The following is a 54,907-nucleotide window of genomic DNA, read 5'->3' as shown; positions in this document are numbered from 1 at the left end:
TTTTCAAATCTTTTGAACCAAGTAAGAAATTTAAAGCATTAAGTTTGATAGCGACCTTCGCAAGGTTCTTAGAACATTTTTCAAAATCACAAAAGTAGCCAAGTGTAGCATTTGTCTCTTTTAAACTTGCCATAAATTTATCAAAAGGAGTTATATTATTCATTTTTTACCTTGATCTTTTGGCTTACTTGTGGACAAGATTTAAATTTCACCTCAGTAAAATCATCAGCTCCAAGCACGATCTCGCTCTTTTCATAAGCCTTTTTGGCGATCTTACATGCCTCATGCTGATCTTTTGCTTTAAACTTTATCTTTTTACTTAAAATTTCAGTTATCTCAACTTCAAATTCTTTCATTAAATTCCCATTTTAATAAATGCTTGCTCACTCTCTCTTTCAAGCTGCCTTGATATATCTTCGTAACTAGCAAATTTTACCTTTTGAGCTATCTGCTCGTAGATGCTAGCCTTCAAAACGCTTTCATACTCTCTTTGCCTCTTTTTGTCTGCGATTATAAACATCCTAGCATTAAAGTCTTGAAGCTCAAAAAATTTGTTTAGTGAATTTTTAAAGTCTGTACTATGTTCAACTTCGTAAAATGAGTTTGGTAAATTTCTTTCGTTAAACCATATTGCATCTATTGTTTTTGCTCTTTTAACGATATCTTCATAACTAAATTTATATATCTCACTCAAGCTCGCAAGCTCGCAAAGTTTCTTATCTGATTTATAAATTTTGTTCTTATCTTGAGCTGGAATGAATGTTTGAAAATGTCTTAAATTTCCTATCTCAACGATAACGCCTTGATAATAAGAATGTGTAAATTTTTCATTTTGCGCACTCTTGCTATCACCTGTTTTGGCTAAATTTTTATCCCTAAACTCACAAAGTCCCCAAAGCCCAGCTATGATCTTATAAAACTCTTTATTAGTCTGTACTATCCGTCTTATACTAGCAAATGGAGTTTTACTACCCCAAGTGCTAACATCAGTTTTATGATAAAGATCAAAAAGCGTTGCCATGCCACCAAGGCTAGCTAACGCTTCTACTACACGCTCTTTTTGGTTCATTTCTCGCTTAGATACTCTTGCAAGCTTTTTACCTCAAGTGCTTTGCCGGTTTGTACTGAGCTTAGCGACTTAGCAGCAGCAAGTGCTGCGCGGATCGTTGTAAAGTAAGGAATTTTAAATCTAAGCACGTTTTGGCGGATCTTTTTTCCATCATCCACACTTGATTTTGTATCGCTTGTATTTATAACAAGTGCGATATCGCCGTTTTTAAGCCTATCTTCGATATTTGGTCTGCCCTCACTTATCTTATAGACAAACTCAGCATCCACGCCAGCTTCGCTTAAAATTTTATGCGTGCCGCCAGTTGCGATGACACTAAAGCCAAGTGCTATTAGCTCTCTTGCAAGGTCTGGTGCATAAGATTTGTCGCCATCAGTCAGCGTTAAAAAGACCCTGCCTTTACTTGGCAAAGTGTTGCTCGCAGCGATTTGACTCTTTGCAAATGAGCTTGCAAAATCGTGGCTTATGCCCATTACCTCGCCCGTACTCTTCATCTCAGGACCAAGGATGAGATCGGCGCCACTTAGCTTATTAAATGGCAATACACACTCTTTTACACAAATATGCGAACTTACACGAGGTTTTAGGATGTCGCCGTCCTCATAAACAACCCTGTAATCATCATAAAATTTAAGCGCTTCACGTAAATTTCCCTGCCACATAACTCTTGTTGCTACTTTTGCCATAGGCACGCCAGTAGCTTTGCTCACAAATGGCACAGTCCTGCTCGCGCGAGGATTTACCTCGATCATATAAAGCTCATTTTCATAGATAGCAAACTGGATATTCATAAGGCCGACAACGCCTAAATTTAGCGCAATATCTCTAGTTTGCTTCTCCACTTTTTTTATCATTTCTGCGCTTAAGCTCATCGGTGGCAATATGCAAGCTGAGTCGCCAGAGTGAATTCCAGCCTCCTCGATGTGCTCCATTATCGCGCCGATATAGACCTCTTTGCCGTCACATATCGCGTCTACATCAAGCTCTTTTGCGTCTTGTAAAAATTTATCAAGTAACACTGGCGAGTGGTTGCTAACCTTTACCGCCTCATTCATATACTCTTTTAGTTCGCTCTCGTTATGTACCCTTCTCATTGCCCTGCCGCCTAGAACGTAGCTTGGGCGAACGAGTACTGGATAGCCGATAGTCGCGGCTTTTTGCAAGGCTTCTTCTAAGCTAGTGGCGGTGTCATTTTTAGGCTGAAGGACGCCGATTTTATTTATAAATTCGCTAAATTTCTTTCTATCTTCGGCCACGTCGATCACTCTTGCAGTTGTTCCGATGATCTTTGCACCGATTACACTTAGGCGCTTTGCAAATTTAAGCGGAGTTTGGCCGCCAAAATGCACGATCACGCCGTCTGGCTTTTCACGCTCGATGACTGATCTAACGTGCTCAAAATCGATCGGCTCAAAGTATAAAATATCGCTCGTGTCGTAGTCGGTTGAGACGGTTTCCGGGTTGCAGTTGTACATTATTGTTTTTACGCCAAGGTCTCTTAAGGCGTAGCTTGCATGTACGCAGCAGTAGTCAAACTCTATGCCTTGTCCGATCCTGTTTGGACCGCCGCCTATTATCATCACTTTTTTGTCTGTTTTTGCTAGCTCTTTTTTAGGAAATTTAGTGATATTTGTAGATGAGTAGAGATATGGCGTTAGTGCCTTAAATTCGCCCGCACAAGTATCAACCTCGTTGTATTCAAGCTCAACACCAAGCTTTTGCCTAGCGAAATAGATATCATTTTGACTAAGCTCAAGATCGTCTTTTTCGTTTATAAGCACAGCTATCATCTTGTCTGAAAAGCCCATGCTTTTGGCCTCTCGTAGCAGCTCCTCGTTGTTTAAGATATCCATGTCGATCTTATCTTCAAATTTAACTATCTCATAAATTTGCTCCAAAAACCAAGGATCGATCTTGCTAAACTCATGCACCTCAGCCACGCTAAATCCATCTCTAAATGCCTGTGCAATATATAAAATTCTCTGCTCGTTTGCATTTCTGATGCCATAAACCAAGGCATTTTTTTCTAAATTTAAGCTATTAAATCCGCAAAGATCGCGCTCTAGGCTGCAAAGCGCTTTTTGGATACTCTCTTTAAATGTCCTGCCAATGGCCATAACCTCGCCAACTGACTTCATCGCAGTGCCTAGATATGGGTTTGATCCTGGGAATTTCTCAAATGTAAAACGTGGGATCTTTGTCACGATGTAGTCAATCACCGGCTCAAAGCTAGCAGGTGTGCCTGTGATGTCGTTTTTGATCTCATCTAGACTAAAGCCAACTGCTAGTAGAGTCGCGACCTTTGCGATAGGATAGCCAGTAGCCTTACTTGCAAGGGCTGAGCTTCGGCTAACGCGTGGGTTCATCTCGATAACGATCATGCGACCACTTTTTGGATCTATGGCAAACTGCACGTTACTACCACCAGTATCAACACCAATCTCACGAAGTATGGCAAAGCTAGCGTCACGCATAGCCTGATACTCCTTATCTGTGAGTGTGAGTGCTGGTGCAACCGTAATGCTATCGCCTGTATGAACGCCCATTGGGTCAAAATTTTCGATCGAGCAGACGATGATGCAGTTATCGTTTCTATCTCTAATGACCTCCATCTCGTACTCTTTCCAGCCAAGCAAACTCTCTTCTATCAAAATTTCATGTATCGGGCTTGCGTCAAGGCCGGTGTTGGCTAGCTCTTTAAACTCGTCCATATTATAAGCCACGCCGCTTCCTGCGCCGCCAAGTGTGTAGCTAGCTCTTATGATGAGCGGGAAGCCTATCTCATTTGCTGCATTGAGGGCGTCATCCATATTGTAAGCATATCTACTCTCAGGCAGGTCCATGCCGATCTTTTGCATAGTTGCTTTAAAAATTTGTCTATCTTCGCCCTTTTTTATCGCTTCTGGGTTTGCACCAAGAAATTTCACATCCTTTAAAAGACCACTCTCAAAGACCTCCATAGCGGCATTTAACGCTACTTGACCTCCCATCGTTGGCAAGATAGCATCAATATTTTCTTTTTCGATGATCTTTAAAATGCTATCTTTTGTGATCGGCTCAACATACGTTGCATCGGCAAAATTTGGGTCAGTCATGATGGTGGCTGGGTTTGAGTTGATAAGCACTACGCGGTATCCAAGCTCTTTTAGCGTCTTGGCTGCTTGCGTGCCTGAGTAGTCAAATTCGCAGGCTTGACCGATGACGATAGGGCCTGAGCCGATTAGCAAAATGGTATTTATATCTGTTCTTTTTGGCATCATTTTTCCTTTGTTACAACGTATAGATAGTTTGGTATGTTTAGCTTCGCATAGGGCTCAACTATCACGCTTTGATAGGAGCTCTCTTTTAAAATTTTACTCACGCGCCCTACTGGCACCCCACTAAAAAATATCCCATCAAGCCCGCTCGTAAAGACCTCGTCGCCCTCTTTTGGGCTGAGCCATTGTGGGATAAATTTCACCATTATTTGGCCTTGATTTCCATGGGCAACGCCTGGAATTTTGTCATTTCCTATGTAAACCGCAAATATACTTTTTGGGTCATTTTGTAAGTAAGCTAATGGCTTGCCGTCTTTTGCTATGACTATGCCAGCGCTATTTCCTTGATAGATGAGCCCGTAAATTTTATTTGGGTTATATCCTTCAAACTCGCTTATCCAAATTTTATTGTAATCCCCAATATGTACGTAGCTAAGCCCTTTTACTAGCTTTACAGCTGGGGCGTAGGCAGTCGAGTTTTTATCTTTTAAAATTTGATTTAGCTCGTTCGCAAAAGTAGAAAGAAGCGTGGCTGAGCGCTCTAGCTCTTCATTTTGCGCTCTTAGCTTTTCTATCTCGCTAGCCTGCCTAAAATATTCGTTTATATAGTCTTTCACGCTTTTAGCAAAATTGTCGTATGAATTTGTAGCATAGTTACTAAACCCAATAGAAAGATTACTTAAAATTTCTCCCTTAAAAACTGAGGCCGTAGCAAGCAATGCTATAAAAACAAAAAGAACAATCTTACTCTTCATTTGTCAGCTGTTGTAAAAGCCCAATCTCTTCAAGTGCCTTGCCAGTTCCTCTAGCAACCGCAAGGAGTGGCTCATCTGCTACAAAAACTGGAAGTTTAACGATATCAGATAAAAATTTATCAAGCCCCCTAATAAGAGCACCGCCGCCAGTTAGTACGATACCAGTCTCCACGATATCACCAGCAAGATCAGGCGGCATCATCTCAAGCACAGTTTTAAGCGCATCTGCGATCTCTTTTAGTGGTTCCCTCATCGCCTCTCTTACATCTTCGCTTGTTAGCTCGACTCTACTTAAAAGACCACTTACCTGGTCACGACCTTTTACCACCACGCTTAGCTCTTTTTCAAGCTGCACGGCAGAACCTACGGCAATCTTTATCTCCTCGCCAGTTCGCTCGCCTATTAGTAGGTTATATTTCTCTTTTATATAATTAACAATGCTAATATCAATCTTATCGCCAGCTGTGCGGATTGATTTTGAGATGACTAGACCACCAAGCGAGACAACACCTATCTCAGTCGTACCGCCACCGATATCAACTACTAGATTGCCTTGTGGCTCACGAACTGGTAAATTTGCGCCAATCGCTGCTGCCATAGGCTCTTCGATCAAAAATACCTCTCTTGCTCCAGCACTTAAGGCACTCTCTCTAACGGCCTTTCTTTCGACCTGAGTAAGTCCATAAGGAACTGAGATGATGATCCTTGGGCGTAAAAAGCTTTTTCTTTTATGAGTCTTTTCTATAAAATAGCGTATCATGCGCTCAGTCATATCAAAATCCGCAATTACGCCATCTCTCATCGGCCTTATCGCCTCGATATCGCCTGGAGTTTTTCCTACCATCTCTTTTGCAGCATGTCCGACCGCTAAAATTTTTTGTTTGCCATATTTCTCACGCCTTACTGCAACAACAGAAGGCTCGTTTATTATTATGCCTTTATCCTTTACCAAAACAAGTGTATTTGCTGTACCTAGATCTATACCCATATCACTTGAGAAAAAACCTATAACCTGATCTAAAAACATCTATTTCCTTTACGCTATTTTCTTATCGTGCTTTATTAAAATTGGCTTTGCCTTATCTTTTACAGTCTCTTTTGAGATAACAATATCATATTCTTTTAGCTCTGGCAGCTCATACATTATGTCTGTCATGAGCTCTTCCATTATACTTCTAAGCCCTCTGGCTCCAGTCTTTCTCTCAATAGCCAGACTTGCTATCTCTTCAAGTGCTTCATCATCAAATTTAAGTGTAGCACCGTCAATCGCACAAAGCTTTTGGTATTGTTTTAATATCGCATTTTTTGGCTCAGTTAAAATTTTTACCATATCTTCTTTTGTTATTTCATTTAAAGTGGCTACTACGTGAAGTCTGCCAATAAGCTCTGGAATGAGGCCATACCTCACAAGATCGTCTGGCTCAAGTAGGCTTAGTAAATTTTCTTTTTCATTTTTACCACGTTTTTCTTGGTTAAATCCAAGTACGTTTTTACCAATCCTTCTCTCGATAATATCAAGAAGTCCGTCAAATGCACCGCCACAAACAAATAAAATATTTGTCGTATCTATCTGGATGAAGTCTTGGTTTGGATGTTTTCTGCCACCTTTTGGCGGGATATTTACAACACTTCCTTCAATGATCTTTAAAAGCGCTTGCTGCACGCCTTCGCCTGAAACGTCTCTTGTGATACTTCTATTTTCACTCATTCTAGCGATCTTATCGATCTCATCTACAAAAACAATGCCCTGCTCCGCCTTTTTCACATCGCCATTTGCAGCTTGTAAAAGCCTTGTTAGGATATTTTCAACATCCTCACCTACATATCCGGCTTCAGTTAAACTCGTAGCATCACAAATCGCAATAGGCACATCAAGAAATCTCGCCAAAGTCTGAGCCATCAATGTCTTGCCACTTCCTGTTGGTCCAACAAGTAAGATGTTTGATTTTGAAATTTCAGTGTCGTCTTTGATATCACTTTGTTTAAAAATTCTTTTATAATGGTTATAAACACCAACACTAAACACTTTTTTGGCCCTATCTTGACCAACCACGTAGTTGTCAAGTACTGATTTTAGCTCCTTTGGTGTAAGTTTTTGATACTCTATTACTTCTTCGTTTCTGCTCTCTTCTACGCTAGTATCTCCGTGTATCATATCGTATGCCGCAGCGATGCAGTACTCACATATATAGGCATTTCCTTCTATATCTGCTAGTAGCCTTCTCTCGGCAGACTCAGCCTCTCCACAAAAATTACACTTTCTAGCCATTAATCTCTTCCTTTTGCAAGCGGAATTCCTCTTGTTGTTTCTAATATAAATTTACACATTTTCTTCACGTTTTCGTCGCTAGTTTTTGAGATCAGCTCGTTTGCTTGATCTTTTAAGCTGATACCTTGATTAAATAAAAATTTATAAGCACGAACCAGCTCTTCAACCTGCTCTTTGTCAAATCTGCGTCTAATGCCAACTAAATTTAGGCTTCTTATATAAGCTCTGTTGCCCTCAGCTAGGCAAAATGGCACTACGTCTTGGCTTAGTGCACTTGCACCTGCGACCATGCAGCTCTCGCCAACTCTAACAAACTGATGAATTGGTGTAAGGCCACCTACAACAGCATAGTCGCCAAGCTCGACGTGACCTGCTAGAGTTGCGTTATTTGCTAAAATGACGTTGTTGCCTATTATGCAGTCGTGTGCAATATGAGAATATGCCATGATAAAGGCATTATCTCCGATCCTTGTTATGCCATCGCCCTTGTGCGTGCCTGAGTTTATCGTGCAAAACTCACGTATAGTTGCGTGCTCTCCGATAATAACGCCGGTATCAATCTCATCTTTATAGCTGATATCTTGCGGGATATCGCCCACGATCGCGTAGCTAAATACACGAGAGTTATCGCCGATCTTAGTCTTGCCAAGCACCCTTGCGCCTTGCTTTATCGTGACGTTATTGCCAAGGACTGCATCTTTACTTACAAATGCATAAGCCTCGATATTTGCGTCATCTCCAATGATCGCTCCATCTTCTATAACGGCTGTTTGGTGGATATTCTTCATTGTCTCTCTTTTTCTTAAAGCCTATTTATCGACTATCATCGCTTTTAGCTCAGCCTCAGCGCAAAGTGCGTCATCTACATATGCCTTGCCTTCAAGCACCCAGATATTTCCCTTGTGTTTTAATACATTTAGTCTATACTCTAGTCTATCTCCAGGGCGGACTGGATGGCGAAATTTTGCTCCGTCTATGCTCATAAAATAGACCACTTTATTCTCGATACCAGCTTGATGCTCATCACTCATGCTTTTAAAAGCTAGCACGCCGCCAGCTTGCGCCATGCCCTCAATGATCATTACGCCAGGATAGATCGGGTGACCTGGGAAGTGCCCCTGAAATATCGGTTCGCCAATGGTTACATTTTTGTAAGCGACAATGTTTTTTGCAGGCTCTAGCTCGACAACTCTATCTATAAGTAAAAATGGGAATCTATGTGGAAGAATTTTTTGAATTTCTACGACGTCTATCACGTTTTAGCCTTAGTAATGTAAATTTGTGGCGATTGTAACAAATTTATACTAAGAAAAAAATTATTAGCCTCTTTTAAAAATCTCTAAATTTCGCCTTATGTGGCAAAAATTTAATTCACTGTTTTAAGATAAATTTTATAAACTCACCTTTTAGTCTAAAATCAAAATTTCTTCGCTATCGTTATAAAAAACAACCTTTGCGTAAATTTCGTAGCTACCCTTTTTGACCTCGTCTAGGATGATGATAGGATTTTGTGAAAATTCTCCACTTATATCACGGCGAAATTTCATCTCATCACTAAGCTCAAGCGGTCTTTTGCAAAGCTCATCCATGCTTGCAAAATTACTATTTGTAAATTTATTAAATCGATTTAAGCTCATAAAAACCACGCCCTCTTTTAGCTCATCATCCATCTCACAGTCACTAGCCACATTTAGCTTCAAATTCTCCCTTTTAAAGCCAGAGTAGAGTACAAAGTAGCTCGGTGTCACATGACCTTCAAATTTTACGCAAGCGCGTAAAAGTCTGTAGTTTAAAAATCGCCTTCTAAAAAGGTGAAATTTCTCTCCCTTTGCCTCGCACTCGCGCACCTTTTTATAAAGCTCAAGCCTCACTTCTATGCTACCATAAAGCGCCCTTGCGTGTAGCTCGCTCATTAGCTCACTTTGTGGCAAATTTTGCGAGTCGCGCTGTTTTTTTAGCGCAAAGACGCAGCCACAGTAGTTTTGGTGATAGAGCTTGTCTTTTTTAGCGAGGATAAACTGCTCGCTTGTGCCACCATTTTTTCTATAATCAACTGCAACAGCCTCCAAATTTGAGCCAGCCACCGCCTCATCGAGCGCCTTTTTAAGCTGAGAAAAGTCCTTTTTTGGACTCATTAAAAGTGTCGTCGTGATCTTATTTAGCCCCAGCTCAAGCGCCTTTTTAGCGGAGCCTTTCATACGAAAATTAAAGCAATATTCACACCTTTTGCCCTTTTCTGGCTCATCTTCAAGCCCCTTTGTGCCACCAAGCCACGCCTCATAGTCGTATTCGCCGCATATTAGCTCGATGCCTAGCTTCTCACAGCTTCGCTTCACGTCCTCAAAACGCAGTAAAAATTCGCTATATGGATGTATGTTTGGATCATAAAAATAGCCGACTATTCGTTCATTTGGGAAGTCTTTTCGTAAGCGCCCTAAAAAGTAGTGGCTATCGACCGAGCAGCAGATGTGAACTAGCAAAATTTAACCTTTTTTTTGCTCGCATTATATCAAAGATTATTTTTATAAATTTTTGCAGCATCAAGGTATTTTTTAAGGACATTTTGGCTTGCAAGATCCTCAAATTTACCAAAAGCCACCTGCTTGCCAGCCTCGATTATTAGCACCTTTTGTGCTATCTTCATCGCGCTTAAAATATCGTGCGTGATAAAAATAATGCTGATCTTTTCATCTAAGCTTAAAAGCAAATTTATGATCTTTTGCTTTGTCTCGTTATCAAGCCCGCTTGTTATCTCGTCACAGATTAAGATTTTTGGCTTTGAAAGAAGTGCTAGCAGTATCCCGACCCTTATCGCCTCACCGCCACTTAGTTGAGAGGGGAATTTTTCTAAAATTTCATCTTTTAAATTTAAATTTGCCAAAAGCTCTTTAAGCTCATTTTCACTAAAGCTAAGCTTAAGGTATGATCTCACGTGAGCGATCGCGGTTTTTACTTTTAGCGCTGGATTTAGGGCTTGTTTTTGGTTTTGCAAGATATATCTGATATCTTTTTTAAGCTCATTTTTGTCCGTGATCTCTTTATCGTTTATATAAATTTTGCCCCCACTTTTTGGCTCACTAAATGATATAAGCTTTGCAAGCGTGCTTTTGCCACTGCCACTTTGACCTAAAATGGCTAAATTTTCGCCATCATCAAGCTCGCAACTTATCCCCTCCAAAAGGTGCAAAACTTCAGCTCTAGCGTTAAAATGCTCCTTAAAGCTTAAACTTTTTGATACGTTTTCAAGCCTGATTTTCACGCATTTTCCTTTAAATTTAGCCGCCCATCTCTCATCTGCCAAATTTCATCACTAAGATAGCTTGTTAGCGCCTCATCGTGCGAGATAAAAATGACGCTCATCTTGCCCTTTAAACTCTCCAAGATGCCCGCCACGTGGCTACCGCTAATGCTATCAAGCCCGCTTGTTATCTCGTCGCAGACTAAAATTTTTGGCTTCAGGCAAAGAGCCAGAGCGATCTGCACACGGCTCGCCTCGCCGCCACTTAGCTCGTATGAAAATTTGTGCCAGATGAGATTTGCATTATCTAGCCCAAACTCCCCAAAATAAGCAAACGCAAGCTCTTTATTTGTTTTATTATCGCCGCCAAGATAGGCGTTAAAGTGATCGCCCACGTTTAAGAGCGGATGAAGGCTGGCAACAGAGTTTTGAAAAACAAGCGCAGCGACCTTTCTTCGGTGCTCTTTTAGCTCATTTTGGCTAAGTTTTAAGATGTCTTTTTTGTAAATGCTAAATTTATCCGCTCTCACTCTAAAATCATCATCAAAAAGCCTTATTAAGCTCTTTGCAAAGAGCGATTTGCCGCTGCCACTAGCGCCTGTGATACCTATAAATTTACCCTCACTCATGCTAAAATCAAGCTCACGCAAAAGCTTCTTATCCTTATAAAAAATGTTTAAATTTTTAATCTCTATCATATTTTTATATTGCCATTTTTTGAATTTGACGTGATGATCGAGGTTGCAAGGATGAGCAAAAAGAGCGTCACCCCAGGGAAAAGCACCATCCACCAAGAGCCAAGAAAAAGTGCCTCTTTACTCTCATTTAGCATGATGCCAAGGCTTATTTTGTTTGCGTCACTTCCCACGCCAAAAAAACCAAGCGTGGCCTCCATGACGACCGCGTTTATAGCATTTATGCCAAAGATGCTAATTATTAGATGCTTTAAATTTGGCAAAATTTCAAAGCATATAAGGCTAAATTTGCTAGCTCCATTTATCACGGCTTGCTCGGCGTAGTCGCACTTTTTATTAAGTCTAAAATTTTGCATAAAAACTTTTGCGCCCTGCATAAATGAGCAAATGGCGATGATAAAAGATGTTATAAAGAGATTACCGCTACTAAATGAGCTAAAAAGCATGATAAAAACGATGTTTGGTATGCTTAAAAAGGCATCAAGCCCCTTATCAAAAAGGCTCTCGCAAACTTTACTCTTGCTCGTGCCAAAATATGCGTAGATGAGCAAAAAAAGCGTAGTTAAAAAGCCAGCTAAAAGCAAGATAAGAAGCGAGTTTTTAAGCGCGTAGGCAACTCTTATGAGATTGTCCCTGCCTAGGATGTCAGTGCCAAAGATATGCTCGCTACTTGGAGCTAAATTTACCGCCATAAAGTCAGTGAAATTTGGCTCAAACTTAGAAAAAAATGGCGTTACAAAGGCAAATGTGACAAGAGCTAAAAATACAAAACAAGCTAGGAAAAATATGACTTTTCTCATAAATTTCTCTTATCTGCCAAGATGGCGAAAATTTTAGCCAGTAAATTTGCAAAAACGACAAAAACAGCCGTTAGCAAAATGGTCGCAAGTGCGACTGGATAGTCCTTGGCGATCACCGCATCAAGGCTTAGTTTGCCAATGCCAGGAAATGAAAAAATGCTCTCTATGACGTATGAGCCAGCAAAAACGCCAGCCACAAGAGTGGCGAAATAATAGACTATATCGGTGCTTGCGTGCTTTATGGCAAAGAGATAAATTTTGCCCCGCCCCAAACCTCTAGCGTGAGCCGTCTGGATAAAGTCAGCATTTAGGCTTTGATTTAGCGTGTCTCTTACAAATTTCACGTTTGCGCCAAGGTGTGGCAAGATGATGGCAAGCGTTGGCAAGATGATAAATTTAGCCCCAACACCGCTAGAGCCTAGCTCGTTTGCCCCAGAACTTGGCAGCACGTTTAGATAGACACTAAAGATCGCTATTAGCACAAGAGCGATGTAAAAATGTGGCAATGAAGCTAACAAAAAGGAGCTAAAATTTATAAAAATATCAGCAAATTTATTCTTATAAATGGCACTTAAAAGCCCTAAAAAGAAGGATAAAAGAGCTATCAGAAAAAACGAAGTAAAAAATAAAATAAGCGAGTTTAAAAGCCTCTCTTTAATGAGCAGCGACACGCTTGCCCCACTTACAAAACTAGTGCCAAAGTCGCCCGTGACAAAGTGAGCCAGCCATCTAAAATACTGCACAAAAAAGCCATCTTTTAGCCCCAAATTTTCTAAAATTTGCTCTTTTACAGCCACGCTCACCGCCTCACTTCGCAAAAACATCGCGTCAGTGACATTTCCTGGCAAAAAATATATGAGTAAAAATAGAAAAAATGAGATGAAAAACAGCAACCCAAGGCTTGAGATCGCTGTTTTTAAAATGGCTCTAAACAAAGTTTTTATCCACTATTTTACTTGCCACTCTCTTATGTTCCATAAAAATCCAGCCCCATGGTGGCCCAAAATTTGCGTCTTGATGCCTGAAATTTTGTTATTAAAAACGAGCGGATAGTCAAGATAGGCTATAAAAATGTAAGGTGGGTTTTCATGAAGCGCTTTTAGAAATTCTTTATAGTACTTTTTCCTAAGCTCTGCGTCTTTTGTATATCTTGCGTTTTTTAGGGCAAGATCAACGTTTGCGTCCTTGTAGTGGCTAAAGTTCCAGCCATTTTCATTTACGCTCACATCGGCAAATCCACCAAAAATTCTATATGTGTGAAAGTCCGGATCAAATGGGCTTCCCCAGCCGATCACAAAGCTATCTACCTTGCTTAGATCAAAAGCTGTTTTTGGCTTTGCGTAGGCTTTGGCTTTTACACCAAATTTCTCAAACTCGCTGCTTAAAATTTTGGCTAGATTGACCCTTAAAACGTCGTTATTAAAGGCATAGATGTCAAAGCCAAGCTCCTTGCCGTCCTTTTCAAAAAAGCCAGCCTTGTTTTTCTTAAAGCCACTTTTTTCAAGTAGCTCTTTAGCCTTTTGCGGATCGTAGCTAAATTTAAACTCACCGTCATTTGCAAAGCTTTTTTCTATCGGGTTGTTCGCCACACTTGCATATCCGTGGAATAAATTTTTAACTATCTCATCTTTATTTGCCGCGTAGTTTAGGGCTATCCTTACATTTTTATCTTGAAAAAGAGGATCTTCAAAGTTAAACATCAAAGCTCTGTAATCCGCACTTTTAAATTTAAGTAGGCCAAGTTTTTTATCATCTTTTATAAAATTTACCCCTGTTGGAGAGATGAGTGCGACGTCGATCTCACCGCTTTTTAGCCCAACTAGTCTTAAATTTTCATCGCCGACAATTTTAAAAAATACCTTTTTTATCTTTGGCTCACCCTTGTAAAATTTCTCATTTACCGCAAATTCCAAACTCTCATCTTTTTTCCATTTTACTAGCTTGTATGCGCCAGTGCCGATAGGGGCATCGTTAAATTTATCAGTTGCAATATCTTTTCCTTTTAGGATATGCTCAGGTAAAACGCCAAAACTAAGCGCGTCTAAAAACGGCGGAAACGGCTCGCTAAGCGTGATCTTGACCCTATAATCCCCTAAAATTTCAACGCTTTTTACCACCTCGTAGTTTGATATAGCTGGCGCGTTTAGCTTCTTATCTTGAGCTGCTTCAATGGTAAATTTAACATCCTTTGCGCTAAATTTCACCCCATCGTGCCAAAATGCGTCATCTCGTAGCTCAAAAACATACTCCAGCTCATCATCACTCACCTGCCAAGACTTCGCAAGCTCTGGCACGACGTGGCAATTTTCATCATGGCTCGTAAGACCAGAAAAAACTAGAGAAAGCGTAGGGTCGTGATCCTCGTCATAGAGTGGATTTATACGAGGTGTTTGCTCCTCAATAGCGACTACAACGGCATTTTCATTTGCATAAGAAAGAGTACCAAACAACAAAAAAAAGATAAGCAAAATTTTCTTCATCACAATCCCCTTTGTTTAAAAATATTTCTGCATAGTAATACGAATCGTATAAAAGTGTTATTAAGCTAAATGTAAATTTATAGTATAGAAGTTTTAAATTTCTAACTATCTTTTAACCTTTTTTGAAGTAAAATCTCTCCTATTTTAGATAATAGCAAGGCAAATTTTACAATGAATAAAAATAAAAAAACAGCACTTATTTCAGCCATCTGCGTAGTTTCACTTTTAGTTATTTATACTCTTCTTGGATTTTTTGGTGTTCCTTATGCTATCAAAAATATTGTTCCAAAGTATCTAAAAGACTACAACGCAACACTTTTTGTAGAAAGTGCTAAATTTAATCCTTTTACCTTCGAGCTAAATGCGACAAATGCTGAGCTAAACACTACTTCTCCACTTTTTAGCACAAAGCAAATCGACATCAAGCTAAAGCCATTTTCTATCTTTAAAAAATTAGTTGAAGTTGATATTTTTAGGCTTCAAGAGCCAAATGTCAAAATTTTACGAGATAAAAATTCAAAATTTAACTTTAGTAATTTTATAAGCGACGATAACGCAACTACCGAAGATAACAGCACTAGCTCTATAAATTTTGCCCTAAATAACGCAAAAATCATCAAAGGCTCATTTTCATATAGCGATCAAAATCTAACAAATCCATTTAACGTAAATTTTGACGATATAAACTACGAGCTAAGCTCACTAAATACGAAGAAAAATAGCGCAGGTAGCCATATCTTTGACTCAAACTCGACTCTAGCTCACAAGATCGATCTAAATGGCGATATCAAGCTAAATCCACTAAAGATAGAGGGCAACGTCAGCATAAAGGATTTTAGTATCGATCCAGTCGCGATTAGCTTTATCGATAACGACACACTAAATCTTAAAAATGCGGTCATAAATTTAGGAATAAATTACGCTTTAATTGCCGATGAAAACGCTACAAATATAAATTTAAAGGATAGCTTTTTAAATATAAAATCACTAAGCATAGATGAGGGTAAAAACGAACTAAGTCTTGGTGAGTTAGAGCTTCCAAAATTTGATCTATCAAGCAAAATAGCAGACAAGATAGATGCTAAATTAGAGTTAAATGCCATAAATTTAAGCGATGTATCATTTAAAAATGCAATAACAGCAAGCTTAAAATCGCTAAATTTAAACGATATTTCGCTTTTAGCAAATTTAAATGAAAAAAGTGAGCTAAATGCGACAGCTGCACTAAATAGCATAAATGCAAATACCCTAAAAATAGACGAAGCCAGTAAAAATTTAGTAAATCTAAAAGATATAAATGCCTCAAATTTAAATGCAAATTTAGCAAATAATAAAACAGCTCTAACGCTTGAAAAAATAGCGTTTGATGGCATCAATGCCCCGCTTAGTAAAAATGCGAATGCAAATGTGGCAGGGGCTAAAATCTCAAACATTAGCTTCGCTCAAGATACCAATAAAAGCCTTGCAACTCTTGATGAGCTTAGTATAAATGGCATAAATTTAAAGGCAAAAAATAAAGAAATTTTAGATATCGCTGACGTGCTGACAAAAACGATCAAATTTGATATTTTAAATATGGCTTTGAGCGCTGAGAATATCGATATAAATAGACTAAAATTTAACTCGGAGTTAAATGATAGCGGCTTAAGCGCGATAAACCAGCTTGGGCTTGGTGAGCATGGGCCAGCAAAAACGGCCAATCATCGCAATAAAATCAAAAAAGAGAATACACCAGCTTCAAAAAGCAAAGAGAGTGAGTTTAAATTTGATATAAAAAATATCAATGTAAATAACGCCAATATCGCTTTGATGCACCTTTTTGAAGGTGAGAAGATCGCTCATAAATTTGATAATTTGTTTGTAAAAATAGCAAATTTAAGTAGCAATTTTAGTAAGCCATTTGACGCAAAAGTGGATATGAAAAGCTCGCAAAAGCTAAATTTAGACCTAACTTCAAAGATCAAACTTGAACCACTTGATATAACTGCTAAAATAAAACTTGAAGATAAAAATTTGCCAAAATATTTTGCCTACGCAAAGCCATTTTTAGAGGCAGACCTTTCAAGTGGAGAGATGAGCGCAAACGCCGAGCTTCACTATGCAAAAGATATAAAAGCAGATTCAAAACTTAGTGTAAAAGATATTAGATTAGATGATAAAAATAAAGAAAAGCTAATCGCGTTTAAAAGTTTAGAAGTGGATAAAATTTCACTTTTTAAAAATAATCTTGAAATTACTGGAGTTGCTCTAAATTCGCCATTTATCAAGGCTCATCTAAGCAAAGAGCGCGAATTTAATCTAAGCAAAATCGTAAAAGAAGATAAAAACAAAGCCCAAAATGAGCAAAAAGCTGAGAGCAAAAAGGTGGCTAGTAAAAAAGATGACGAGCTAAATTTTAGTATCAAAAATTTCTCACTTAACAACGGCGAGGTTGATTTTTCAGATGCGTCACTATTTATGCCATTTGCTACAAAAATTTCAAATCTAAATGGCAAGCTAACTGACATCGATAAAAAACGTCCAAGTTCGGGCGAGTTTAAAGGCACAGTTGGTAAAAACGGTTTTTCTCAGATTACAGCAAAATTATTTCCTTTTGAGCTAAAGCAAAATACCGATATTAAGCTAGATTTTAAAGATATCGATCTAATTGATATAACGCCATATAGCGGACAATTTTTAGGCTATAAAATAAAAAAAGGTAAGTTAAATTTAAATCTAAATTATAGCGTTGTTGATTCAAAACTAAACGGCTCAAATCTTATAAATTTTGACACACTCACACTTGGAGAAAAGGTTGATTCAAAAGATGCTGTAAATTTGCCACTTTCGCTTGCTATATCGATATTAAGCGATCAAAATAATCAAATAAATATCGACCTGCCAGTTGAAGGAAATTTAGACGATCCTGACTTTAAATATGGCGGTGTCATTTGGGCTGCTGTTAAAAAGCTCTTTGCTGATATCACATTAGCTCCGTTTAGATTTTTAGGTAATGCTCTAGGGCTTGGCGGCAAGGATCTTAGCTCTATTGATTTTCTTGCTGGAAGTAGCGAGCTAATAAGCTCAGAAGCGCCAAAAGTAGCTGATTTTATAAAATTAACTACTGCAAAGCCTATGATGAAACTTAGCATCACACCTACTTACTCTGAAATAGATGTGCTCTACTTTGAAGAAAAAAAGCTTGATCAAAAGATAAATCAAATAATCGCCTCAAGCGGGAAAGATTATATTACCGTGCTAAATTCTCTCGTTCCAAACGCTAAAGACAAAAGCGATAAGGCCTTAAGAGAAGAGGCAATAAAAGCTATCGAAGTGGATAAGGAAAAGCTAGTTGAGCTAGCAAATGAGCGTGCAAATGCAGTAAAAGAAGCACTCATAAAGGCTGGGCTTGAGGCTAGCCGCATAAATATAAACGATGCAACAAGCTCAGAGCCTAAGCAAAATACCTACACAAGCGTGCTTATGGGAGTGGTGAATTAAATTTCATTTATCTCGCTACTTCTTGCGTTGTAAACAAACCAGCTAAGAAGCATAAGCATCATGAATGCGCCAAAAACTAGGCTTGCGTAAAAATATAAGTTAAAGTCTTCGCCTAGTAAATTTGCATTGTGAAGAGCGATCGTAACGCCAGCAAGTGAAATTAAATATCCAATTAGCTTTATGATGAAAATTTTTGGATTAACAAGGATGAGTAAAAGCCCGCAAAGCATGACACCAAGGGCTATTTGTAAATTTAAAATGTCAGTTTGAGTGCTTGAGCCAAATGTCAAAAAACCGAGCAAAAATATGACTAAAACCATCAAAACAGCATAAACTACCCTGCTTCGTCCAAAGCCATACATAAAGCAAACAAAGCCTTTGTTATGTTTGTTGTAGTCCATTTTTCGCTCCTATGTAACAAGTTTTTGTATTTTAATGCCAAATTCTTAAATAAAGGCTTTAATCTGAAATTTCACTCATTTTGGCTAATATTTTGTATCTTAAAAAAGGAGCAAAAATGCCTTATGTTAATATCAAAATAGCAGGCCCAGAGCCGACAAAAGAGCAAAAAGATCAAGTTTTTAAAGAGGTGACTGAGACGCTTGTAAGAGTGCTTGGCAAGAAAAAAGAGGCGGTGATGATTTTCATAGAAACTCACGACGCTAGCAACATCGGCGTAGGTGGCGAGAGCGTAGAAGATAAGAGAAAGGGGATAAAATGAGCGAATTTAGCAAAGCAGATATTGAACGAAAAATAACACTTGAGGTTGGCGACAAAGCGCCAGAGTTTGAAGCGCTAAATCAAGACGGTGTAAAGGTCGCACTAAAGGACTTTATAGGCAAAAACGTGGTGCTTTACTTCTACCCAAAGGACAACACTCCAGGCTGCACGACTGAAGCTTGCGAATTTAGCGCAAACTACGATCAGTTTATCAAAAATGACACAGTTATAATCGGCGTTAGCCCAGATAGTGTGAAGTCTCACGTTGGCTTTATCGCAAAGCAAAATTTAAAGCACATTCTATTAAGCGATGAGGATAAAGAAATTTCAAAGCTTTATGGTGTTTGGCAAGTTAAGAAAAACTATGGCAAAGAGTATCTTGGCATCGTTAGAAGCACCTTTGTGATTGGCAAAGACGGCAAGATAGTTAAAATTTATAAAAGCGTAAAAGCCAAAGACCACGCCGCAAAAGTGCTAGCTGATCTTGTAAAATAAGGAGCAAAGATGAAGCTTATAAAAATGCTAATTTTAAGTGCGTTTTTTGCGCTAAATTTATCAGCACTAACTGAAGGTGTGGAGTATCAAACTCTAGCAAAACCGCTTAATGTGCCTAAAAACTCGGTAGTTAAGGTCTTTAGCTACGACTGCCCACACTGCTATAAATTTGACCGGACTATCACAAAAAAGCTGATGTCAAAGCTTGAAGATGTGAAATTTATCCCATATCATCTAAGCACAAAAGGCAAACTTGGCGAAACCGCGAGTAAAATTTTTGCCGCTCTTATATCGATAGATGAGGCAAATGGCACTGATCTACTAAGCGATGAGTCAAAATTTAAGCAAGCAAAATTTGCGATCTATAAAGCAAGACATGATGAAAAAGATGATTTTGATGATGGCAAAGACAAAGAGAAATTTATAAATTTAGCCCTTAAAGCAGCTCACGTGAGCAAGGACGACTACGAAAAAGCACTAAATAGCGACCGAGCAAAAGAGCTTTTAGACGCATGGTTCGCCTCTTATGATGTTGCAAGTATCAGCGGTGTGCCAGCTTTTGTAGTAAGCGGCAAATACTTAATAAATTTAAGCGCAGCTTCATCAATCGATGAGATGGTAAAGATCATACAAGAGCTTTTAGATAAGTAGTTTTGGCGGGTAATATCTGCAAATTTTGGTCTTAGAAATGTAAATTTAAAGCAATTTTAGATAAACTCAGACCAAAATTTCTAAGAAAAAAGAAAGGTTTAACAATGAATGCTTCAGAATTTATCTGGATGGATGGAAAATTAGTTAAATGGGACGATGCAAAAGTACACGTTCTAACTCACTCTTTGCACTACGCTAATGCCGTATTTGAAGGCACAAGAGCTTATAAAACAAAAAAAGGTCTAGCTATTTTTAGACTTCAAGATCACACAAAAAGGCTTTTAAGATCAGCAAAAATGACTGTTTTAAATGTACCTTACACCGAGGAAGAGCTTGAAAAAGCGCAAATAGAGCTTCTTCGCGCAAACAAATATAATGGCAATGTTTATATCCGCCCACTTATATTTTTAGGATACGGTGTAATGGGCGTAGCTCACACAAAAGCGCCAGTGCAAACTGCTATCGCTTCATGGGAATGGGGTGCTTATCTTGGCGATGAAGGCCTAGAAAAAGGCATCAGAGTTAAAATTTCAAGCTTTGCCAAACTTGCACCTGCTGCCCAAATGAACAGAGCAAAAGCTAGCTCAAACTATTTAAGCTCACAAATGGCAAACTACGAGGCAAAAGAAGCTGGATACGACGAGGCACTACTTCTTGATAGCGAGGGCTTTGTGGCTGAAGGTCCAGGCGAGTGCTTCTTTATCGTTGAAAACGGCGTTTTAATCACTCCACCAAACGACAACAGCCTACTTAGCATCACTCAAGATACAGTCATAAGACTTGCTCACGATCTTGACATCGAAGTAAGAAGAGAGCGCATCACAAGAGATCAGGCATACACAGCCGACGAGGCATTTTTTACTGGCACTGCAGCTGAAGTAACTCCGATAAATAGCATAGACAACCGAATCATCGGCAACGGCGCTAGAGGAGAAGTGACAAAGAGACTACAAAAAGCTTATTTTGACGTAGTTTATGGACTAAATAAAAAATATGAATCATTTTTAACATATATTTAAAAATTTAAAGGAACGAAATGCCCGCTGATTTAAACGATTATTTCAATAAAAAAAAGCCAGGTAATGACAACAGAGGCTCAAGTCAAAATAGCGACAAAGAGCCGCCTTTCAAAAAGGACTTTAAAATGCCAAATTTACCAAGTGGTTTTGGTAAATTTGGAGCACTTGCCTACATTGTAATTGCAATTATTGCTATTTTTGCTATCACTCAGCCATTTAAAGTGATTCACTCAGGTGAAGTTGGCATTAAGTCTACAGCAGGTAAATACGAGCCAAATCCTTTACAACCAGGCTTTCACTTCTTTTTGCCATTTATACAAGATATTATCGTAGTTGATACTAGAGTAAGGATCATCAACTACACTTCAGGTGAAGATATGGGCGAATCAATGCAAAAATCATATCAAGGCGTTGGCGCTGGAATTTTACGTAAAAATTCTATTTCAGTGCTTGATGCTAGAAATTTACCAGTTAGTATTGATATTACTGTACAATACCGTTTAAATCCAGAAAATGCCCCTCAAACTATTGCCTCTTGGGGTCTTAGCTGGGAGAGTAAGATAGTTGATCCTGTCGTTCGTGACGTAGTTCGCAGTATCGCTGGTAAATATACAGCAGAAGAGCTTCCAACAAAGAGAAACGATCTAGCAAGACAAATCGATGATGGCATAAGAAAAGACATCGACTCTCAGCCAAATAAGCCAGTTGAGCTTTTAACAGTGCAGCTTCGTGAGATCATCTTGCCTTCAAAGGTAAAAGAGCAGATCGAGCGTGTTCAGATCGCAAAACAAGAAGCTGAAAGAACAAAATACGAAGTAGAAAGAGCAAATCAAGAAGCCTTAAAACAAGCTGCACTTGCAGAAGGTACCGCTAAAGCTGCGATCATTGAAGCAAAAGGTAAGGCTGATGCCATTAAAATCGAGGCTGACGCAACTGCGTATGCAAATAAAGAGGTTGCAAAAAGTGTCGATCAAAATCTACTAAATTTAAAGCAGATCGAGACGCAAAACAAATTTAACGAGGCTCTAAAAGAAAACAAAGATGCTAAAATTTTCTTAACACCTGGTGGAGCTGTGCCAAATATCTGGCTGGACGCAAAAGATAAAGCAAGAGCTAGCTCAGTAAGCGAGAGATAAAAATGAATAGCGTAACAAAAAGTATAGACTGGCAAAAAGTTGGCGGATTGCTTCCAGTAGTGGTTTGCGATCATGCCACGAATGAAGTTTTAATGCTTGCTTACATGAACGAAGAAGCATTAGATTTAAGTCTATCTAGCCGTTACGCTCACTATTTTTCACGCACTAAAAATAGAATTTGGAAAAAAGGCGAAGAAAGTGGCAATACTCAGGAGATAAAAGCTGCTTTTTTAGACTGCGACAACGATACTTTGCTTTTAAAGGTGATTCAAAACGGAGGCGCTGCTTGTCACACTGGAGCAAGGTCGTGCTTTTTTAATGAAATAAATTTGCATGACGGCAAAATTTTAGATACAAAAGTTGAAGTCAAAAAAATAAATTATGGTGTGCTTGATGAGCTTTACCATGTGATAGAAGATAGAAAGCTAAATGCTAACCCTGAAACTTCATATGTGGCAAGTCTTTTTAAAAAAGGTGAAAATCAAATTTTAAAGAAAGTTGGCGAAGAGGCTGGCGAATTTATAATGGCTGCAAAGGATCTTAGTTTCGCAGAAAACTCAAAGCAAAATGAGCAAAAAGCAAAAGATGACCTAATCTACGAAGCAGCCGATCTTTGCTTTCATGCACTTGTAGCACTTTCAGCCCATAATATCCATCCAGATGCTGTAAAAAACGAACTTGCAAGGCGTTTTGGCATGAGCGGCATTGAAGAGAAAAGATCGCGAGATGTTAAATAGCATTAAGCACAACTTGCTTTTTGTATTGCAAAATGCAAAGCTCATTGATTTTCTAACCTATGGCTGGTTATTTTTAGCATTTATACTAATTGTGCTTTTAGGAATTTTTATCGCGATAAAGTCGTGGTGGCAGATAGGATTTTTATTTATTCTAGCTGGTTTTTTCGGACTTTTTGTAGGTGATTACTACGCAAACAAATATATAAATGAAAATTTAAGGCCAGTTAGCATAAGCAAAATAACCACCAAGCAGCTTCAATATGTCGATGCGTTAATGGTCGATTTTAATATTACAAATAATTCAAATAATGCACTTAGTATCTGTAAAATCGAGCTTGACTTCTATCTAAGCTCAAGACAAAATACGAAAGATTTTTTTAACTCACTTAATCCATTTGCTAGAAAAAGAATCATCTTAAACGAAGAATTTTTGCCAAAGCAAAGCATTGAGGTTAAAGAATTTGTCAATGATTTCGCATTTATAGACTACAATATCTCTAAAAAAGTGGAGTGTTTTTGATGAGCTCAGCATATTTTACGATCGTTCATATTATCGTTCTTTTTGCGATTGCTCTGCTTTCTATTTTATTTCTTGTTCTCTCGCTTAGAGCTGAGCGAAAGTTATTTTTATCACTATTTTTTACAAACATTCTAGTCTCAACCACACTTGCTGTTTTTTTGATGCTAGTGCTTGATAAATACACAAAAAAAGGTATGCTCGAAAATGTAAAAAGTGAGCGAATTTTGCGAAATGAGAGTATTGTTTTTAAAGGGCAAGTAAGAAATATCGGTAAATTTACAATTAGCAACTGCACGCTAACAGTCAAACTAATCAACCAACCACTAAACAAAAATGATCTTGGCGGGGAAGCATTTTTTAAGCCGAGTGGGCTTTCATTTTTCTCATGGGTTCTTGGCACAGATAAGGACGAGAGGCCAAATACAGTTGAATATAAATTTGATGTAGCCAAAAATTTACCAAAGCAAAAAAGCACACCATTTACCGTATATATGCCATATCCGCCTTACTTTAAAAATGGCATGAATATCACAAAACTAAATTGCTACTAATCAAATTTAAAGCAAATTTTTACAAATTTCATAGGATAAAACGCTAAGTCTTAGTTTGATTTTAGAGTAAATTTTATCTTTTTAGTATCTGCAATAAACACGAATTTTTAAGTTAAAGATTTAAAAAGTACAAAGTATATCAAGTAGCCTGCCCAATTTTTGTAGGTCATTTAAAAAGAGTTGCTTTGTTTTTTGTGTAAATTCTTTTGCTTCTTCAAGGATTTTAGTCTCGGCTATATTATAAACAAACTCTTTTTTTAGGATCTTTGCACCTTTTTTATAAAAGAAATTTGCCTCTATTAAGCTTGCAAAAAAGCTATCATCTCTTAAATAGTAGTTTGTTGCTACATTTACATGCACTGGCTTTTGTAACAAAAAATCGCCACAAACACTATTTTGTGAGCTAAATTTAACACTCTCAAGCACATCAGGCCTTATCTCATAAAAATTTATCTCATTAGCTTTTTTTAAAGCTAGTATATCGCTTGATTTATTTAAATTTATAGAGCTATTATTTACTCCAAGTACGTTTATAGTGCCTTTCGCAAGCGAATAAGCACTTAAAATTTTATCTTCTGCTAAAAAATTGACTACACCAAAAAATGGCACACTAACATTTTGTTCTGCAAAATTTTGGGCAGTTTTTATTTGTAGCTGCTGTTTTGTGCCATTTATCTCATAGTAGCTTACGTAAATAGGAATTTCGTCTTTTTTGCTTGGATTCTTTTGTGAGCAACCACTAAAAAATAGTACAACAAGCAAAAAAATAGCTAAATTTTTCACTTTATGAAATAGTCACCATCAAAGCTTACAAGCGAATATTTTCGCTCATTGCCGATACTTTCTTTAAGTTCATCTATGCTTAAAAATTCTAAGCTATCTGCACCGATATATTCTCTTACTTCTTCTGCATTTTTTTTAGAGCTTATTAACTCTTCAAAGCTTGGCGTGTCGATACCGTATCGCTCAGGGTATTTAAGCTCAGGGCATGCGACTCTAAAATGAATCTCTTTAGCGCCCGCATGTCTTAAAAGATCAACCACCTTTTTTGAAGTAGTACCGCGAACGATACTATCATCTATAACAACGATACTTTTACCTTTTAGAACCGATGACATCGGGTTAAGTTTTAGCTTGACTTTTAAATTCCTCATCTCTTGGCTTGGCTCGATGAAGGTTCTACCCACATAGTGGTTTCTAGTGATAGCTAGCTCAAATGGGATTTTGCTCTCATTTGCGTACCCAAGCGCTGCTGGTACTCCGCTATCTGGTACAGGTACGACAAAATCTGCTTTAATTTTGCTCTTTTTAGCTAGTACTTCACCCATTTTTTTTCTAACCTCATAGACGCTTTTACCTTCTATCACACTATCTGGACGTGCAAAATAGATATATTCAAATGCACAAATTCTAGGATCTGGATCATAAATTTGAATACTTTGAAACTCACTTTTTCCATGTTCAAAGACTATCATCTCACCAGGCCTAATATCTCTTATAAAGCTAGCCCCCACAAGATCAAAAGCGCAAGTCTCGCTAGCTACGATATATCCACCATCTTTTAGCCTGCCAAGACTTAGTGGTCTAACACCCCAGCGATCTCTTATGGCAAAGATTTTATGGCGTGACTGGATAAGCAGGCAATAAGCACCTTTTATCTTGTCAAGTGCCGCGATAATACGGTCCTGCAAGTGTTTACTATGATTTCTTGCGATTAGATGGATGATATTTTCAGTATCCATATTTGTCTGAAATATCGCACCATCCTTAATAAGCTCATCTCTAACCTCATCTTTATTTACCAAATTTCCATTATGGACGATCGAAATTTGTCCCAAAGAGTAATTAGCGGCTATTGGCTGGGCATCACGACCTGAGTTTTTACCAGCCGTTGCATAGCGGTTGTGACCGATCGCCATATCGCCTTTTAGCGATCTTAAAATTTCTTCATTAAAGACCTCTGTAACTAGGCCATTACCCTTGTGAGTAGAAATTTCTCCATCATCACAAACGCTAATACCACTTGCCTCTTGGCCGCGATGCTGCATAGAAAATAACGCATAATACGCAGTCTTTGCTGCATCTTTAGAATTTATAATACCAACTATTGCACACATTTTTTTCCTTTAGTTTTCATCATCTTTGTAAATTTCAAGAACATTTTTGTAGTTAAACTTGATCTCATTGCCAGCATTTAAACAGCCTTTTGAAATAGTTCATTGTCTAAAATGCCGGTAAATTCGCCGTTATTTGTTTTGCTAACGACCACCTACATGCGCTTTACTATATCACCGGTTCTTAAATTTTGGCGCTTTTCACGCTCCGGCAGGTAGAATTTATCAACAAGTTCTAGCTTGTAGTTCTCTACATCATCAAGCTCAAATTTAATCATCAAGTCCTAAACTATCGTCTATCGAGTAAAGGCCACTATTTTGATCTTTTAACCAAATGGCAGCCCTGATCGCACCTTTTGAAAAGGTTGCCCTACTCGTTGCGGTGTGATTTAGCTCAATAAACTCGCCGTCATTATAAAAGCCAACCGTGTGGCGACCTACCACATCTCCACCACGAAGTGCCATGACTGCGATCTCGTCTTTGCTCCTAGCCCCTACCATACCGGCTCTACCAGTTACTAAAACATCTTTTAAATTTAAATCCCTTGCCTCAGCTACGCAGCCGGCTAAAGTCATCGCAGTACCGCTTGGAGCATCTTTTTTATACCTGTGGTGCTGTTCGACGATCTCTATGTCAAATTCCCTTAATGTTTTTGAGGCAATCCTTGCAAGGCGGTTTAGTAGAGCTACGCCCAAACTCATATTTGTTGCGTAAAGAATAGGCATAGCTCCAGATGCTAAATGGAGTAAGTTTTTATCTTCGTCATTTAACCCTGTCGTACCGATAACTAGTGGTTTTGGATTAGTTCTAGCGTAGTTTAGCAGTGCTATCGTAGCCTCTTTTTGGCTAAAGTCGATTATCACATCGCATGCTTCAAAAAATTTAGTAAAGTCATTTGTCAAAAGTTCGTTACTTAAATTTTCAACCTGATTTTTTTGGCTAAAAGCGATGCTTAAAGTGGCATCTTTTTCATCTTTTAAACAAGAAATGATACTTTGAGCCATCTTTCCACTAGCGCCGTAAAGGCCTATTCTTACCAAAATTTATCCTTTGATTTTTGGTTGAAATTTAACATAAAATTTATTATAGATAGATTACAAATAGGCTTTAAAAATGCGTATAAAATCAAAAATTTGATAGAAAAAAAGAAGAAAAATTTAGCCAAAAAATTGGCTAAATTTGAGTATTAATGCAAGCTTTCTATGTAGCTCATAGCGCTAAGTGCAGCCACTGCGCCATCACCTGCTGCTACGATGACTTGCTTTGGAGCGTCCTCTCTAATATCGCCTGCCACAAATAGCCCTTTTAAACTAGTTTGCATCTTAAGATCGGTCTTGACCTGTCCGCCATCAACCATATCGCAGATAAATTTGCCATTTTCGTCTTTTAAAATTTCGTTATTTACATTTAGTCCGACAAAGGTAAAAATTCCTGGCACATCAAGCACACGCTCACCATTCTTAGTATCAAGCACGATCTTTGTTAGGCCCATTTTATCGCCAAGCGCCTCTTTTACAGTCGCACTTGTTATAAACTCGATCTTTTCATTTTTTCTAGCTTTTTCAACGGTTGTTGGTGCTGCTCTAAACTCATCACGTCTATGGATTAGATAGACTTTTGAGCAGATATTCGCTAGATAAAGTGCCTCTTCAACGGCTGTATCACCACCGCCAAGAACAGCTACTTCTTTATTTTTGTAAAAGAAGCCATCGCATGTTGCGCATGTGCTAACACCTTTGCCAAAGAACTCGTCCTCGCCTTTAAAGCCAGCGCGTCTTGGGGTTGAGCCAGTTGCTACGATGACAGCCTTTGCCTGCTCGCTTTTGCCTCCTTCAAGCAAAATTTCAAAGCTACCGTCACTATTTTTTCTAACGCCAATAACATTTGCCCACTTGTGAACTAACCCAAATGCGCTGCACTGCTTCCACCAAGTGCTCATAAAGTCAAAGCCACTCTCGCCAGGAGCTTTTTGGCCTGGGTAGTTTTCTATCTCTGAGCTCGAGGTGATCTGACCGCCAGGCTCGCCTTTTTCAAACATTACAACATTTTTTAATCCGCCTCTAGTGGCGTAAAGTCCAGCACTTAGTCCAGCTGGACCGCCTCCGATGATTGCTAAATCAAGCATAAATTTCCTTTATTCTAAAACATTTATGGACGAATTTTGTTTGTAAATTTCGCCCCTTTGATGAACTATCTCAACACTACTTGGCAGCTTTGTGATACTCAAATTTCGCATCAGCTCCAAGACTGTATTTATGTCTGAGCTTATATATTTTAGTGTTGAGTTTGACTCATATCTTTTTTGAAAGATATCGATTGCCACAACTGTTTCATTTTTGGTTGGTAAAATTTCGTCTAATTTTGATTGATTTGAACTGAAGATTAAAAGCGTGTATTTTGGCTCTTTTGGAGTGAAAATTTCGCTTTTTTCGTAGAAAACCAGCTTCGCAAAATCAACAAATTTATATTGTGAAAAACGATAGTTACTATACGCAAATGCAGCCGCTATCATAGCTGCACCAAAAAATGAACCAAATATATATGTAAGAGGAAGCAGGCTTCCTCTTCTTTTTTCGCCCATTAAAGAAGCGAATTTAGTTTGTCAGTTAGGGCTTGTTTTGACTGTGCACCGACCATTTGCTCAACTAGCTCGCCATTTTTGAAAAATAGTAATGTTGGAATTGATCTGATGCCAAACTCAACTGCAAGATCTTGCACTTCGTCAGTATTTACCTTGCAAATTTTTGCTTTGCCGTCAAAGTCTTCAGCAAGCTCTTCGATCACTGGAGCTAGCATACGGCAAGGTCCGCACCATGGAGCCCAAAAGTCTACTAAAGCAACGCCTTCTTTTGTAACATCAAAATTTTCTTTTGTAAGTTCGATGTATTTTCCCATTTTTTCTCCTTATTTTTAAAATGTAGCAATTATACAAATTAAATTTAAATTTTATCTAAATAATAAATTTTATTATAAACTAATATTTTCTATAAACTCGAAATTTTTATTTTTTATAACTAGCAGATCAAGCTGAAAATCTCTGTTTGGCTCATTTTTCATCATATAAAAATTTATAGTTTTTAAAATTTTCATGTATTTTGCTTGATTTAGCCTATACTCCGCCTCATACTCTTTGCTAGTCGCTTTTACCTCTATAAAGTGTAAAATTTTGTCACTGCTTAGAGTAATGATGTCGATCTCACCAAATTTAGAGCGAAAATTTCTCTCCAATATGACAAAACCAAGCTTATTTAAAAACTCGCATGCCCTATCTTCGGAACTTTTACCAAAAAGATACTCGCTTAAACCCAAGCTACTCCTCGATCCTCATCATAAATGGCTCTTCTTTTATATACTCTTGCTCTTTTAAAATTTCTATCGTTCGCTTCGCATCAGCCTCTAGGCTCGTGTGTGTCGTAAAAAATAACACAGCGTACTCGCTCTCATCTTTTGGTTTTTGTAGCAAGCTATCGATCGAAAGATTGTTTTCGCTCATTAAATTTGTAATCTTTGCTAGCACACCCATTTTGTCTTCGACTTTTAACCTAAAGTAATACTTTGTCTTTATCCTATCACGATCAAGCAGCTCCAAAGTATTTAGCTCAAACGGCGCTTTGTATCCTAGCATAGGCGACTTGCTATCTCTTGCGATATCGATAAGATCACTAATGACCGCACTTGCTGTTGCGTCACCGCCAGCTCCAGGACCATAGTACATCGTCTCACCAACTACCTCGCCAACGACGCTGATCGCATTTGTCACGCCGCTTGCCTTTGCTATCATTTTGTTTTGGGGTACGAGCGCCGGATGCACGCGTAGTTCGACCTTGCCCTCGCTTTTTTTGGCAATGGCTAGAAGTTTTATTGAGTATTCAAAGTCTTTTGCGAAAAAAATATCTTCTGGTGTGATCCCTTGTATCCCCTCGATCAAGATATCCTCTGGATCGCCGTGTACGCCGTATGCAATACTTGCGAGAATTAGCAGCTTGTGAGCTGTGTCAAACCCACCCACGTCAAATGTTGGATCAGCCTCGGCATACCCAAGCTCTTGCGCCTTTTTAAGAGCATCTTTAAAATTTGATCCCTCGTTCATCATTGAAGTTAGGATGTAATTGCTCGTGCCATTTAGTATGCCATTTATGCTAACGATGTGATTTGCACTCAAGCCTTCCCTTAAGGCTCTAATGATCGGCACCCCGCCGGCTACACTTGCCTCAAAACCAAATGGCGTATTTTTGGCTAAATTTTGCAAGGCGTATCTATGATAGGCCAAAAGTGCTTTGTTTGCAGTCACAACAGGTTTTTTGCGTTTTAAAATTTCACTCACAACTCTAAAAGGCTCTTCAACGCCGCCCATAAGCTCGACAAAGACATCGATATCATCGCGGTTTATCACACTGTCTATATCGTCAGTTAGTGGGATGCCAACGTCTCTTTTTTTATTTAAATTTCTAACTACACCAACGATTGGTACGATCTCCTCGCCGCCTCTTGCTGCGATCAGCTTTTTGTTTTTTAGTAAAATTTTTGCAACTGACTCACCGACAGTTCCAACCCCCAAAATCGCTACATTCATTCAAATTCTTTCAAATATTTTTTTATATTTCTTGCTGCTTGTCTTATTCTATTTTCGTTTTCGATAAGAGCTAGACGCACATAGTCATTTCCGCCCTCGCCAAAACCGATACCAGGGCTAACTGCGACTGATGCCTTTGTAAGAAGCTGCTTTGAAAACTCAAGGCTGCCCAGATGGCTAACCTTTGGCGGAAGTTTCGCCCAGATAAACATACTTGAGCTTGGTTTTTTAAGCTCCCAGCCAGCCTGGGCAAAGGCCTCTATCATCACATCTCTTCTTTTTTCATAGATTTGGCGTATCTCTTCAACACAGCTTTGATCGCCATCAAGTGCGACTGTGGCAGCCACCTGGATCGGCGTAAACATGCCATAATCAACCCATGATTTTATCTTTTTAAGTGCCGCACAAAGCCTTTTATTTCCACACATAAAGCCGACTCTCCAGCCAGCCATGTTGTAGCTTTTTGAAAGTGTATAGCACTCGACTGCAACGTCTTTTGCACCATCAACCTCAAAGATACTTGGCGTTTTGTAGCCATCAAATGTAAGATCAGCGTAGGCGATGTCAGATATAACGTAAAATCTCTCTTGTTTTGCGATGCTTACAAGACGCTCGTAAAAGCTCTTTTGCACTGTCACGGTCGTTGGATTGTGCGGGAAATTTACGACTACGTATTTTGGTTTTGGCGAGCTTGCATGTATAGTTTGGATCAAATTTTCAAAAAATTTATTCTCATCTAGCTCAAATTTATCATTGTAGTGAAGTGGCATCTTTGCGACACTTCCGCCAGCAAATAAAAACGCTTGCGTGTGTATCGGATAAGCAGGATCAGGCACGATAGCCACATCGCCTGGGTTTATCACGGCTTGAGCTAAGTGAACAAAACCCTCTTTGCTACCCATCGTGGCGACTGCTTCAGTATCTGGATCTAAATTTATGCCGTATTTTCTCTTATACCAGTTGCAAATGGCAAGGCGGAGCTTATAAATTCCAGCACTGGCTGAGTAGCCGTGGGTCTTATCTTTTTGCGCGCTTTCGCATAGTTTATCGACGATGTGTTGCGGTGTTCTGCCCTCTGGGTTGCCCATAGAAAAGTCTATGATATCCTCGCCAGCTCTTCGTGCAGCCATTTTTATTGCATTTACTTCGGCAAAAACGTAGTTTGGCAAACGCTCAATTGTATTAAATCTTATCTCATCAAACACTGCTTACTCCTATTTTATAAGCTTGATAATTATCTCATTTTTTATATTATTTATATCAACATTGTCGCTAATTAATGCGTATTTTGCGCCTATTGCTAAATTTATAGAAACGGCGGTTTTTGCTTGCTCCTCTTTTATAGAGTCAATCTGATTTAAATTTTTATCATAAATTCTAACAAGTGGCATCCATCTATTTGACTCTTTTGACGCGATATCCAGACTACTTGCACCCTCAACATCAACAAAATAAGTACCACCGCTTTTTAAAAGTGGCGTCTCTTCGTCAAAATTTACCTTTGTAGCCTTAAGGATCATATTCTGAGCATCTAAAAATATCTCTAAATTCCCATCAACCCTATCAAATCCTAAAATTCTAAAACCGCTTTGACTAAGTGCTAAGCTTAATAAACTTGGATCTATTCCACCATTTTTTATGGCTGAAATTCCATAAGAAATTTGATCTCCATTTTTTAAGGAATTTATCCTTGAAATACTTATGTTGGCATCGTCTAGAATTGAATTTATTGATTTTACAAATAATGTAGAAGGAACCTTTTGCTCACTTATAAATTTTAAATTCAAACTATTTGAACCAAATGAAATGCTATCGTAACTCGAGTTTTGTTTTAATCTTGATACTAGCTCATTGACATTGAGTGAGCCATTTTGGTCTAAATTTTCTAAAGAAATTTGCACATTTTCAACATTGCTTAAAGCACTTGCACTAGTTTGTAAGCTAAAAGCATGGGCAAATACACTAAAAGCGGTGAAAATTGCTATTTTTCTTACCAAGATTTGCCCTTATTAAGTTCTACAAACTCATCATAGCTCACAAATTTCATCTCTCCATTTTCTACTAAAAATCTAGCTGGACGGCTTGGATTATATTTTGTCACCTTATCACCGATCTTTAGCTCAATGTTGCCATTTCCACAAACTACGAGCTGCCTTTGGTCTAAATTTATATTTATGCTTTTACTTGTGTCGTTTGATACTTTTTGACCATTTTCAAGATTAATTATCCCTATCCAAACACGTTGTTTTGGTGTAATGACTGCCTCATTTAGTGGCTTTGTAATGTTTTGCTCTATCTTAGGAGCTGGCTGAGCTACCATGCTTGGCTTCACAGCATTTTGCTCCATGTTTGCAGGACTTGTTGTCACATTTTGCTCAACTGGAGCTGAAATTTTCAAGTTTGATGCGTTTGCCTCTATTTTAGGGCTATTTTGAGAGATAGTGATATTTGTATCGATGATATTTTTCTTTACCTCATTTACTATGCTTGACTGCGAATAGCTCACGCTTTTATTCTCATCATTTAAAAACGATAAAAAATTCTCGATATATTTGTAAGCATCAAAATGATATGCCCCACCAGCGATAATAGCTAAAATGATAAGCCAAAATAAAAATCCAACGCCGCCAGTACCGCTTTGTTTTTGTATGGTAATGTCTTTTGGAGTGTAAGAAGAAATTTTTGGAGTAACTTTAGTTTTGTGACTCTCATCTGGAGTGTTTTCTTGCATAAAGGCATCGTATTCAGCGAGTAACTCGCTCAAATCAACATCATATTCACGTTGTAAAATTTTGGCATAACCTCTAATGTTTAAACGTGATAATTTTTCAAAATTTTTATCAAAAATATATTGTAAAAATGTAGGCTCAATATGCGTTTTACGTGAAATTTCCTTTATACCTATCTCTTTTAAATTCTCTAATTCATTCATCTATCATCCTGTCACAAATTATTGCAAAAGCTGCACTTACATTTAAGGAGTCCCAGCCCTCTTTTAACTTTATACCAATACACTCATCGCACTTTACTAGAGCCTTTTGCGGTATGCCTTCACCCTCTGAGCCCATCACCAAAGCTCTTTTACCAGCAAACTTCATCTCTTTTACGTTTTTTCCATTACTTGCGGTTGCATAAATTTTAAAACTAAATTGCTTTAGTTCATTTAACAAACTAAGCCCGTCTTCAAAAATCGCTATTGGTATCTCATAGGCAGCGCCACTACTTGATCTTAAAACGCCTTGCATATTTATACTTTTTGCCACTATCACAAGACCTTCGCAGCCTAGAGCATAAGCACTTCTAGCGATAGCACCAATATTGCCAACGTCGCTTATGCCGTAAAGAATGGCGATAAAATTTAGCTTTTTAAGCTCAGCAATGTCTGAAAATTCAAACTCACTAACATTCGCTAAAAAACCTTGATGGTTTCCACCGCGAGCCAAAGACTGTGCTTTTTGATTATCCACGCGGATGATCTTTTTGCCTGTGCCACAAATTTTAGAGAAGAGTTTTTTGTCACACTCCTTTGAGAGATATATCTCTTCTAATATCTGTGGTCGCTTGTTCAAAATATGTAAAAATAGTTGTTTTCCGTATATTATCATGGTAACTTATGGTAGCTAAAGTCAATTAAAATTTAACTTATTTTTGTATGTAGCTAGAGTAAATTTTGCACTTTCGTTTTAGTGTTACTTAGTAGTTTTGTAGCCTATAATTTAAGCTTTTATAAGCTCATTATATATCTTTTGTACATCTTCTCCAGTTATTTTGTTAAGCAATTTTGCTTTTACTTTTGGAGCAAGATCAAGCGAAAGTATCTCATTTTTTGTAATATTTTGAGTGGATGTTTTGTCACTTTTTGAGATGACAACCGCCCACTCTCCACTTAAATTTGCTTTTTCTAAAATTTGGACTAAATTTTTAGCACTATCTTTAAACTTACTCTCAAATTTTTTCGTAGCCTCTTTTATGGCAAAAATTTCTCTCTCAGGTTCTAGATTTGCGATGCTTTGTACTAAGCCTAGTATGCGTTTTGGGCTTTCGTAAATAACGGCTGGATAGGCTAAATTTAGAGCATTTTGAATAGCCAAGGACCTATCTCTGCCGGTATTTGGTAAAAAGCCTAAAAAGACAAATTCCTTATCACAAAGTCCACTTGCGACCACACTTAAAAGTGCGGCATTTGCTCCGCTTAAAATTTCGTATTTGATATCATTTTTTTGAGCGTATCTTACTAGACTAACGCCTGGATCGCTGATGCCTGGCATGCCAGCATCGCTCATGTAGGCTACATTTTTACTAAAAAAATCACCACTTAAATTTACAAAAAAATCATTTTCGTTGTGAGTGTGAAGTGGAATAAATTTTGATATATTTATACTTGCGTCAAAGCGTTCATTTAGTAGGTTTACAAGACTTTTGCAGACTCTTGTATCTTCGCAGATAGCTATCTCGCATTCACGCAAAATTCTAATCGCACGAAGCGAGATATCTTCTAAATTTCCTATTGGAGTAGGAATAAAGTAGAGCAAGGCTTATTTTTGAGCGTATTTTTTCTTAAATTTCTCAACACGGCCAGCACTGTCAACTATCTTTTCGCTGCCTGTGAAAAATGGGTGGCACTTGTCGCAAATGTCAATTCTGATCTCGCTTTTGTTTGACTTTGTTTTAAAAGTGTTTCCGCAAGCACAAGTTACAGTGCAATCTACGTATTCTGGATGGATATCTTTTTTCATCATTTTTCCTTTATTATTTTTGGGCTAATTATCTACATTAAAAGTTGCTGATTATATAAAAAGAAATCTAAAAATCAAATAAATTAAGCTAGGAATTTTGCCGCTACTGAGATAACCGCAGTCTGTGATTTTAAGATATTTTTAGTATTTAGGCAGTAGCTATTTTTAAATTTAGCCCTCTCATCCTCGCTAAATCCACCCTCTGGACCAATTATTAAAAGCTCATCATCTTTTTTCTCATTTAAGCTTTTGCCACCAAAATTTATAGCTGAGACATTTTTATAAATGCTCATTAGTTCATCCAAATTTTTATAAATTTCAAACTCCATTAGTGAAGTTCGTCCACACTGCTCGCATGAAAGTGCATTTATATAGTTTAGCCTTTCAATATCTATCTTAAAATTTGCTTGAGAAAATTTAGTATAGACAAAAGCTATTTTACCAACGCCAAGTTCATTTAAAAATGGCAATGTCTTTTCTATCGTCTTTGGATCGACAATAGCCCAAGCGATCGTAAAGTCGAATTTTTGCTCGCCATTTGAGCTGGCAAAGACAAGACTTAAGCTCGCACTTCGCCTATCAATCTCATCAATTTCATAAATATACTCTTTAAAATCTCGTAAATTTCTAACGCTTATTCGCTCACCAGCTTGCATTCTTCTAGCTTTTAGGTGCAAAAAAGCTTCATTTACTATCTTTAAGCTTTCATTACCTGCATTTTTATCATATAAAAATTTCATCTAAATCCCTGCAACTATAACTAAAACAAGATCAAAAAATCCCTTAATAAGGGCGAATTTTTTAAATTTTTCTAAGTCGCCATTAGCTGCATAAATTTTTAGCCTTTTAAAACCTATGGCACTAAGTGCAATTAAAATTATTAAGATGATTAACATTTTTATAGCATTAAATTTAAACTCATATCCATAATACGCCCATAAAATAAGTCCAGTAAGCGTAAGAAAACTAAGCAACATATGATAAATCGGTAAAAAATATCTTATACGAAGCACATAGTTTTTACTATTGCTGCTAAACTGAGTAAGTATTAAATAAAGTATACTACAGGCAACTAGTGCATAAAAAAATATCATATGAAAAGGCAAAGTGTATGCAAAAAGTGAGGAGAGATGTTCGTTCATTTCTTCTCTTTAGAAGGCTCGTTCTCTTCTACAACTGGCTCAGGTGGGAGTTGTTCATCGATTGTGACATTTGCGTCTGGTTGGGCTATGGTCACATCACTAGGCACTGGCTCACTAATATCATTTTTAGCCTCATCTTTATCTCCACAACCCACAAATAGACCAGCTATAAATAAAAAAGAAGTTATAATTTTTTTCATCAAACGTCCTTTGGAATTTCTATTTTTAACCTATTTTTCATCTTCTCGAATAAATTTTTATCTTCCCACTCTTCTATGATAGCATCTGAAAATTTTATCTCATCTAGCTTTATCTCGCCCATTTGCGCATTTATGGCGTCCTCTTTAAAGCACTGTGCATAGCCTGTATCAGTCTCATGAACGATAATGCTATGAAGCTTCACTTCACGCTCACCGTTGTTCATTACACTAAGCTCAAGTAGTCTTTCTATGAGTACAAAAAATATACGGCAAAACTGCTCTGCACTTGGATTTAGCGGGATCTCGATCCATCTTGCCGAGTGCTTTTTTAGATCATTTTTATACTCATCATTATCGCCTGAAAATATTGTCGTAGCGTGATCAAAACTATCAATGATCGTTTTTATATTTTGCTTCATTAAACCAAAATCATAGACCATGCCGGCGTTATCAAGAAAATTTGAGCTAAGTAAAATTTCAGCCACATAGCTGTGCCCGTGGATGCTAGTCCTACAACGCTTTGAGCTGCAAAATCTCACAATATGTGCATTTTCAAATCTAAAAAGCTTTCTAATAATCATCAAACACCTTCTTTATCGCTCCAAAACCTGATGTGGATACGCTCTGAGTAGTTAAATCCATACTTTATGGCAAATTCTGCTGTTTTTAAAGCATTTTCGTTTAGCTCAGCTCTATTCGCCCCTATTGCCATACACCAAACTGGCAAATCAACTTGATTTTTTATATTTATAATCTCGTCCAACTCACTTTTGTCAAAGTGTGATAGGACAAATTTTAAAAAGCTACTTCTTGCATTATTTTTAATAGCTAAAATAGCGTCTAAATTTATGCGTTTTTGCTCGTTAACTCCGCTATTTGCGAGCTTTACTCCAAGTGCAAAATGGCAGTTTTTATAAATTTCATATTTAGCAAAATCAACTAAAATCGTGCCATTTGTCTCAAAATGCACTTCATAATCTTCAAGCAATTTCTTTACCAAATTTATAAAATTTTCATTTTCGTGCCAGATAAGTGGCTCGCCGCCGGTCAAAACAATGATCGGTTTTTGTATTAAGCCTTTACATAGGTTATCAACTATGCCTAAAATTTCATATACACTATAAATTTTATAATTAAAATGCCCTTTAAAAACAGCCCTTATGCTATCACATCCTAGTAGGCTTTCGCCAGTTTTTAAAGATTTTGTTTGCACGCCAAAGCCAGAGCAGTTTAAGTTGCAGCCTAAAAAGCGTAAAAATATGGCGAGTCTGCCTTGGTAAGCCCCCTCGCCTTGGATACTTAAAAACGCTTCAACTAGCTCTAGCTCTTTGCTCATCAACCACCAGTTTGATAAAAGGCACGCGAAGAGGTTTCATTGCTAGCACCTATCGCCCATTTGTTCTCTTTTGGCTTGTTTGCTAGTACTTGCCTTAAAATTTCACTTGCAGCTACGATATCACCTTTTTCAACCGCTTTTTTGATGCTAAGAGCCTCTTCAAAGTAAAGGCAAGGTATCAAAAGTCCCTCAGCACTTAGTCTGATGCGGTTGCAACTCTCGCAAAAGTCGTGTTTATGTGGATCAATGATCCCAAATTTATAACCATCATCGAGTCTATAAATAGACGCAGGCGCATTTGGTAGTTTTCCATCTTTCGTAACATTATATTTTTGTGAGATGATTTTTAAAATTTCATCGCTACTTAGCCCTTTTAGATCATCTTTAGCGTGTGAATTTTCCATATACTCAATAAATCTGATCTGAGAATCTCTAAATTTAGCAAACTCTAGCAAATTTATAAGCTCATCATCATTTACACCTTTTAGTGCGACAGTATTGATTTTTACTTTTAATCCAGCATCATGAGCTGCTTCAAAGCCAGCTAAAACTTCGTGCAAGACGCTTTTTTGTGCGATAAATTTAGCCTTTTGCTCATTTAGTGTATCAAGCGACATATTTATGCGCTTTAGTCCAGCATCTTTTAGCCTTTTGGCAAAGTGTGAAAGCATATAGCCATTTGTAGTAAGCGCTAGATCGATGTCTGGATTATAATCACTTATCATCTTTATAAAAACGTCTAAATCCTTACGTACAAGAGGTTCGCCACCAGTGATTCTTATCTTTTTTATACCTTCATCAATAGCCACTTTTACAAATAAAAATAGCTCTTCAAAGGTTAATAAATTCTCCCTTGGCGTCCAGCTAAATGGCGTTGTAGGCATACAATACCTACACCTAAAGTTGCAACGCTGAGTTACAGAAATCCTTAAATAATCAACAACCCGACCATATTTATCGATTAGCATAAAGCACCTTCTTAAGCTTGGTTAGAGCTTTTTATAATTTTTTCAATTATATGTTAAAAGATTTAAATCAAAATAAAAATTTAAGCCAATTTTTGTAGTTTAAGAGTAGATTAGTCTTTTTAAAATTAGCCTGTAAATTTAGGCTAATTTATGAAATTTAAGCACAAACTCGACTCGCCCCATTCCAACATGAAGGTCTTTTGCGATCATCGCTGCACTTTTTCCGTCTTTAAACATTTTTAAAATTTGTTCTTCTTCATTGATGACGCTTGGTGCGATTTTATTAATATCTCTTGTTCTCTCTTCAAGACTAACTATCCTATCTTTTTGCTCTGTTGCAAAATCATCAATTACTCGCTCGATGCTCTTAATCGCGCGAATTATTGGTACAATTTTCTCATTTATTTGCAAATCAATATTTTCTTTTATCTGTTTTTTAAGTGGCTCATATTGTTCACTATTTTTAAATGCCTCGCCCTCAAGCATTGAAATTTGCTTTTTTAGATTGAAATTTTCTTGCATAACGCTTTCTATCGCTCGCTCAAATCTCGCAAATTTTTTATTTGTCTCACTATCTTTTATCAACATTAAAGCTACTATTATCGCCAAAACGATACCAAAGCCTAAAAAAATATAAATTTCCATATTTTTCCTTTACGAATTCGCTCTCATTTCTCTTATCATTACACGTTCCCTAGCCGTCACATAAGCATTCCAGTCGGCTTCGTCTTCTTCGTGCATGTTTTCTATCTTTGCAAGCCTTCCATCAATAGCCTTTAGATAAAGGCTCAAATTTCTCTTTGGAAAGATAGGCATAGCAATCCTTGCGTAGTAAACTTCATCTTTTTGAAATTTTTCTTCGCTTATTTTTATGTGCGTAAAGCCTATTTCATCGATATTTGCACTCTCATTTAGTAGCAAATACTGCTTATGCTCGTTTTTAATGTAATCACTTAGCGCATCTACTTTTCTGTGAAGTTCTATCAAAAGAGTTAGTAAAACTTGATCACTCTCTTTAGTCTCACCACGTGATTTAGCTCGTTTTAGCCAAGCGCCAAGCGCGTCCTCTTCGCCCGGCAAGATAGAGTCAAACTCTCTTTTAAATTTCTCGCTCCCATCTTTATCGGACTCAAATTCCATATCAAGAGGTGCTTTAAACAGCTTAATCTCGCTCATAATACGCTAATCCAAACAAAGATAAAAAATAAAATTCCCAGATAGCCATTTAACGTAAAAAATGCTCTATCTATCTTGCTAAAATCGCGTCTTACGATCCTATGCTCAAAAAATAAAATAACGCCACTTACTAAAATTCCAAAAAATGCCATCGCTCCAAGTCCAGCTGCCCAAGCAAAAAGTAGCCAAAATATAAAAGCTAAAGCGTGAAAAATGGCCGATAAAAAAAGCGTAGCCTTGTCGCCGTAAATAGCTGGTATGCTAAAGAGCTTATTTTCTTTATCAAATTTCATATCTTGAAGCGAGTAAAGCAAGTCAAATCCAGCTACCCAAAATGTCACACCAAGGCAAAGTAACACGCTCCAAAGCGGTATAGCAGCGCTCACTGCGACCACACCAGCGATAGGAGCAAGACCTAGGCTAAGACCAAGCACCAGGTGTGCTAGCTCGCTAAAGCGTTTAAATAGCGAATATCCACCAAGAACAGCTAAAATAGGAAAACTTAGCCAAAATGCGAGCGAATTTATAAAATAAGCGCATACAATAAAAATAAACGCATTTGCCACGATGAAAAGCTGCATATTGCTCCTGCCGATACGACCATCAACGCTTGGGCGGCTTGCAGTTCGCGGATTTAGCTTATCGATATCTTCATCTTTATATCTATTAAAAGCCATAGCAAAATTTCTAGCACTAACAGCGCAAAAAGTACCTAAGATAAGCAGTTTTAAGCCAAACCAAGCCGAGCCACTTTCTATCTTACTAGCAACTATCATCGCAACAAAAATAAAAGGCAGAGCAAAAACAGAATGCTTAAAAACGATAAGTTCAGCAATAACTTTTAATTTTTCTATCATTTGATAAATTTCCATTTTCTTTAAAAATGGTTGATTTTACACCATTTTGCTTTAAATTTGAATTTATATTATCATTACAAGAATAATTTAAAACAAAGGGTTATTATGGGAAAAGTAGCGATTATTGGAGATAGTTTTAGTGCATTATTTACGGCTTACGAATTAGCTAAAAAAGGTGAAGAAATTTTAATTATTAGCAGCCAAAAAGATGATTTTACAAATGGAATTTTAACGCCTTTTGGCACACACGCTCTTGCAAAAGATGGAGCGATATCTAGCTCGTTTATGGGGCTAGTTAGCAAAAAAAGCGAGCTTGATATAAGTATTTGCTTAAATGAAAATTTTAGAGCTTGGATGACAAATTTTACACTTAAATCAACCAAAGCTCATGATAAAAAGATGCAAATTTTGTTTTCAAAATTTGGCAAAAAAAACTTTGAAATTTTAAGAGAGCTAAACGAAAAATATCCGCAGATAAATTTCGGTGAAAGCGGTGTTTATCTACTTTTTAGCAATGACGAAAGCTTTAAAAAAAGGCTTGATGAGATAAAGGTTGCCCATAGCGAGCAAGAAATTTTAAGCGTAGATAAAGAGCTTGCAAATTTTGGACTAATAAATAAAAACATAAAAGGCGCTATAAATTTAGCCAAAAACGCAAGTATTGACACAAATGAGCTAAAAAAAGCTTTGATAAATGAGCTAAATTCTCTTGGGGCAAAATTTATAAATGATGAAATTTATGAGCTAAAAACGCAGGGGCAAATAGTGCAAAAAGCTACCGGCAATAACGGCAAATATGAGGCTGATAACTTTGTGATCGCTTCAAAAAATTTAGAGCTTTCAAATAAGCTAGGCACGAGCTTAAATGCGATTTTGGCTAAATTTTATACCATTGATCTTAGCCTAAATGAAGGGCAAATCCCTAAAAAACCAATCATTTTAAATGATCTATTTGCCAAAATTTATCCTACTAAAAATGGTGTTACGATTATTACAAATTTACAAGTCGGCGCTATCGATACGCTTGTTAAAACTGAAAAGATTAATGCATTTTTAAATGAGCTAAAGATACATCTTGGTATAAGCGAGCTAAAAGAGCCTAGTTTTAGGGCAAGCTACGTGCTTCTTAGCTCAAACGATAAGCCAGCTCTTGGACGCGATAACATATATAGCAACTTGATCTATAACCAAGCTTATGGACTAAATGAGCTTAGCTTTGCTCCGTATTTTGCTGGTGTTTTGGCTAGTCTTATAAAAGATAGCAAAAATAACGAGGAAAATGATGAAATTTTACTCTTTAGCTCGTTTTACGAGGGCTAGACTTGTTTAAAGAATTTGCAATAATTGGCACCACAGCAAGCGGCAAAAGCGATCTTGCATTTGAGCTTGCAAAGGAGCTTAATGGCGTCATATTAAGTCTTGATTCGCTTGCACTTTATAAGGAGATAGATATTGCCAGCGCAAAGCCAAATAAAGAGCAGCTTGAAGCCATAAAGCACTTTGGTGTAGATGAAATTTATCCTGATGAAGAATTTAGCGTTGGGGCATTTTTTGAAATTTATAAAAATGCAAAGAATTTTGCGCGCTTACAAGACTGCCCGCTCATCATTACAGGAGGTAGCGGATTTTATCTAAAATCAATGCTTAGCGGACTTGCACCAGATGTGCCAAAATGTGAGCCAAATTTAAGCAATGAAGAAATTTACGAGTTAGCTGTAAAAATCGATCCTGAGTTTGCAAGTAAATTTAGTCAAAATGACTCTTATCGCCTCGAAAAGTGGTATCAAATTTATAAATTTAGTAGCCAAATTCCAAGCATTTGGCTAAGAGAAAATACTAAAGAGAGCATCATAAAAGAGCTGGCGATATTTGAAATTTTATGGGATAAAGATGAGCTTAGGAAACGTATCAAAAAGAGAACAAAAGGCATGCTTGAAGCCGGGCTCATAGATGAGGCAAAATTTTTATTTGATAAATACAAAAGTGAGCCAAAACCACTAAAATCAATAGGTTTAAAAGAGTGCAAGCAATTTTTAGATAAAGAAATTTCTCAAAACGAGCTTGAAGAGCTCATAGCTACGCACACGGCTCAGTTAGCAAAACGTCAACGAACCTTTAATCGCTCGCAGTTTGAAAAAAAATTTGTGGGTAACTTGGATCAAATTAGAAGTGAAATTTTAAAATTTTTAAGAGAATAAAACTAGCCCACAAGGGCTAGTTAATAAAATCAAATAGGCATTACCCTAATTTTTGGACTTAAGCTCTCTTGCAAGACATTTTCAATCGCATAAAGAGTGCCAGTTGAGCCACTTGCACAGCCCGAGCAAGCACCAAGATAGCGGATATAAATATCAGTATTTTCTCCGTTATCATTTCTGATATCTAAAATTTCTAAATTTCCACCATCCATCTCGAGCATTGGGCGAATTTCTTTATCTATGACAGACTCTACTGCTTTTAACTGCCCTACCATCGTCATATTTTCAAAGCTAATGTCACCTAAAGTGTGATTTGCTTGAGCATTTGCCTGAGCTTCGATCTTCTCACGCTCCATCTCAGCCCTAGTATCACGCAAAATATCTACCAAATAATATTCTCTTTTTTCATGGCCACCAGGCTTTACGCAAGACTTACAAAATGCACCAGCTTTGGTGTATTGCGTGATTTCCTCAACTGTGTGAAGGTCATTTAGTCTTATCACTTCTTTAATCGTACCAAGGCTTACCCTAGCGCACTCGCAAACGATGATCTCATCTTCAAAATGCTCTGGGTCTATGCCTTTATAGCTTGCAGCTGCTGCTTTTATAACGTCATACGCCATAACTGAGCAGTGCATCTTTTGAGGTGGGACTGCTGGCGTTTCTGGATTATCGCGCATAGCTTTTTCTACATCAAGGTTTGTGATCTTGACCGCTTCATCGACCGTTTTGCCGATACAAAGCTCAGCCATCGTATCAGAGCTAGCTATCGCTGTGCCACAGCCAAAGCTTTTAAATTTAGCATCTATTATTTTGTCTGTCTTTTCATCAACAAGCCAGTATAGCCTAACCGCATCACCGCAACTTTCTGCACCAAAGTCAGCCACAATAAGCTTTGCGTTTGCCTTTTTAGCATCTTCTTCGGTTATCTCTCCCATAAATTTAGGATTATTCATCCTGTCTTGCACTACCTTAGAATACTCATCCCAGATAGAGCCTCCGATCAAATTATTCTTTGCCATGTTTATTTCCTTTAAATTTTATAATCCACTCTTATGCCATTCTGGGGCGTAGGCAAATGTACTAGAGATACCTCTTAGTCTATTTACCGCTTTTGTTATATGCTCGATCGCATAATCAATCTCTTCTTCTGTATTAAATCTAGAAAGAGATAATCTAAGTGCGGTGTGAGCTAGCTCCTTATCTGCCCCTATGGCCTCCATTATTGGGTTGCTCTCTAATGTTTCACTTGCACATGCTGAGCCAGTTGATGCTGCGATGCCAGCTTTGTTTAGATCCCAAAGCATAGCTTCACCTTCAACGCCTTTTATGGAAGCCAAAATGGTATTTGGCACACGTTGCTCTTTTTTACCAACGACGCTAACGTCAGGAATTTGCAAAATTGCATCTTCAAGCTTATCACGCAAACGGCGAACATGAGAGTGCTCATAATCCATAAATTTATTTGCCAGTTCAAGTGCTTTGCCCATGCCAATGATGCCAGGTACATCAAGTGTACCGCTTCTGCGTCCACCCATATGCTCGCCACCGTGAAGCAAGCTACTTAGTGGCATGCTATTTTTTATAAATAGTGCTCCAACACCCTTTGGTCCATGAAATTTATGCGCAGAAAAGCTTAGAAAATCAACATCAAGGTCTTGGACATTTATCTTTATCTTACCAACTGCTTGAACAGCATCCGTATGGAATAAAGCCCCATATTCATGAGCGATACTAGCAAGCTCTTTTACAGGAAAGATCATGCCAGTTTCGTTATTCGCGCTCATTATAGAGACAAGCGCTACATTCTCATCCATTACAGCTCTTAGCTGTTCTGGCGTAACTATGCCATCGTTATTTACATCTAAAACAGTAAGCTCTACGCCATATTTTTCTAAAAATTTACAAGTTGCCAAAATAGCTGGATGCTCAACTGCGGTTGTTACGATACGCTTTTTCTCACCAGTTGCAATTTTGTCAAAGTAGATGCCTTTTACTACCCAGTTGTTGCTCTCAGTCGCACATGAGGTAACTACGATATCATCGCTATCTTTTGCGTTTAGTCCGGCATAGAGCTGATCTAGCGCTGTTCTTAAAGCTGGATGTGTTTCAGAGCCAAATTTATGAAGCGAGTTTGGATTGCCGTATTTTTCACAAAAATATGGTTTCATAAGCTCAAAAGCTTCAGGATCAACCATTGTTGTAGCGTTATTGTCTAAATATACTCTCAAATTTAAAACCTTAATTAGGATAAAAAATATCCTTTTTATTTTTGATGGGATATTATAACAAAAAAGTTAAAAGCAAGTTTAAAAATATGCTTTAATTTTTTCAAAATTTAGCTCATTTTGATATTAAAATATATTGAAATTCTTTATCAAGATTTGTATAGATCGCTATTTGCGATTTTTCTTATAAAAAGGTCTAATTATCTCCTAAAATTAATTTATTTTTTTAAGTTAATAGCGTAACAAACATATTGCCTGCGTGCATTACCTTTTTATAGTTTTCTTCTAGTTTTTCATATGAGGTTTTATAAAGTTCTATTAGGTCGGTTACCATATAGATGCCTATGTCTTTGATTGTAGTGGCTTAATATATTTATATTTGGCCCCGTTTGGAGCCATAGATATTAAATTTATTATTTAATCCTTTATATTATGCTCTTTGGCATAGCTTAATATCTTTTGCCTAAGATCTTCAGGAAAACTTTCTCTATACATCACTGGCGTTAGAGGATTTAGCTTTTTGTCTAATTTACCAGCCTCATATAGTCTTGTTAGCTCTTCTGGTGTGTTGTAGTATGGTGCATTAGGATATCCCTCTGGTGGGGTTAGAGACATTATCTTTGCTTCTAGGAGGGTGGAGTCGATGTAAAGATCTATGTCTCTATCTTCATAATTAGCAGGATAGCCTTTTTCAGAAAAAATTTCTGCATATTCTGGCAGTTCTTTTTTAACATAAGAGACAAATTCTTCCCTTGTAGTCTCGTTTGCATCAAAGTCTCTAGGGTCTAGTAGCTCGCCCTTGTCTTCTACTAGTTCTCTTAAAACTCTATGCATTGATCCTGTAGGATTAATCACTATCCCGCCTCTATTAAAATCCATCACAAAGTAATTACCTACTATTTCATCTAGATAAGGCATCATGCCGTACTCATCTAGTGGAGGATTTTTATATAGTTTACGAATTTTTTCATAGGTGTCTAAATTTTTATTTACTCCAACTGTATATGTATAATATTTAAAACAATCTGCTAGTACATGTAATGCTTCTACTTCTCCTAGTTGGGCTGCTAAAAATACTGCTTGAAATTCTCTTGCTTTAAATCCACCTTCATTTCCATTGCCTAGTGATTCACTATCTCCTAATACTCCAGCACAAATTCCCCACTCTCCTATAAAGAGTTCTGATTTAAGTGTATTTTTATTTCTATCTACTTTATCATAAATTTCAGCATATTCTGGTTTAGTTAGTTTGCCTTTACTATCTACTCTAGCTATTGCATCTTCAGGGATATCTATCATAGTACATTTTAGATTACTTCTTTTTACTAGATAGATATATCTATCTCTTTTATCTTTTAGACTTTCATAGTAAGCTTTTTCTGATTTAGTCCAAGGTGATAGTTTAGTTGAGCTTGGTTTATAGCTAATATCTAGCCATGGCTTAAATGATAGATAGTCTGTTTGACCTAAAGAGTTTGGTTTAGGGTTATAGTATAGTGGTTTATAGTTTTTATATGAAGATGAGTCTAGGATGGAGCGAGCTTCAAGGAGCATTTGGGATTTTTCTTTAAAATACTTTGTTGTATTGTCATCTTTTGTTTTAGAAACGATTAAATTTGTCTCTTTATTAAATAACACCTCTTCCCCATTCGGAGCTATAACTATATACGTATTATTGTTATCCATTAAATTTCCTTTATTCATTCTTTTATTTATTGCTATTAGTGATATAGCTATTACTAAGATAGCTAAAGCTGTAAATATAATCTTTTTCATCTGCTATCCTATGTAAAGACCATCTTCCATAACTATGGTGGTGGCTAGGCGGCCGATTAGACGAGGTGGGATTTCTCTAACACTTTTTTTGCCATGTTCTATCTTACACCCCACATACATACCCTTTACATTATTATTGCCTATCACATCTAATGCCTTTAGTAGTCTTCTTGATTTATTATCTACTTCACATACATTGGTATTTAAATTTCCATTTTTAAAGTCTTCTAGTATCTCCATAGCTTCGTTGTATTTGTCTATTGGCAGGGCTTGTTTTGAGGTGCTTTTATTTGCTTTATACATCTCATAAATTTCATCTCTTTGTTTTATATCTATTGAGTTTGATGGACTTATTGTTAGCAATGTTTTAACTCCTTGTAGCATAAGCTCTTTTGGTGAATATGCTAGTTTTTTATTTCTTTTATTAAGGTTATTAAAGAACTCTTCATCAGTTTTATTATCTGTTCTTAGCTCATCTAGACATAGATAAGATATCATAGTATCTAGGCTTATATCTTTAGATAGATTAGAGTCTAGTTTGTTTGTAGTGGTATTTATATCATAGTAGAAGAAGTTATGATAGTCTAGTCCTCCACTAGATAGTCTTCCTCCTATGATAGTTCTTTTTAGATCTATATTTATAAAAGATGAGTATATCTCTATAGGATAGTAGGTATATTCACTTGTTTTATTTGAATAAGGTTCATAAGATATATTCTTAACAGCATAAGTTTCATCAAATTTATTTGTGAAATACTTATGAAGTATTAGTTCATAAGATCTTTTTTGTTGTTCGTAGTTGTTGATGAAAAAACTATCTACTAAAAAGCCAAATCCAGCTTGTATTAAAGTTTCTGCATAAGTTTTTAAGCTATTTTTTAAAAAATTTTTACCAGCACTTATAGCTATTTGTCTTTTTACATTTATGCCTACTTCAAATTCATCTATCCATTGTTTTGTTTTTTTTATGCTGTGTTTGGATTTTTTTTTGTTATCTACATATATATAGAGAAGTTGGTTGCCTTTTACTTTGACCACTCCAGCAAATGCTGTTTGTTTGATTTTTTTCAAGGCTTTTTTATTGTTTTCGTGAACTAGTTTTGCAACTGGCGCTTCGCCTAGCATACTAAATACTTTTAGTTCTCCTATTAGCTCCATAAAAATATTCTTAAAGATATTGCCTTTACCACCTGAGAACACAGCGTCAATTACTTTTTTCATTATATCGTCAGACTTGTCTATGAAAAAGCCATAAAATGGAAATATATCATATAGGGCATCATCTAATGTTGATGTTAAAGATATATCTATAGTATATTTATACTCATCATCATCTATCTGTTTAATATACTTTTTAAAATTCTTATCATCTATGCTTTCTCCGTCTATGCCGGTAGAATTTTTAAGAAGCTCTTTTAGCTCATTATAGGAGTCATCGTCTAGTATATTTTCACCATTTCTTACATGGCTTTGCTCTATTTTTTCTACTATCTCTTCTATGCAGATAGCATCTTGTTCTTTTTTTGCTTCTTTTGTTTGCTTGAAGAAGTAAATAGGCACAATAGCATTATTTTCTTGTATATAATATGTGTTTTCGTAAAGAACATTAAGTTTTTCACCAAATATCTCTAGTGTCTCATAGTTTGATGAAAGATATGAAAATTTTAATCCTTTTTGCTCAATAATAGAGCTATCAAATATCTGCCTTATGACATAATAGCCCATCACTAGAAGAAATATTTTTGTAGCAGGGTAGTAATAATGTGTCCTTATAGAAACTTGATTGTAAGATTCATCAGCTATTGCTTCAAAACTCTCCATCCCTTCATTAGGCATTTTAAAGTATTGGTTTAAAAAATAAGCCACTTTATCATGTTTCAAGTTTGAATTTAAGCCTGAAAAGAAAATTTCAAATTCCTTTATATTGGCTTTTAAAAATTCCTCTTCATTATTAACTATCTCTTCCATATCTTTGGCGTTTTTAAAGTGTCTATTTATGCGACCTAGATATAAATTTGCCTCATTAAATTTTTTGTATTTTGCGTTAAAAGTGGTGTTTAAAACCTCTACTGATTTTGCGTCACCTCCATGAAAATTTTTGACACCTTTCATATATGAGTTATACTCCTCTATATCCTTTTCAAATTTTGCAAGCCTAGAGTTAATAACTCTCGTAAAAGGACTTAAGCTTAAAAGATAAAGGTCTTCATCGTTTTTGGCACCTATTTGTATAGAGTACTGACTATAGTCTTTTACATTGCCTACATTTTTGGGATCAACTATCTTTTTACCGCTAACTCTGTTTATACTATCTTCTATCTTATAGCTTAAGATGTTTTGTATAAGGTGCTCGTTTAGCTTTGCGTTTAGTTTCATGGGGGCGTTTGAGACGACAAGATAGTTTTTAGAGATGCCGCTACTATTATTTGTATTGTGAGTATCGTCTTTTGTTGTTAGGGATTTGTCTTTTAGGAGATTTGCAAATTTGAAAGAGTTAAAAAATGGATATTGCATATAGACAAAATTTGCTCTATTTGCGATCACGCACTCTTCTATCCTTTTAAGTAAGCTCTCTTCGCTATTGTTCTTGTCGTTTTTACATATAGATATATTTTTAGACTTGTCTACATTTTCATTTTTGCTTACTCTAGCGTCAAATAAGCTTTGCTCATCGCCCTCTAAAATAAAATCAGAACAAATACCAATATACTCATCATAATTGCTCTTGGCTTTAGTGGCTGTTATATCAAAGCATGAAAAATCTATAAATTTTCCACTTTTTTGATCGTTATTTGTAAAAACCAATATATTATTAAACGACACTGTATTTAATAGACCTAGTATAAAGCCAAATTTAGTAGCTAGCAAGCTAGCGGCTGGACCAGAAAACGCGTAAAAGCCCCTTTTGTTTAAAAAGTCAATTATATTTGTAGTAGTAGTTATCGCCTCTGGAGCTGCCAGCAATAAAGCTAGCGGCTTAAACGATCCTTTTATATCGCTTATGTCGACAAGATTGATTAGAAATTTTGTGATCTCTTTTAAAATATATTTATTGCCATCATCTGAAGCTTTTTTGAGATTTTCTTTTATATTTTTAAAGCTCTCTTCTATGGCCTTTACGGTTTCATCTCTTTTATCAAAATTTTCACGACTTAGTATTGTATTGGTTTTGTTGATTAGCGAATTTTTTAGCTTATCTAATATAGTCTCAAAATTTGTCTCTATATTTTTATAGTTAGATACCAACTGGCTAGATGCATCGTCAAAATTTTTAATCTTATTGTCTTTGCTTCTACCATTATTTGCAAGTTCTATTAGCTCTTTTACGAATTCTGCTATTACATCTTGTTCTTTACTAAGAACCTCTACATCTATATCAATATCTTTGATTGCTATCTTATTGGTTGTGTTAACAGCTTTTTCACTTTTAAATAAATTTGACTTTTCTAAATACTTATATGTTTTTATAAGCACATTTTTATTGGCTTTCTTGTGATTGTATAGCCTCGCGATTGTTTTGTTATATAAAGCATCTCCATTTAATATATTGGTATCATGAAAATGGTTTAAATCGCGACAATAAAATGTTATGTTTTGATATTTATCAGCAAAAACATCAAATGCGTCAAGCAAGTCTTCTATGCTTCTAATAATTTTTGTATTATCTAATCTCAAGAACGATCCCTCTCTTTAAATTTATCAGCTAACAAGCATTACAAAGCTAGTCGTGTTTATGTCATTTGTATAGCCACTATCTAGCCCTTTAGCTATCTCAAGCTCTATGCTTTTAGCTCCAGTTGGAGACATAAAAACATAAGTGTAAGTACGTCTATTCTTTTCTATATTAGAACTATTAAATTCGTCTAAACTGGCAAAAAAGCCTACCCCACTTTCCGGGCTATTTGCCTTTTTGTAGTTCTCTTTATCAAGAGAGCTAAAATTCTTTGGAACTACAAATATCAAATTCAGTTTATCCACTCCATATCTTAGTTTAAATTCTTTGATGTCATAACGCTTATCGTCATAATTATCCACTAAAAGAGCCTTTAAATTCTTATCCTCTACGTCTCTTCCCTCATCTAAATTGAGTTTGATCTTGCTAAAGCCATTTTTATCTTCAAATTTTTTATCAAATAGATAATAGGTAGTTACCAAAAGATTATCTATTTGAGAAGCAAAAGCTTTTATATGAAGTCTGATCAATGGCTTATTTAAATTTGGATTTTGTACGGCAAGGTTATTATTCTCAAACATAGGATTACTTAAACTATGCTCTAGTTTAAGTTTATTCTCTTTTTTTATGCACCTTAGTGAAGAGCCGGTGTTGCTTAGGCAGTTTGGCACTAGATCTTGCATTACAGCGTAGTGATCATTCATACTTTTTAGACTAAGTGCCGATCTTGGCACATAAGCTACTACGACGCATGGGATCCTAGCTGAGCAGCCTACTATCGGTGAGTTTATAAAATCAACATCAAGTATCACACCTTGATCGTCTGATCTTATGCTCCTGCCTGCCCTACTTTTTAAGATCACATGACCGCCATGTGGGCAAATGATAGTGTCGTCCTCTATGACAGGGCATGAAGTCGCAGTAGATGAAATTTCTTTAGATTGATTATCTTTTTGTAAATTTTGCCTTTGATTTAAATTTGAAAGAGCTTCTTTAGTCTTTTTACTTGTTGGTTTTAGATCGATATTTAGACTCTTATTTAATAGTGAATAATTTAATATATTTGCTTGAGAATTTCTATAAGCAACATTTAGCCTTCCTATATCTTTATCCTCATCTCTTGGCTGATGAGTAAAATTTAGAGGTATATTCTCGTCACTATTATATTTTTCGTCTTTAAAATAAAGTGGATAATCCTCCTCTTCATTGGCTTTAGACAAAAGAGCAGAGTTTAGATATATTCTTTGATTCATATTTTTACTATCTAGCTTAAATATCTCCTTTAATACCTCAACATCGACTATACTTTTATCCACTGCACTTACACTAAGGGTATCGTTGTTTTTATAAAAGATACTTCCCACGCTCTCATTCATAAGAGCTTTTATATCATCGGTTGCTACTTTATTATTGTAAGCTACATCATCGTTATTTTGAGCGGATTTATTATTAGCTATTACTATGGCTTCATCGCTAGAGCTTACGTCATTAGAGTCTATGCTAGCTAAAAAATTTTCATTTTCTTTTAGCTTTACTAAATCCGCATATTTTAGATTTATTATGCTCTTTAGCATATCTATTCTATCTTTTACAAAGATGCTAGCCTCTGCTATATCCACTCTATTATCTCGTAGTATCGTTATATTTTTATAGATGTTTTTGCTATAAGAGAAGTATTTACCAAGCTCATTTACATCTATCTTTTTTTCAAATACAAATAAATTCAAGGCACAAATAGCTACTAGCATATCTATATCGCCAGCTCTAGCATCACTTACTATCTTTGTCGCATCTAGTTTATCTAGATCATCTATATCTAGTATCTTTACTAGATGTGCCTCTTTGTTGCTATTTTTATCTATGATGCTGCCTAAATTTTCTATTATATACCCGACCATATCTTGCTTGAAATTTTCATCACTAAATTTGCCATATTCGTAAAAGAGATTTAAATAAGCATAAAAGATATATAAAGGCGTATCTAGCATAGAAGCATCACTTATATCATCTATATTTACATCCAAATTTAACTTCGATCTTATGCATTTTAGTTTAAATTTAAGCGACTGGATATATTCATTTAGATAGTCAAGTGCTTCAGCTATATCTTTGCCTTCTATCTTGGCTTCATTTTCTTTATTTTCTAAAAGATAGCACAGCATATATAAAACCAAAACGCTCTCTTTTAAAAAGTGAGATCTAATTAATATATTCACCAAGTGTCTATTCTCGGTATTTTCATACTTTACTTCGCCAGTTGTATCTATGCCTAGTTTATAGCCTAGATCAGATATGACTGAAAAGGTAGGTTCTATCAAAACAGCTACATCTTTTGAAAAGCTATCTTCATCTCTATTGATACTTTGTTTAACACTCTCTACGTGATGTATCTCTATGTCTATATCTTTTTCTTTGCTAGCTTTATTTATATTAGAACTCACCTTTTTATCTGCAAGAGTCTTTTGAGCTTGTTCATTATTTTTAACTACATCTACGTATTCATCTACGCTGCTCTTATCATCTTTAAAGCCAAACATACCTTTTATCTTATTAAAGACTGAGCCTACCATCTTTCCTATAAAGCCATCTTTGTCTATGACTCTTGCTATCCATCTTGCACCTTTTGCTATGGCTTTGGCTACAAAGCTAAGAAGCCTTAAGCTCCAAGTAAAAGCTGAAGCTAATATGCCACCATAAATTCCTGGAGCGTTATAAGTATAAAGTTCTTTTACTCCGCTATCTTTAAAGGTTACTGCATATATTTGAGCTAGATGACCTCCTAATGAGTGACCTGATAGGATGATGTCTTTGGTATTGTTATCTAAATTTAAAGAATTACCACCTTCATTATCTAAACCACTTAAGTTTTGACTATGAGAATTTATAGCTTCTTGCATAGAGGATTGAAGTGATTTTAAAGCAGATATTTGCATAAGTGCTCTTGATGTGATGGCCATAAAGGCATCATCTAAGAGATCGTTTATTTTCATCTCTGTTCCTCTAAAGCCTATTATATAGTTCGACTTAAGCGTGTCATAAAATATAGTTGAGCTAAAACCTGATTTTTGATTAGGTATGTGCTTTACTAGCTCATAGCGATTGACAAATAGTTTCGTGCGAGGGGAGAGGGATTCAGGGGTATAAAAAATTCTTGGTGGCTTGGTTTTAGATGTTTTTATAAAATTCTTAACATTATTTGACAACTCAACAATTTCTTCTTTTTCATCTCCTTCTTCTATTGGTTTTTTTACTATTTTATCTGCCATAAATCTAGCTTCAATACAAAGAGCATAAGCAGTGGGATCGCCTGCTTTTTTTACCACATTCCCATCTTTATCTTGTATGTCACTATTTAAAACATCACCCTTTCTTATATTATCTTTATATCTCCAAATAGGCTTTTTCTTTTCATCTTCTCTGTAAGAATTTACGATATTTTCAGGGATATTATCTTTACCAAATTTATCATAAAGCTCATCAAGTCCATTTCTTTCATTCTCAAATACATTATGAAGCATTGCATAACTTGCATCAGCTATATCAATATAGTCTTTAAAGCAATTTATTAGCTCTTTATTTGATTTTTTAGTTTGCACTTACTTGTCCTTGTTTGCTTTTATAAATTTGTTGTTTATTAGAATGAATTTGTTTCCACCGCTTATATTTACATATCTATTTTGCTTAAAACTAAATCCTCTTCCTTCGTCACCAAATAGTCCATAATCTGTTTTTACAATATAGTAATCAACTGTCATATCTATTACTTCGATATTGCCTTCTTTATCTATACAAAAATAACCTAGATCAAAACCTGGTTTATATTTGTTGTAATTATCTATACCTATAAAATTTATAACCTTTTCTTTATATTGCGTTGGGATTTTTATCTTCTTTTTGGTTTGGTTTTCATAATCTGTTGAATTTTCATAATATCTTTTACCATTTGAGAGGGTTTGAGGGAATTTTTCATCTACCAACTTAGTATTAACAGCATAAAGACCGCCACCTAAATCTTTACCTTTTGTATTTTTTCTTAACTCTTTTCTATCAGCTTCTA

57 protein-coding genes are annotated in these 54,907 nt (G+C 36.6%); 11 read left to right on the top strand and 46 right to left on the bottom strand.

Annotated features, from left to right (window positions below; translation table 11 throughout):
• The 15 genes from MTT30_RS09865 to MTT30_RS09795 form a co-directional block, all read right to left on the bottom strand.
• Window positions 1-133: DpnII family type II restriction endonuclease (locus MTT30_RS09865; RefSeq protein ID WP_429801870.1), on the bottom strand; the 133-nt coding region annotated here is incomplete at its 3' end.
• A gap of 22 nt (window positions 134-155) precedes the next feature.
• A complete protein-coding gene (locus tag MTT30_RS09860) occupies window positions 156-356 on the bottom strand; it encodes a DpnD/PcfM family protein (protein WP_103592802.1) in 201 nt (66 codons plus the stop codon).
• Window positions 356-1,069 (bottom strand): hypothetical protein, encoded by a 714-nt coding sequence (locus MTT30_RS09855; protein ID WP_429801869.1) that lies wholly within the window; start codon window positions 1,067-1,069, stop codon window positions 356-358. Before MTT30_RS09855 ends, MTT30_RS09860 begins: the two co-directional genes overlap by 1 nt.
• Window positions 1,066-4,326 carry a carbamoyl-phosphate synthase large subunit gene (gene carB, locus MTT30_RS09850; RefSeq protein WP_429801868.1) on the bottom strand — a complete coding sequence of 1,087 codons (3,261 nt, stop codon included), beginning with the start codon at window positions 4,324-4,326 and terminating at the stop codon, window positions 1,066-1,068. The genes MTT30_RS09855 and carB overlap by 4 nt, the downstream gene beginning before the upstream one ends.
• On the bottom strand, window positions 4,326-5,081 hold the full coding sequence (gene mreC, locus MTT30_RS09845; protein WP_087578294.1) for a rod shape-determining protein MreC: 756 nt from the start codon (window positions 5,079-5,081) through the stop codon (window positions 4,326-4,328). The genes carB and mreC overlap by 1 nt, the downstream gene beginning before the upstream one ends.
• Window positions 5,071-6,108 (bottom strand): rod shape-determining protein, encoded by a 1,038-nt coding sequence (locus tag MTT30_RS09840; protein ID WP_021090637.1) that lies wholly within the window; start codon window positions 6,106-6,108, stop codon window positions 5,071-5,073. The genes mreC and MTT30_RS09840 overlap by 11 nt, the downstream gene beginning before the upstream one ends.
• Window positions 6,109-6,117: 9 nt before the next feature.
• On the bottom strand, window positions 6,118-7,350 hold the full coding sequence (clpX, locus tag MTT30_RS09835; protein WP_429801867.1) for an ATP-dependent Clp protease ATP-binding subunit ClpX: 1,233 nt from the start codon (window positions 7,348-7,350) through the stop codon (window positions 6,118-6,120).
• Window positions 7,350-8,138: an acyl-ACP--UDP-N-acetylglucosamine O-acyltransferase gene (lpxA, locus tag MTT30_RS09830; RefSeq protein WP_429801866.1), complete on the bottom strand. Its 789-nt coding sequence runs from the start codon at window positions 8,136-8,138 to the stop codon at window positions 7,350-7,352. Before lpxA ends, clpX begins: the two co-directional genes overlap by 1 nt.
• 21 nt (window positions 8,139-8,159) lie before the next feature.
• Window positions 8,160-8,606 (bottom strand): 3-hydroxyacyl-ACP dehydratase FabZ, encoded by a 447-nt coding sequence (gene fabZ, locus MTT30_RS09825; RefSeq protein WP_021091063.1) that lies wholly within the window; start codon window positions 8,604-8,606, stop codon window positions 8,160-8,162.
• A 150-nt stretch (window positions 8,607-8,756) separates the two neighbouring features.
• Window positions 8,757-9,830: an epoxyqueuosine reductase QueH gene (locus MTT30_RS09820; RefSeq protein ID WP_429801865.1), complete on the bottom strand. Its 1,074-nt coding sequence runs from the start codon at window positions 9,828-9,830 to the stop codon at window positions 8,757-8,759.
• A gap of 29 nt (window positions 9,831-9,859) precedes the next feature.
• The gene (locus MTT30_RS09815) at window positions 9,860-10,609 is read right to left on the bottom strand and encodes an ATP-binding cassette domain-containing protein (protein ID WP_429801864.1); all 750 of its coding nucleotides are present in this window, start codon (window positions 10,607-10,609) and stop codon (window positions 9,860-9,862) included.
• Window positions 10,606-11,286: an ATP-binding cassette domain-containing protein gene (locus MTT30_RS09810; RefSeq protein WP_429801863.1), complete on the bottom strand. Its 681-nt coding sequence runs from the start codon at window positions 11,284-11,286 to the stop codon at window positions 10,606-10,608. The genes MTT30_RS09815 and MTT30_RS09810 overlap by 4 nt, the downstream gene beginning before the upstream one ends.
• Entirely contained in the window at window positions 11,283-12,083 is an 801-nt protein-coding gene (locus MTT30_RS09805; RefSeq protein WP_429801862.1) for an ABC transporter permease, read from the bottom strand. The genes MTT30_RS09810 and MTT30_RS09805 overlap by 4 nt, the downstream gene beginning before the upstream one ends.
• Window positions 12,080-13,018, bottom strand: coding sequence for an ABC transporter permease (locus tag MTT30_RS09800; RefSeq protein ID WP_429801861.1), 939 nt, complete (start codon window positions 13,016-13,018; stop codon window positions 12,080-12,082). Before MTT30_RS09800 ends, MTT30_RS09805 begins: the two co-directional genes overlap by 4 nt.
• 12 nt (window positions 13,019-13,030) lie before the next feature.
• A complete protein-coding gene (locus MTT30_RS09795) occupies window positions 13,031-14,563 on the bottom strand; it encodes an ABC transporter substrate-binding protein (protein WP_429801860.1) in 1,533 nt (510 codons plus the stop codon).
• A gap of 171 nt (window positions 14,564-14,734) precedes the next feature.
• On the opposite strand from MTT30_RS09795, the gene MTT30_RS09790 reads away from it, so the two are divergent.
• A complete protein-coding gene (locus MTT30_RS09790; RefSeq protein ID WP_429801859.1) occupies window positions 14,735-18,043 on the top strand; it encodes a DUF748 domain-containing protein in 3,309 nt (1,102 codons plus the stop codon).
• On the opposite strand, the gene MTT30_RS09785 is transcribed toward MTT30_RS09790, so the two are convergent.
• Window positions 18,040-18,444, bottom strand: a complete 405-nt coding sequence (locus tag MTT30_RS09785) for a hypothetical protein (RefSeq protein ID WP_429801858.1) — start codon at window positions 18,442-18,444, stop codon at window positions 18,040-18,042. The genes MTT30_RS09790 and MTT30_RS09785 overlap by 4 nt on opposite strands.
• A gap of 116 nt (window positions 18,445-18,560) precedes the next feature.
• On the opposite strand from MTT30_RS09785, the gene MTT30_RS09780 reads away from it, so the two are divergent.
• The 8 genes from MTT30_RS09780 to MTT30_RS09745 all read left to right on the top strand — a co-directional run bounded on the left by MTT30_RS09780 (window position 18,561) and on the right by MTT30_RS09745 (window position 23,872).
• Window positions 18,561-18,764, top strand: a complete 204-nt coding sequence (locus tag MTT30_RS09780) for a tautomerase family protein (protein WP_021090801.1) — start codon at window positions 18,561-18,563, stop codon at window positions 18,762-18,764.
• Entirely contained in the window at window positions 18,761-19,258 is a 498-nt protein-coding gene (gene bcp, locus MTT30_RS09775) for a thioredoxin-dependent thiol peroxidase (protein WP_021088154.1), read from the top strand. The genes MTT30_RS09780 and bcp overlap by 4 nt, the downstream gene beginning before the upstream one ends.
• A gap of 9 nt (window positions 19,259-19,267) precedes the next feature.
• Complete coding sequence (locus tag MTT30_RS09770) at window positions 19,268-19,909, top strand: thiol:disulfide interchange protein DsbA/DsbL (RefSeq protein ID WP_429801857.1); 642 nt, start codon at window positions 19,268-19,270, stop codon at window positions 19,907-19,909.
• A gap of 104 nt (window positions 19,910-20,013) precedes the next feature.
• Window positions 20,014-20,928 (top strand): branched-chain amino acid transaminase, encoded by a 915-nt coding sequence (locus tag MTT30_RS09765; protein ID WP_054196075.1) that lies wholly within the window; start codon window positions 20,014-20,016, stop codon window positions 20,926-20,928.
• A 17-nt stretch (window positions 20,929-20,945) separates the two neighbouring features.
• Window positions 20,946-22,064: an SPFH domain-containing protein gene (locus MTT30_RS09760; protein WP_429801856.1), complete on the top strand. Its 1,119-nt coding sequence runs from the start codon at window positions 20,946-20,948 to the stop codon at window positions 22,062-22,064.
• 2 nt (window positions 22,065-22,066) lie between these two features.
• Window positions 22,067-22,801, top strand: coding sequence for a bifunctional phosphoribosyl-AMP cyclohydrolase/phosphoribosyl-ATP diphosphatase HisIE (gene hisIE / locus MTT30_RS09755; protein ID WP_429801855.1), 735 nt, complete (start codon window positions 22,067-22,069; stop codon window positions 22,799-22,801).
• Window positions 22,791-23,321, top strand: a complete 531-nt coding sequence (locus MTT30_RS09750) for a DUF2393 family protein (protein WP_429801854.1) — start codon at window positions 22,791-22,793, stop codon at window positions 23,319-23,321. Before hisIE ends, MTT30_RS09750 begins: the two co-directional genes overlap by 11 nt.
• Window positions 23,321-23,872, top strand: a complete 552-nt coding sequence (locus MTT30_RS09745) for a DUF2393 family protein (RefSeq protein WP_021090969.1) — start codon at window positions 23,321-23,323, stop codon at window positions 23,870-23,872. Before MTT30_RS09750 ends, MTT30_RS09745 begins: the two co-directional genes overlap by 1 nt.
• 120 nt (window positions 23,873-23,992) lie before the next feature.
• Here the strand turns inward: MTT30_RS09745 and MTT30_RS09740 are convergent, their stop codons facing one another.
• The 24 genes from MTT30_RS09740 to mqnP form a co-directional block, all read right to left on the bottom strand.
• A complete protein-coding gene (locus MTT30_RS09740; RefSeq protein WP_429801853.1) occupies window positions 23,993-24,655 on the bottom strand; it encodes a hypothetical protein in 663 nt (220 codons plus the stop codon).
• Window positions 24,652-25,989, bottom strand: a complete 1,338-nt coding sequence (gene purF, locus MTT30_RS09735; protein WP_429801852.1) for an amidophosphoribosyltransferase — start codon at window positions 25,987-25,989, stop codon at window positions 24,652-24,654. The genes MTT30_RS09740 and purF overlap by 4 nt, the downstream gene beginning before the upstream one ends.
• A gap of 152 nt (window positions 25,990-26,141) precedes the next feature.
• Window positions 26,142-26,264, bottom strand: a complete 123-nt coding sequence (locus MTT30_RS09730) for a hypothetical protein (RefSeq protein WP_429801851.1) — start codon at window positions 26,262-26,264, stop codon at window positions 26,142-26,144.
• The gene (gene dapB / locus MTT30_RS09725; RefSeq protein WP_429801850.1) at window positions 26,257-27,027 is read right to left on the bottom strand and encodes a 4-hydroxy-tetrahydrodipicolinate reductase; all 771 of its coding nucleotides are present in this window, start codon (window positions 27,025-27,027) and stop codon (window positions 26,257-26,259) included. Before dapB ends, MTT30_RS09730 begins: the two co-directional genes overlap by 8 nt.
• 146 nt (window positions 27,028-27,173) lie before the next feature.
• Window positions 27,174-28,112, bottom strand: coding sequence for an NAD(P)/FAD-dependent oxidoreductase (locus MTT30_RS09720; RefSeq protein WP_429801849.1), 939 nt, complete (start codon window positions 28,110-28,112; stop codon window positions 27,174-27,176).
• A gap of 9 nt (window positions 28,113-28,121) precedes the next feature.
• Window positions 28,122-28,568: a hypothetical protein gene (locus MTT30_RS09715; RefSeq protein WP_021083954.1), complete on the bottom strand. Its 447-nt coding sequence runs from the start codon at window positions 28,566-28,568 to the stop codon at window positions 28,122-28,124.
• Window positions 28,568-28,882 (bottom strand): thioredoxin, encoded by a 315-nt coding sequence (trxA, locus tag MTT30_RS09710; RefSeq protein WP_012001054.1) that lies wholly within the window; start codon window positions 28,880-28,882, stop codon window positions 28,568-28,570. The genes MTT30_RS09715 and trxA overlap by 1 nt, the downstream gene beginning before the upstream one ends.
• Window positions 28,883-28,954: 72 nt before the next feature.
• The gene (locus tag MTT30_RS09705) at window positions 28,955-29,296 is read right to left on the bottom strand and encodes a YraN family protein (protein ID WP_429801848.1); all 342 of its coding nucleotides are present in this window, start codon (window positions 29,294-29,296) and stop codon (window positions 28,955-28,957) included.
• 1 nt (window position 29,297) lies between these two features.
• Complete coding sequence (locus MTT30_RS09700; protein ID WP_429801847.1) at window positions 29,298-30,560, bottom strand: homoserine dehydrogenase; 1,263 nt, start codon at window positions 30,558-30,560, stop codon at window positions 29,298-29,300.
• Window positions 30,557-31,765, bottom strand: a complete 1,209-nt coding sequence (locus MTT30_RS09695; protein WP_072593963.1) for an LL-diaminopimelate aminotransferase — start codon at window positions 31,763-31,765, stop codon at window positions 30,557-30,559. The genes MTT30_RS09700 and MTT30_RS09695 overlap by 4 nt, the downstream gene beginning before the upstream one ends.
• Before the next feature lie 9 nt (window positions 31,766-31,774).
• Window positions 31,775-32,557, bottom strand: coding sequence for a hypothetical protein (locus MTT30_RS09690; protein WP_429801846.1), 783 nt, complete (start codon window positions 32,555-32,557; stop codon window positions 31,775-31,777).
• Entirely contained in the window at window positions 32,551-33,492 is a 942-nt protein-coding gene (locus MTT30_RS09685) for a phosphatidylglycerophosphate synthase (protein ID WP_429801845.1), read from the bottom strand. Before MTT30_RS09685 ends, MTT30_RS09690 begins: the two co-directional genes overlap by 7 nt.
• Window positions 33,485-34,165, bottom strand: a complete 681-nt coding sequence (locus MTT30_RS09680) for a TrmH family RNA methyltransferase (protein ID WP_429801844.1) — start codon at window positions 34,163-34,165, stop codon at window positions 33,485-33,487. Before MTT30_RS09680 ends, MTT30_RS09685 begins: the two co-directional genes overlap by 8 nt.
• A gap of 111 nt (window positions 34,166-34,276) precedes the next feature.
• Window positions 34,277-35,092, bottom strand: coding sequence for a 16S rRNA (cytidine(1402)-2'-O)-methyltransferase (gene rsmI / locus MTT30_RS09675; protein ID WP_429801843.1), 816 nt, complete (start codon window positions 35,090-35,092; stop codon window positions 34,277-34,279).
• Between the two features lie 3 nt (window positions 35,093-35,095).
• Window positions 35,096-35,296 carry a 50S ribosomal protein L31 gene (rpmE, locus tag MTT30_RS09670; protein ID WP_002942443.1) on the bottom strand — a complete coding sequence of 67 codons (201 nt, stop codon included), beginning with the start codon at window positions 35,294-35,296 and terminating at the stop codon, window positions 35,096-35,098.
• An 83-nt stretch (window positions 35,297-35,379) separates the two neighbouring features.
• The gene (locus tag MTT30_RS09665; protein WP_429801842.1) at window positions 35,380-36,036 is read right to left on the bottom strand and encodes a 16S rRNA (uracil(1498)-N(3))-methyltransferase; all 657 of its coding nucleotides are present in this window, start codon (window positions 36,034-36,036) and stop codon (window positions 35,380-35,382) included.
• Window positions 36,037-36,438 (bottom strand): hypothetical protein, encoded by a 402-nt coding sequence (locus tag MTT30_RS09660; RefSeq protein ID WP_429801841.1) that lies wholly within the window; start codon window positions 36,436-36,438, stop codon window positions 36,037-36,039.
• A complete protein-coding gene (locus MTT30_RS09655) occupies window positions 36,435-36,638 on the bottom strand; it encodes a hypothetical protein (protein WP_084041593.1) in 204 nt (67 codons plus the stop codon). Before MTT30_RS09655 ends, MTT30_RS09660 begins: the two co-directional genes overlap by 4 nt.
• Window positions 36,638-37,219: a 6-pyruvoyl trahydropterin synthase family protein gene (locus tag MTT30_RS09650; protein WP_429801840.1), complete on the bottom strand. Its 582-nt coding sequence runs from the start codon at window positions 37,217-37,219 to the stop codon at window positions 36,638-36,640. Before MTT30_RS09650 ends, MTT30_RS09655 begins: the two co-directional genes overlap by 1 nt.
• Window positions 37,219-37,974, bottom strand: a complete 756-nt coding sequence (locus tag MTT30_RS09645) for a 4Fe-4S cluster-binding domain-containing protein (protein WP_429801839.1) — start codon at window positions 37,972-37,974, stop codon at window positions 37,219-37,221. Before MTT30_RS09645 ends, MTT30_RS09650 begins: the two co-directional genes overlap by 1 nt.
• A complete protein-coding gene (gene moaA / locus MTT30_RS09640; protein ID WP_072593973.1) occupies window positions 37,974-38,942 on the bottom strand; it encodes a GTP 3',8-cyclase MoaA in 969 nt (322 codons plus the stop codon). The genes MTT30_RS09645 and moaA overlap by 1 nt, the downstream gene beginning before the upstream one ends.
• Before the next feature lie 138 nt (window positions 38,943-39,080).
• A complete protein-coding gene (locus MTT30_RS09635) occupies window positions 39,081-39,587 on the bottom strand; it encodes a DUF6115 domain-containing protein (RefSeq protein WP_021091068.1) in 507 nt (168 codons plus the stop codon).
• A 9-nt stretch (window positions 39,588-39,596) separates the two neighbouring features.
• The gene (locus tag MTT30_RS09630) at window positions 39,597-40,118 is read right to left on the bottom strand and encodes a hypothetical protein (RefSeq protein ID WP_429801838.1); all 522 of its coding nucleotides are present in this window, start codon (window positions 40,116-40,118) and stop codon (window positions 39,597-39,599) included.
• Window positions 40,115-40,975, bottom strand: coding sequence for a menaquinone biosynthesis prenyltransferase MqnP (gene mqnP / locus MTT30_RS09625; protein WP_107690676.1), 861 nt, complete (start codon window positions 40,973-40,975; stop codon window positions 40,115-40,117). The genes MTT30_RS09630 and mqnP overlap by 4 nt, the downstream gene beginning before the upstream one ends.
• 105 nt (window positions 40,976-41,080) lie before the next feature.
• Here mqnP and MTT30_RS09620 point away from each other — a divergent pair, with 105 nt between their 5' ends.
• Both MTT30_RS09620 and miaA read left to right on the top strand, forming a co-directional pair.
• Window positions 41,081-42,295: an FAD-dependent oxidoreductase gene (locus MTT30_RS09620; protein ID WP_429801837.1), complete on the top strand. Its 1,215-nt coding sequence runs from the start codon at window positions 41,081-41,083 to the stop codon at window positions 42,293-42,295.
• A gap of 2 nt (window positions 42,296-42,297) precedes the next feature.
• Entirely contained in the window at window positions 42,298-43,173 is an 876-nt protein-coding gene (gene miaA, locus MTT30_RS09615) for a tRNA (adenosine(37)-N6)-dimethylallyltransferase MiaA (protein WP_429801836.1), read from the top strand.
• A 29-nt stretch (window positions 43,174-43,202) separates the two neighbouring features.
• Here miaA and MTT30_RS09610 read toward each other — a convergent pair whose 3' ends face one another.
• The 6 genes from MTT30_RS09610 to MTT30_RS09585 all read right to left on the bottom strand — a co-directional run.
• Window positions 43,203-44,195 (bottom strand): iron-sulfur cluster assembly scaffold protein NifU, encoded by a 993-nt coding sequence (locus tag MTT30_RS09610; RefSeq protein ID WP_054196048.1) that lies wholly within the window; start codon window positions 44,193-44,195, stop codon window positions 43,203-43,205.
• 18 nt (window positions 44,196-44,213) lie between these two features.
• Window positions 44,214-45,404 (bottom strand): NifS family cysteine desulfurase, encoded by a 1,191-nt coding sequence (locus tag MTT30_RS09605; protein WP_429801835.1) that lies wholly within the window; start codon window positions 45,402-45,404, stop codon window positions 44,214-44,216.
• A 414-nt stretch (window positions 45,405-45,818) separates the two neighbouring features.
• Entirely contained in the window at window positions 45,819-47,177 is a 1,359-nt protein-coding gene (locus tag MTT30_RS09600; protein ID WP_429801834.1) for a thioredoxin reductase, read from the bottom strand.
• 3 nt (window positions 47,178-47,180) lie between these two features.
• A complete protein-coding gene (locus MTT30_RS09595) occupies window positions 47,181-50,852 on the bottom strand; it encodes a hypothetical protein (protein WP_429801833.1) in 3,672 nt (1,223 codons plus the stop codon).
• A 24-nt stretch (window positions 50,853-50,876) separates the two neighbouring features.
• Window positions 50,877-54,446 carry an Mbeg1-like protein gene (locus MTT30_RS09590; RefSeq protein WP_429801832.1) on the bottom strand — a complete coding sequence of 1,190 codons (3,570 nt, stop codon included), beginning with the start codon at window positions 54,444-54,446 and terminating at the stop codon, window positions 50,877-50,879.
• Window positions 54,447-54,907: tRNA 2-selenouridine synthase (locus MTT30_RS09585; protein ID WP_429801831.1), on the bottom strand; the 461-nt coding region annotated here is incomplete at its 5' end.

It is taken from the genome of Campylobacter concisus, assembly GCF_050447445.1.
Classification (GTDB): Bacteria; Campylobacterota; Campylobacteria; order Campylobacterales; family Campylobacteraceae; genus Campylobacter_A; species Campylobacter_A concisus_BI.
Note: the sequence above shows the minus strand (reverse complement) of the source record. Positions and strands in the feature narration are given on the sequence as shown.

Bases quoted from the DNA above. Each gene is read 5' to 3' on its own strand.
- MTT30_RS09860 (WP_103592802.1), bottom strand. From the start codon at position 356: ATGAAAGAATTTGAAGTTGAGATAACTGAAATTTTAAGTAAAAAGATA.
- MTT30_RS09855 (WP_429801869.1), bottom strand. From the start codon at position 1,069: ATGAACCAAAAAGAGCGTGTAGTAGAAGCGTTAGCTAGCCTTGGTGGC.
- carB (WP_429801868.1), bottom strand. From the start codon at position 4,326: ATGCCAAAAAGAACAGATATAAATACCATTTTGCTAATCGGCTCAGGC.
- mreC (WP_087578294.1), bottom strand. From the start codon at position 5,081: ATGAAGAGTAAGATTGTTCTTTTTGTTTTTATAGCATTGCTTGCTACG.
- MTT30_RS09840 (WP_021090637.1), bottom strand. From the start codon at position 6,108: ATGTTTTTAGATCAGGTTATAGGTTTTTTCTCAAGTGATATGGGTATA.
- clpX (WP_429801867.1), bottom strand. From the start codon at position 7,350: ATGGCTAGAAAGTGTAATTTTTGTGGAGAGGCTGAGTCTGCCGAGAGA.
- lpxA (WP_429801866.1), bottom strand. From the start codon at position 8,138: ATGAAGAATATCCACCAAACAGCCGTTATAGAAGATGGAGCGATCATT.
- MTT30_RS09810 (WP_429801863.1), bottom strand. From the start codon at position 11,286: ATGATAGAGATTAAAAATTTAAACATTTTTTATAAGGATAAGAAGCTT.
- MTT30_RS09805 (WP_429801862.1), bottom strand. From the start codon at position 12,083: ATGAGAAAAGTCATATTTTTCCTAGCTTGTTTTGTATTTTTAGCTCTT.
- MTT30_RS09795 (WP_429801860.1), bottom strand. From the start codon at position 14,563: ATGAAGAAAATTTTGCTTATCTTTTTTTTGTTGTTTGGTACTCTTTCT.
- MTT30_RS09790 (WP_429801859.1), top strand. From the start codon at position 14,735: ATGAATAAAAATAAAAAAACAGCACTTATTTCAGCCATCTGCGTAGTT.
- MTT30_RS09785 (WP_429801858.1), bottom strand. From the start codon at position 18,444: ATGGACTACAACAAACATAACAAAGGCTTTGTTTGCTTTATGTATGGC.
- MTT30_RS09780 (WP_021090801.1), top strand. From the start codon at position 18,561: ATGCCTTATGTTAATATCAAAATAGCAGGCCCAGAGCCGACAAAAGAG.
- bcp (WP_021088154.1), top strand. From the start codon at position 18,761: ATGAGCGAATTTAGCAAAGCAGATATTGAACGAAAAATAACACTTGAG.
- MTT30_RS09770 (WP_429801857.1), top strand. From the start codon at position 19,268: ATGAAGCTTATAAAAATGCTAATTTTAAGTGCGTTTTTTGCGCTAAAT.
- MTT30_RS09765 (WP_054196075.1), top strand. From the start codon at position 20,014: ATGAATGCTTCAGAATTTATCTGGATGGATGGAAAATTAGTTAAATGG.
- MTT30_RS09760 (WP_429801856.1), top strand. From the start codon at position 20,946: ATGCCCGCTGATTTAAACGATTATTTCAATAAAAAAAAGCCAGGTAAT.
- hisIE (WP_429801855.1), top strand. From the start codon at position 22,067: ATGAATAGCGTAACAAAAAGTATAGACTGGCAAAAAGTTGGCGGATTG.
- MTT30_RS09750 (WP_429801854.1), top strand. From the start codon at position 22,791: ATGTTAAATAGCATTAAGCACAACTTGCTTTTTGTATTGCAAAATGCA.
- MTT30_RS09745 (WP_021090969.1), top strand. From the start codon at position 23,321: ATGAGCTCAGCATATTTTACGATCGTTCATATTATCGTTCTTTTTGCG.
- purF (WP_429801852.1), bottom strand. From the start codon at position 25,989: ATGTGTGCAATAGTTGGTATTATAAATTCTAAAGATGCAGCAAAGACT.
- MTT30_RS09730 (WP_429801851.1), bottom strand. From the start codon at position 26,264: ATGATTAAATTTGAGCTTGATGATGTAGAGAACTACAAGCTAGAACTT.
- MTT30_RS09720 (WP_429801849.1), bottom strand. From the start codon at position 28,112: ATGCTTGATTTAGCAATCATCGGAGGCGGTCCAGCTGGACTAAGTGCT.
- MTT30_RS09715 (WP_021083954.1), bottom strand. From the start codon at position 28,568: ATGGGCGAAAAAAGAAGAGGAAGCCTGCTTCCTCTTACATATATATTT.
- trxA (WP_012001054.1), bottom strand. From the start codon at position 28,882: ATGGGAAAATACATCGAACTTACAAAAGAAAATTTTGATGTTACAAAA.
- MTT30_RS09700 (WP_429801847.1), bottom strand. From the start codon at position 30,560: ATGAATGTAGCGATTTTGGGGGTTGGAACTGTCGGTGAGTCAGTTGCA.
- MTT30_RS09685 (WP_429801845.1), bottom strand. From the start codon at position 33,492: ATGAATGAATTAGAGAATTTAAAAGAGATAGGTATAAAGGAAATTTCA.
- MTT30_RS09680 (WP_429801844.1), bottom strand. From the start codon at position 34,165: ATGATAATATACGGAAAACAACTATTTTTACATATTTTGAACAAGCGA.
- rpmE (WP_002942443.1), bottom strand. From the start codon at position 35,296: ATGAAAAAAGATATCCATCCAGAATACGTAGATTGCACTGTAACTTGT.
- MTT30_RS09665 (WP_429801842.1), bottom strand. From the start codon at position 36,036: ATGAAATTTTTATATGATAAAAATGCAGGTAATGAAAGCTTAAAGATA.
- MTT30_RS09660 (WP_429801841.1), bottom strand. From the start codon at position 36,438: ATGAACGAACATCTCTCCTCACTTTTTGCATACACTTTGCCTTTTCAT.
- MTT30_RS09655 (WP_084041593.1), bottom strand. From the start codon at position 36,638: ATGAAAAAAATTATAACTTCTTTTTTATTTATAGCTGGTCTATTTGTG.
- MTT30_RS09650 (WP_429801840.1), bottom strand. From the start codon at position 37,219: ATGATTATTAGAAAGCTTTTTAGATTTGAAAATGCACATATTGTGAGA.
- MTT30_RS09645 (WP_429801839.1), bottom strand. From the start codon at position 37,974: ATGAGCAAAGAGCTAGAGCTAGTTGAAGCGTTTTTAAGTATCCAAGGC.
- moaA (WP_072593973.1), bottom strand. From the start codon at position 38,942: ATGCTAATCGATAAATATGGTCGGGTTGTTGATTATTTAAGGATTTCT.
- MTT30_RS09635 (WP_021091068.1), bottom strand. From the start codon at position 39,587: ATGGAAATTTATATTTTTTTAGGCTTTGGTATCGTTTTGGCGATAATA.
- MTT30_RS09630 (WP_429801838.1), bottom strand. From the start codon at position 40,118: ATGAGCGAGATTAAGCTGTTTAAAGCACCTCTTGATATGGAATTTGAG.
- mqnP (WP_107690676.1), bottom strand. From the start codon at position 40,975: ATGATAGAAAAATTAAAAGTTATTGCTGAACTTATCGTTTTTAAGCAT.
- MTT30_RS09620 (WP_429801837.1), top strand. From the start codon at position 41,081: ATGGGAAAAGTAGCGATTATTGGAGATAGTTTTAGTGCATTATTTACG.
- MTT30_RS09610 (WP_054196048.1), bottom strand. From the start codon at position 44,195: ATGGCAAAGAATAATTTGATCGGAGGCTCTATCTGGGATGAGTATTCT.
- MTT30_RS09600 (WP_429801834.1), bottom strand. From the start codon at position 47,177: ATGAAAAAGATTATATTTACAGCTTTAGCTATCTTAGTAATAGCTATA.